Source organism: Enterobacter cloacae complex sp. P1B (assembly GCF_014982345.1).
GTDB classification, from domain to species: Bacteria; Pseudomonadota; Gammaproteobacteria; order Enterobacterales; family Enterobacteriaceae; genus Enterobacter; species Enterobacter bugandensis.
This window is the reverse complement of the sequence record NZ_JADCLF010000016.1, coordinates 327,288-384,958: the sequence shown is the minus strand read 5'-3', so window position 1 is coordinate 384,958 and position 57,671 is coordinate 327,288. Positions and strand designations below refer to the sequence as shown.

49 protein-coding genes and 1 pseudogene (2 of these 50 cut by a window edge) are annotated in these 57,671 nt (G+C 55.4%); 20 read left to right on the top strand and 30 right to left on the bottom strand.

Annotated elements, in window-relative coordinates; translation table 11 throughout:
- A protein-coding gene (tolQ, locus tag INF77_RS20625) for a Tol-Pal system protein TolQ (RefSeq protein ID WP_008501101.1) crosses the window boundary here: on the bottom strand, positions 1-2 show a 2-nt sliver of it. The gene continues 691 nt to the left of window position 1, outside the view; only 2 of the gene's 693 nt are visible here; the start codon is cut by the window's left edge — 2 of its three bases fall inside, at positions 1-2; the stop codon falls past the left edge of the window.
- Positions 1-403: the 5' portion of a tol-pal system-associated acyl-CoA thioesterase gene (gene ybgC, locus INF77_RS20620; RefSeq protein ID WP_003858593.1), read on the bottom strand. 2 nt of this gene lie to the left of the window's left edge; 403 of the gene's 405 nt are visible here — the first part of the coding sequence; it begins with the start codon at positions 401-403; only part of the stop codon is in view: it crosses the left edge, with 1 base visible at position 1. Before ybgC ends, tolQ begins: the two co-directional genes overlap by 4 nt.
- A gap of 148 nt (positions 404-551) precedes the next feature.
- On the bottom strand, positions 552-842 hold the full coding sequence (gene ybgE / locus INF77_RS20615) for a cyd operon protein YbgE (RefSeq protein ID WP_008501100.1): 291 nt from the start codon (positions 840-842) through the stop codon (positions 552-554).
- A complete protein-coding gene (gene cydX / locus INF77_RS20610; RefSeq protein ID WP_003858598.1) occupies positions 842-955 on the bottom strand; it encodes a cytochrome bd-I oxidase subunit CydX in 114 nt (37 codons plus the stop codon). The genes ybgE and cydX overlap by 1 nt, the downstream gene beginning before the upstream one ends.
- 14 nt (positions 956-969) lie before the next feature.
- Positions 970-2,109 (bottom strand): cytochrome d ubiquinol oxidase subunit II, encoded by a 1,140-nt coding sequence (gene cydB, locus INF77_RS20605; protein ID WP_028012386.1) that lies wholly within the window; start codon positions 2,107-2,109, stop codon positions 970-972.
- 15 nt (positions 2,110-2,124) lie between these two features.
- Positions 2,125-3,693 (bottom strand): cytochrome ubiquinol oxidase subunit I, encoded by a 1,569-nt coding sequence (gene cydA / locus INF77_RS20600; protein WP_045261075.1) that lies wholly within the window; start codon positions 3,691-3,693, stop codon positions 2,125-2,127.
- Positions 3,694-4,372: 679 nt separating this feature from the next.
- A complete protein-coding gene (mngB, locus tag INF77_RS20595) occupies positions 4,373-7,003 on the bottom strand; it encodes a mannosylglycerate hydrolase (RefSeq protein WP_193532016.1) in 2,631 nt (876 codons plus the stop codon).
- A gap of 24 nt (positions 7,004-7,027) precedes the next feature.
- Positions 7,028-8,944: a PTS 2-O-a-mannosyl-D-glycerate transporter subunit IIABC gene (gene mngA / locus INF77_RS20590; protein WP_048957822.1), complete on the bottom strand. Its 1,917-nt coding sequence runs from the start codon at positions 8,942-8,944 to the stop codon at positions 7,028-7,030.
- Between the two features lie 171 nt (positions 8,945-9,115).
- On the opposite strand from mngA, the gene INF77_RS20585 reads away from it, so the two are divergent.
- Positions 9,116-9,835, top strand: coding sequence for a GntR family transcriptional regulator (locus tag INF77_RS20585; protein WP_028012382.1), 720 nt, complete (start codon positions 9,116-9,118; stop codon positions 9,833-9,835).
- 83 nt (positions 9,836-9,918) lie between these two features.
- Here the strand turns inward: INF77_RS20585 and sucD are convergent, their stop codons facing one another.
- From sucD to sdhC, 8 genes are all read right to left on the bottom strand, one after another.
- Entirely contained in the window at positions 9,919-10,788 is an 870-nt protein-coding gene (gene sucD, locus INF77_RS20580) for a succinate--CoA ligase subunit alpha (protein ID WP_008501094.1), read from the bottom strand.
- Positions 10,788-11,954 carry an ADP-forming succinate--CoA ligase subunit beta gene (gene sucC / locus INF77_RS20575; RefSeq protein WP_006809579.1) on the bottom strand — a complete coding sequence of 389 codons (1,167 nt, stop codon included), beginning with the start codon at positions 11,952-11,954 and terminating at the stop codon, positions 10,788-10,790. The genes sucD and sucC overlap by 1 nt, the downstream gene beginning before the upstream one ends.
- A gap of 95 nt (positions 11,955-12,049) precedes the next feature.
- On the bottom strand, positions 12,050-13,270 hold the full coding sequence (gene odhB / locus INF77_RS20570) for a 2-oxoglutarate dehydrogenase complex dihydrolipoyllysine-residue succinyltransferase (protein WP_047367747.1): 1,221 nt from the start codon (positions 13,268-13,270) through the stop codon (positions 12,050-12,052).
- Between the two features lie 14 nt (positions 13,271-13,284).
- On the bottom strand, positions 13,285-16,092 hold the full coding sequence (gene sucA, locus INF77_RS20565) for a 2-oxoglutarate dehydrogenase E1 component (RefSeq protein ID WP_045261080.1): 2,808 nt from the start codon (positions 16,090-16,092) through the stop codon (positions 13,285-13,287).
- A gap of 223 nt (positions 16,093-16,315) precedes the next feature.
- Complete coding sequence (gene sdhB, locus INF77_RS20560; protein WP_008501090.1) at positions 16,316-17,032, bottom strand: succinate dehydrogenase iron-sulfur subunit SdhB; 717 nt, start codon at positions 17,030-17,032, stop codon at positions 16,316-16,318.
- 15 nt (positions 17,033-17,047) lie between these two features.
- On the bottom strand, positions 17,048-18,814 hold the full coding sequence (sdhA, locus tag INF77_RS20555; protein WP_041910764.1) for a succinate dehydrogenase flavoprotein subunit: 1,767 nt from the start codon (positions 18,812-18,814) through the stop codon (positions 17,048-17,050).
- On the bottom strand, positions 18,814-19,161 hold the full coding sequence (sdhD, locus tag INF77_RS20550) for a succinate dehydrogenase membrane anchor subunit (RefSeq protein WP_003858621.1): 348 nt from the start codon (positions 19,159-19,161) through the stop codon (positions 18,814-18,816). The genes sdhA and sdhD overlap by 1 nt, the downstream gene beginning before the upstream one ends.
- The gene (gene sdhC, locus INF77_RS20545) at positions 19,155-19,559 is read right to left on the bottom strand and encodes a succinate dehydrogenase cytochrome b556 subunit (protein ID WP_026080740.1); all 405 of its coding nucleotides are present in this window, start codon (positions 19,557-19,559) and stop codon (positions 19,155-19,157) included. The genes sdhD and sdhC overlap by 7 nt, the downstream gene beginning before the upstream one ends.
- Positions 19,560-20,197: 638 nt before the next feature.
- On the opposite strand from sdhC, the gene INF77_RS20540 reads away from it, so the two are divergent.
- Positions 20,198-21,481: a citrate synthase gene (locus tag INF77_RS20540; RefSeq protein ID WP_028012378.1), complete on the top strand. Its 1,284-nt coding sequence runs from the start codon at positions 20,198-20,200 to the stop codon at positions 21,479-21,481.
- Positions 21,482-21,588: 107 nt separating this feature from the next.
- On the opposite strand, the gene nei is transcribed toward INF77_RS20540, so the two are convergent.
- From nei to INF77_RS20505, 7 genes are all read right to left on the bottom strand, one after another.
- Complete coding sequence (nei, locus tag INF77_RS20535) at positions 21,589-22,380, bottom strand: endonuclease VIII (RefSeq protein ID WP_193532017.1); 792 nt, start codon at positions 22,378-22,380, stop codon at positions 21,589-21,591.
- 18 nt (positions 22,381-22,398) lie between these two features.
- Complete coding sequence (pxpA, locus tag INF77_RS20530; RefSeq protein ID WP_063942828.1) at positions 22,399-23,139, bottom strand: 5-oxoprolinase subunit PxpA; 741 nt, start codon at positions 23,137-23,139, stop codon at positions 22,399-22,401.
- A complete protein-coding gene (gene pxpC / locus INF77_RS20525) occupies positions 23,126-24,058 on the bottom strand; it encodes a 5-oxoprolinase subunit PxpC (RefSeq protein ID WP_193532018.1) in 933 nt (310 codons plus the stop codon). Before pxpC ends, pxpA begins: the two co-directional genes overlap by 14 nt.
- A complete protein-coding gene (gene pxpB, locus INF77_RS20520) occupies positions 24,052-24,708 on the bottom strand; it encodes a 5-oxoprolinase subunit PxpB (RefSeq protein ID WP_063154699.1) in 657 nt (218 codons plus the stop codon). The genes pxpC and pxpB overlap by 7 nt, the downstream gene beginning before the upstream one ends.
- Positions 24,709-24,722: 14 nt before the next feature.
- Positions 24,723-25,466, bottom strand: a complete 744-nt coding sequence (locus tag INF77_RS20515) for a type 2 GTP cyclohydrolase I (protein WP_193532025.1) — start codon at positions 25,464-25,466, stop codon at positions 24,723-24,725.
- A 10-nt stretch (positions 25,467-25,476) separates the two neighbouring features.
- Positions 25,477-26,889, bottom strand: coding sequence for a deoxyribodipyrimidine photo-lyase (phrB, locus tag INF77_RS20510; RefSeq protein WP_193532019.1), 1,413 nt, complete (start codon positions 26,887-26,889; stop codon positions 25,477-25,479).
- 603 nt (positions 26,890-27,492) lie between these two features.
- Complete coding sequence (locus tag INF77_RS20505) at positions 27,493-27,699, bottom strand: YbfA family protein (RefSeq protein WP_014069366.1); 207 nt, start codon at positions 27,697-27,699, stop codon at positions 27,493-27,495.
- A 309-nt stretch (positions 27,700-28,008) separates the two neighbouring features.
- On the opposite strand from INF77_RS20505, the gene kdpF reads away from it, so the two are divergent.
- The 9 genes from kdpF (at position 28,009) to potE (ending at position 39,940) form a co-directional block, all read left to right on the top strand.
- Positions 28,009-28,098 carry a K(+)-transporting ATPase subunit F gene (gene kdpF, locus INF77_RS20500; RefSeq protein WP_014069365.1) on the top strand — a complete coding sequence of 30 codons (90 nt, stop codon included), beginning with the start codon at positions 28,009-28,011 and terminating at the stop codon, positions 28,096-28,098.
- Entirely contained in the window at positions 28,098-29,777 is a 1,680-nt protein-coding gene (gene kdpA / locus INF77_RS20495; RefSeq protein WP_100170596.1) for a potassium-transporting ATPase subunit KdpA, read from the top strand. Before kdpF ends, kdpA begins: the two co-directional genes overlap by 1 nt.
- 18 nt (positions 29,778-29,795) lie before the next feature.
- The gene (gene kdpB, locus INF77_RS20490) at positions 29,796-31,844 is read left to right on the top strand and encodes a potassium-transporting ATPase subunit KdpB (protein ID WP_028012370.1); all 2,049 of its coding nucleotides are present in this window, start codon (positions 29,796-29,798) and stop codon (positions 31,842-31,844) included.
- A gap of 12 nt (positions 31,845-31,856) precedes the next feature.
- Complete coding sequence (kdpC, locus tag INF77_RS20485; RefSeq protein ID WP_045261086.1) at positions 31,857-32,432, top strand: potassium-transporting ATPase subunit KdpC; 576 nt, start codon at positions 31,857-31,859, stop codon at positions 32,430-32,432.
- Complete coding sequence (gene kdpD / locus INF77_RS20480; RefSeq protein ID WP_047367741.1) at positions 32,433-35,120, top strand: two-component system sensor histidine kinase KdpD; 2,688 nt, start codon at positions 32,433-32,435, stop codon at positions 35,118-35,120. It begins immediately after the preceding gene.
- Entirely contained in the window at positions 35,117-35,794 is a 678-nt protein-coding gene (kdpE, locus tag INF77_RS20475; RefSeq protein ID WP_063438228.1) for a two-component system response regulator KdpE, read from the top strand. The genes kdpD and kdpE overlap by 4 nt, the downstream gene beginning before the upstream one ends.
- Before the next feature lie 278 nt (positions 35,795-36,072).
- The gene (speFL, locus tag INF77_RS20470) at positions 36,073-36,177 is read left to right on the top strand and encodes a leader peptide SpeFL (RefSeq protein ID WP_003858645.1); all 105 of its coding nucleotides are present in this window, start codon (positions 36,073-36,075) and stop codon (positions 36,175-36,177) included.
- A 254-nt stretch (positions 36,178-36,431) separates the two neighbouring features.
- A complete protein-coding gene (gene speF / locus INF77_RS20465) occupies positions 36,432-38,630 on the top strand; it encodes an ornithine decarboxylase SpeF (RefSeq protein WP_193532020.1) in 2,199 nt (732 codons plus the stop codon).
- Positions 38,627-39,940, top strand: coding sequence for a putrescine-ornithine antiporter (gene potE, locus INF77_RS20460; RefSeq protein ID WP_045630860.1), 1,314 nt, complete (start codon positions 38,627-38,629; stop codon positions 39,938-39,940). The genes speF and potE overlap by 4 nt, the downstream gene beginning before the upstream one ends.
- A 90-nt stretch (positions 39,941-40,030) precedes the next feature.
- Here potE and pgm read toward each other — a convergent pair whose 3' ends face one another.
- Positions 40,031-41,671 carry a phosphoglucomutase (alpha-D-glucose-1,6-bisphosphate-dependent) gene (gene pgm / locus INF77_RS20455; RefSeq protein ID WP_028012364.1) on the bottom strand — a complete coding sequence of 547 codons (1,641 nt, stop codon included), beginning with the start codon at positions 41,669-41,671 and terminating at the stop codon, positions 40,031-40,033.
- A 24-nt stretch (positions 41,672-41,695) separates the two neighbouring features.
- On the bottom strand, positions 41,696-42,244 hold the full coding sequence (seqA, locus tag INF77_RS20450) for a replication initiation negative regulator SeqA (protein ID WP_028012363.1): 549 nt from the start codon (positions 42,242-42,244) through the stop codon (positions 41,696-41,698).
- A gap of 183 nt (positions 42,245-42,427) precedes the next feature.
- Here seqA and ybfF point away from each other — a divergent pair, with 183 nt between their 5' ends.
- From ybfF to fur, 4 genes are all read left to right on the top strand, one after another.
- Positions 42,428-43,201, top strand: coding sequence for an esterase (ybfF, locus tag INF77_RS20445; protein WP_059355280.1), 774 nt, complete (start codon positions 42,428-42,430; stop codon positions 43,199-43,201).
- Positions 43,202-43,329: 128 nt separating this feature from the next.
- A complete protein-coding gene (gene ybfE, locus INF77_RS20440; RefSeq protein ID WP_014883017.1) occupies positions 43,330-43,617 on the top strand; it encodes a LexA regulated protein in 288 nt (95 codons plus the stop codon).
- Between the two features lie 155 nt (positions 43,618-43,772).
- Positions 43,773-44,303: a flavodoxin FldA gene (gene fldA, locus INF77_RS20435; RefSeq protein ID WP_008501067.1), complete on the top strand. Its 531-nt coding sequence runs from the start codon at positions 43,773-43,775 to the stop codon at positions 44,301-44,303.
- A gap of 288 nt (positions 44,304-44,591) precedes the next feature.
- Positions 44,592-45,038: a ferric iron uptake transcriptional regulator gene (gene fur, locus INF77_RS20430; RefSeq protein WP_028012361.1), complete on the top strand. Its 447-nt coding sequence runs from the start codon at positions 44,592-44,594 to the stop codon at positions 45,036-45,038.
- Between the two features lie 92 nt (positions 45,039-45,130).
- On the opposite strand, the gene chiQ is transcribed toward fur, so the two are convergent.
- From chiQ to nagE, 4 genes are all read right to left on the bottom strand, one after another.
- On the bottom strand, positions 45,131-45,457 hold the full coding sequence (gene chiQ, locus INF77_RS20425) for a ChiQ/YbfN family lipoprotein (RefSeq protein WP_028012360.1): 327 nt from the start codon (positions 45,455-45,457) through the stop codon (positions 45,131-45,133).
- A 47-nt stretch (positions 45,458-45,504) separates the two neighbouring features.
- Positions 45,505-46,902 (bottom strand): chitoporin, encoded by a 1,398-nt coding sequence (gene chiP, locus INF77_RS20420; RefSeq protein ID WP_028012359.1) that lies wholly within the window; start codon positions 46,900-46,902, stop codon positions 45,505-45,507.
- Between the two features lie 447 nt (positions 46,903-47,349).
- A complete protein-coding gene (gene glnS / locus INF77_RS20415) occupies positions 47,350-49,017 on the bottom strand; it encodes a glutamine--tRNA ligase (protein ID WP_041910779.1) in 1,668 nt (555 codons plus the stop codon).
- 179 nt (positions 49,018-49,196) lie between these two features.
- Entirely contained in the window at positions 49,197-51,149 is a 1,953-nt protein-coding gene (nagE, locus tag INF77_RS20410; protein WP_028012357.1) for a PTS N-acetyl glucosamine transporter subunit IIABC, read from the bottom strand.
- Between the two features lie 328 nt (positions 51,150-51,477).
- Between nagE and nagB the strand changes: the two genes are divergently transcribed.
- From nagB to asnB, 5 genes are all read left to right on the top strand, one after another.
- Positions 51,478-52,278 carry a glucosamine-6-phosphate deaminase gene (gene nagB / locus INF77_RS20405; protein WP_193532021.1) on the top strand — a complete coding sequence of 267 codons (801 nt, stop codon included), beginning with the start codon at positions 51,478-51,480 and terminating at the stop codon, positions 52,276-52,278.
- A gap of 55 nt (positions 52,279-52,333) precedes the next feature.
- Positions 52,334-53,482: an N-acetylglucosamine-6-phosphate deacetylase gene (nagA, locus tag INF77_RS20400; protein ID WP_193532022.1), complete on the top strand. Its 1,149-nt coding sequence runs from the start codon at positions 52,334-52,336 to the stop codon at positions 53,480-53,482.
- 8 nt (positions 53,483-53,490) lie between these two features.
- Positions 53,491-54,711: an N-acetylglucosamine repressor gene (locus tag INF77_RS20395; RefSeq protein ID WP_028012354.1), complete on the top strand. Its 1,221-nt coding sequence runs from the start codon at positions 53,491-53,493 to the stop codon at positions 54,709-54,711.
- Between the two features lie 45 nt (positions 54,712-54,756).
- On the top strand, positions 54,757-55,509 hold the full coding sequence (gene nagD / locus INF77_RS20390) for a ribonucleotide monophosphatase NagD (RefSeq protein ID WP_150143074.1): 753 nt from the start codon (positions 54,757-54,759) through the stop codon (positions 55,507-55,509).
- Between the two features lie 250 nt (positions 55,510-55,759).
- A complete protein-coding gene (gene asnB, locus INF77_RS20385; RefSeq protein WP_045261094.1) occupies positions 55,760-57,424 on the top strand; it encodes an asparagine synthase B in 1,665 nt (554 codons plus the stop codon).
- Between the two features lie 53 nt (positions 57,425-57,477).
- Here asnB and INF77_RS23345 read toward each other — a convergent pair.
- A pseudogene (locus INF77_RS23345) lies at positions 57,478-57,671 on the bottom strand (hypothetical protein); the annotation flags it as partial.

The window sequence follows — 57,671 nt, the reverse complement described above, 5'->3', positions numbered from 1 at the left end:
ACTGCTTAAACTCCGCGACAATAGACTTAGGAAGCGCACGAGGCTTCATTATGGTTGGATCAACACAAACAATCAGTACTTCAGCTGAGTTCAGTACGGTGTTCTCTGCGTTGACTATCCGCTGCGTGAAAACCAGTGAGGTTCCGCGCATTGATGTAATTTCAGTTTGGACTTCGAGCATATCGTCGAGTCTGGCAGGCGCAAAATACTCAAGCGTCATCTTGCGTACCACGAAGGCAACTCGCTCAGCCAACAGCACCTGTTGACTAAAGTGATGATGGCGCAGCATCTCTGTGCGTGCCCGTTCATAAAAAGCAACGTAGCTGGCGTGGTAAACCACACCACCGGCATCGGTATCTTCGTAATAGACACGAACCGGCCATCGAAACAGCGTTGTATTCACTTTACATCCCAGTAATGCAACAAAAGTTAGAGCTTTTAAACTTCGCTACTATACGCGCGGGAAAGATGGTTTGGAATGGGGGAAAGTAAACGGAGAGTAAATTTTTATGGGCTCGGGTAAGCCCATAACGTTAACGGACATTTCTTATTCAGAAGAAGAAGAAAATCAAACCGGCGAGAAGCACCAGATCGGCAATCAGCGGGCAAAAAATTCCCTGCCAGTGAACGGCTTTCGGACGAAAGCCCACGCCGTGGATCACCCCGGCACACACTGCCCACATGATGAGGAAGCCGTGCCAAATCTCAAGCTCGCTGGTCTTTGCCGCAAAGCGCGACGGGTCCCAGAAGATACAGCCTGCCAGCAGTAATGCCATCACTAAAGAAAGCGCCCTTAACGGGCGCTTATCCATTACCGCGTAAAGCTTCGCGATAATATTCATCAGTGTTTTTCTTCACCCGCTTTGGTCGCTTCGACGTGCTCAAGCGCCAGGGCAGTGATGACACCAAAAGCACAGGCAAGAAGCGTCCCTAAAATCCATGCGAAATACCACATATTCAGCTCCTTACTTAGTACATAGAGTGGGTGTTGCTTTCGATATGTTCTTTGGTGATACGACCGAACATTTTCCAGTAACACCAGATGGTGTATGCCAGAACAATCGGAACGAACACGCAAGCAACGTAAGTCATTAAGTTCAGCGTCATATGGCTGGAGGTTGCATCCCACATGGTCAGGCTAGCATTCAGCATGGTGCTGGATGGCATGACGAATGGGAACATGGCAATACCCGCCGTCAGGATGATGCATGCCAGCGTCAGTGAAGAGAACACGAATGCCAGAGCACCTTTCTCCAGACGAGACGTCAGCACGGTCAGCAGCGGCAGCAGCACGCCCAGAGCCGGGATCGCCCACAGCGCAGGGGTATTGTTGAAGTTCACCAGCCATGCACCAGCCTGACGCGCCACTTCTTTGGTCAGCGGGTTAGACGGTGCCGAGTGGTTAATCGCAGACGTCACCACGTAGCCATCAATACCGTACACCACCCACACGCCTGCCAGAGCGAAGCAAACCAGCGTCACCAGTGCCGCCACCTGAGCAGTAGCACGGGAACGCAGGTGCAGTTCACCCACAGTACGCATCTGCAGGTAAGTTGCGCCCTGAGTGATGATCATCGCCACGCTCACCACACCGGCCAGCAGGCCAAACGGATTCAGCAACTGGAAGAAGTTACCGGTGTAGTAAAGACGCATGTATTCATCGAGGTGGAACGGTACGCCCTGCAGCAGGTTACCGAATGCCACACCAATCACCAGCGGTGGAACGAAGCTACCAATGAAGATGCCCCAGTCCCACATGTTGCGCCAGCGGGTATCTTCAATCTTGGAACGGTAGTCGAAACCGACCGGACGGAAGAATAAAGAGGCTAGCACCAGAATCATCGCCACATAGAAGCCGGAGAACGCAGCCGCGTAGACCATCGGCCAGGCAGCGAACAGCGCGCCGCCTGCGGTGATCAGCCACACCTGGTTACCGTCCCAGTGAGGGGCGATGGAGTTAATCATGATTCGACGCTCGGTGTCATTACGACCGAGGAAACGGGTGAGCATCCCCACCCCCATGTCGAAACCATCCGTGACGGCGAAACCGATCAGCAGAACGCCAACCAGCAGCCACCAGATAAAACGCAATACTTCATAATCGATCATTTGATGACTCCTGTCTTAGCGTGCCGGCTGAGTAGTCGCAGTGGACTGCTCGTAGTGATAGCGACCGGTTTTCAGGCTGCTTGGGCCAAGGCGCGCGAACTTGAACATCAGGAACAGTTCAGCCACCAGGAACAGGGTGTACAGACCACAGATTAGCAGCATGGAGAAGATGAGGTCGCCTGCCGTCAGGGAAGAGTTCGCGACCGCCGTTGGCAGCACCTCACCAATCGCCCATGGCTGGCGGCCATACTCCGCTACAAACCAGCCGGATTCAATCGCGATCCACGGCAGTGGAATACCGTACAGCGCGGTGCGCAGCAGCCATTTTTTCTCGCCGATGCGGTTACGAATCACGGACCAGAAGGACGCCGCAATGATCAGCAGCATGATGATGCCGCAGCCCACCATGATACGGAATGCGAAGTACAGTGGCGCAACGCGTGGAATCGAGTCTTTGGTCGCCATCTGAATCTGTGCTTCCGTCGCATCAGAAACGTTCGGGGTATAACGTTTCAGCAACAAACCGTAGCCCAGGTCTTTCTTCACGTCGTTAAATTGATCGCGAACGGCCTGATCGGTAGAGCCGGCACGCAGCTGTTCCAGCAGCGAGTAAGCCTTCATACCGTTACGGATACGCTCTTCGTGCTGAACCATCAGCTCCTTCAGACCCGTTACCTGCTTATCGACAGAACGGGTTGCGATGATACCCAGCGCGTAAGGAATTTGGATGGCGAAGCGGTTTTCCTGCGCGTCCTGATCGGGAATACCGAACAGCGTAAAGGCAGCAGGTGCCGGTTGGGTTTCCCATTCGGCTTCGATAGCGGCCAGTTTGGTTTTCTGCACGTCACCCATTTCGTAACCGGATTCATCACCCAGAACGATAACGGAGAGGATTGCAGCCATACCGAAGCTTGCAGCGATAGCAAAGGAGCGCTTGGCAAACGCGAAGTCACGACCGCGCAGCATATAGTAGGAGCTGATACCCAACACGAACATCGCGCCGCACACGTAGCCAGATGCCACGGTGTGAACAAATTTAACCTGAGCAACCGGGTTCAGGACCAGCTCGGCAAAGCTGACCATCTCCATACGCATGGTTTCGAAGTTGAAGTCAGACGCGATCGGGTTCTGCATCCAGCCGTTCGCCACAAGGATCCACAGCGCGGACAGGTTCGAACCTAATGCCACCAGCCAGGTTACGGCCATGTGCTGGACTTTACCCAGACGGTCCCAACCGAAGAAGAACAGACCTACAAAGGTGGATTCGAGGAAGAAGGCCATCAGGCCTTCAATGGCCAGCGGCGCACCGAAGATATCCCCTACATAGTGGGAATAGTAAGACCAGTTAGTCCCGAACTGGAACTCCATGGTCAAACCGGTTGCCACGCCCAGCGCGAAGTTGATACCGAACAACTTGCCCCAGAACTTGGTCATATCTTTATAAATCTGTTTGCCGGAGAGGACGTAAACCGTTTCCATAATTGCCAGCAGGAACGCCATACCGAGCGTCAGCGGCACAAACAGGAAGTGGTACATCGCGGTCAAGGCAAACTGTAAGCGCGACAGTTCGACTACGTCTAACATTATGACTCCTTGCTCATCGCATGAAGACTCCGAGAGTGAACCCCGTCAGAAAGAGATTCACACGCATGCCCCAATACAAATTATTCGCATCCTGGTCGTCGTTATTACCCTGGAGAAGGATAAAAACGATGACGACAGGTTACAAATAGGTTAATAAAAAACTCAAATTGATCCCGCAAATATAATACGCTGCAAAACCCTTACAATAAACAGGTTTTTATTGAATCACATTTACGTTTTTCGACGGCGATCAATTTATAGCAAAATTACCACTTTTCGGCCATTTTGATCGGGGACAATTTAGCGCTTTTCGTCATCTTTTTCCAAGCATTAAACCTTGATTTAAATCAAAAACCAGTCTTGATGTTAATCATGTTTAGCTGCGGTGAGAATGGTAAAAACCATGTTAATGATATGTGCATGCAAAGATGCGATTGGTTATCGAAGACCAAAAAAAATATAAACAGAAGTGATTTTAATTAACGCGAGAGAAAAATGCCCTGTCGAAGCGGGACAAACAATAAGCGTAGCTGGGCCAGTTTATTTTTCCATTCTGTTTTTGCAATCCTTAGAAATTACATTTAATTTACTTTTATTATCCCGGAAGTTAACACCGAAACGTGACTATTTAATGAAAAAGGCCGCAAACTCTGCGGCCTTTTGATCGTGTCAGCGGTTTTCAGGCAAGAAGAATGCTGAAGGTTCGTGACTGTCCCGGTCTGAACGCCCCGACGATGCCCTCTTCTTCACGATTGTCTATTATCCTTTCATTCATGTCCGTTTCGCAGCACCGTTTCACGGTCGGATCCACGGATAAGGTCGCGTCACATGCGCTGGACTCGGAAGGGTTGAACAGACGAAGAATGAGCTCGTCTCGATCTTCAGCCTTTTTGAGCGTACTGAGCACGCATCCCGTGGGCGAAAGCGCCAGCAGGCTGTAACTTTCCGGCGTGGTAAACGACGAGCGATTGAGCTTCATCGCGTCCCAGGGAATTTTGTTATAGCACTGCACCGGCGTTAACCACGATTTAGCCTGCTGCGCGACGCCCGCGTTTTCCGGCGTTCCACTGAAGCTGAAGAGGCTAAAGCGACAGCTTAACGAACCGCGCACCTGGGAGTCAGGAACAGGCATTTTGATTCCTGAAGGCCTACCGGGGCGCAACAGCAAATCTTCTTTGCCGAGTAACCCCACGCCGCGCAGCAGGGTCAGGGCAAAGGCTTTTTTATCCTCGCCTACTACTTCAAACTCGCGTAGTCCTTCGGTGAACAGCGCAAGCCCGTTTCGTTTTTCCTGCAGGACGGCATAGTTGAGTAAATTCCAGACGGGAACCGGCGCTTCTTTCCACCCCTCCTCCTTCCAGTTTTCCATCGCCGCGTCCTGCACCGGACGAGTGAGGGTGCCAAACTGCGTATCCGCTAACACGCCCTGGGTTGTAAACGGCGTAGGGATCAGCACGCGAACGCGGTGGTCGTCAGCCTGATTATCCAGACGCACCGCCACATCAATACGCCTGCTGTGGTGGCTAAGCGTGATTTCAAACTCAGCGCCGAGAGACCCGCTTCGCTGACGCGCCGCGCGTTCGGCCAGATTAGCCGGTACCGCGATCTGTTGGCGAATCACCGCCCTGCTCTGCCAGCCTTCGTGTATAACCTCGACCTGATGCTCGCCCTGCACTGAAGTGAGTCTCCACTCTTCCCGCGAAGGCGAGTAGTCGTACTCATCGCCATCATCCGAACTCTCTTCGATTTCCAGCACCCGGTCATAAATCAGCCCGGTTTCTTTGTCGCGCAGGCGCAGCATACCGTCGTTATTTAAATCAATCTGCCAGAAGGCGTTTTCGAGCAAGGATTCGGTGTTTATCACCGGAGAGACCACCTTCCCGGCCACGTTTGGCTCGATAAACAGCGTACGGTAGCCCATCGACGGCAGTATCTGGCTGAGCTGAATATCAAACTCCATAAACGGCTCATAATTACCGTAATGGACAATCTGCCGGTCAATGAGACCTGGGTCCAGCTCGCGCGCGCTGCGAATGAAATACGGGATCTCGTTTCCTTTATCATCCAACAGACGGAACTGGCTGGCGCGCAGTCGAATCGTGGTGTTCATCACCTCTTCACGCGGCCAGGGCATCAGGTTGAACATCACCAGTTTGTCGGCGTCGCTTTGCGGCATGTTGTCGACAATCTTGCGCATATAGAAACGCACCAGGTTATCTGCCATGTCTTCAGCCAGTTCAAAACGAGAGACAATCTCACGATGCACCTTGTCGCTGCAGCAGCAGCCGATGCTGTCGTGAGCGTGGTTTTTAAGGATCTCTTTCCACATCTTCTCCAGCAGGCCGTGGTGATAATCGAAGCCCAGCGTCCATGCAAGCGTTGCCAGCGGTTCGAGGATGTTGACAAGTTTGTTCTCAATACGCGCATGGGCAATTTTGATATCCATGCGCGTGGAGCCGATTGTCCGGTGCACGCGCATGTATTTCCCGTCGATAAACTCCCCTTTCAGGGTCGCCAGTTCATCGCGGCGTGCCTCAATGTGGTCAAACACTTCTTCAAAGCGGCTCATTACAAATTGACGCTGCGGATAGATTTCACGCAGCTTATCCATCACGGAGAAAATGTTCTGCTGCAGCGGCATCTGATCGTGACCGTTGGGCAGCAAAATCTCTTTGGTGACGGAGGCCTTTTCCAGAACGTCGAAATAGCTGTCGAGCCGTTTTCGCAGCCCGGCTTCGTCCTCCGGTAAGTACTTACCAATCGCGTAGCCCAGCGGCAGCACCTGCGCCGTGACTTCACTGCCGTCCTGGCTCTGCCAGAGAAATTCGGTTTTATCGGTCCCGTGTCGTTCCGAGCAGCCGCGCCAGAACATCGTCCGGGTAATGCCAAATCCGTTATAGATATGCGGAAGCTGGCCGGACATACCAAACGAATCCGGCAGATAGCCGATCTTCATCGGCTCGCCGAACGCCATACAGTCTCGGATGCCGTACATCAGATTGCGGACAATCGACTCGCCGCTGACAATCGTGGTATCGGTCTGGGTATACCAGGGGCCGATAATCAGTTTTCCGCGCTCCACAAGCGCCTTTACCCGCGCGCGGTTTTCGGGCACGACGGCAAAATAATCTTCCAGCACCGCCGTCTGGCCATCAAGGACGTAATATTTATACTCGTCGTCCTGCTCCAGGCGGGTCAGGATCTCTTCCATATTATTGACCAGAAGAATGCGCGACTCTTCAGTGGTGAAGTACCACTCACGGTCCCAGTGCATATGCGGCGTGATATGAACGCGAGATACAGCTTTCATCTTCGTTTCCTGTTTTGTGAGTTTTTACGGTATGGCGTCTTCTGTGAGGTACTTGCCCTTTTTTACCGCCTGACGTCGCCAGAGCAGCAGAACAAACGTGGAGACAGCGGTCCCCGCCAGCGCCGCGCCAAACCAGCCCGCCGCCGCAACCACACCGCCCAACCCGGCATCGTGAAGTAAAAAGAGAGAGAAAATCCCGGCCCCCGGGGTAGACAACCCGATCCCCATCGCACCGACAGCCGCGCCTGTTACCATGGAGCCGAGCACAAATGAGCCAATGACGCGAAGCGGATCTTCAATCGCCATCGGGATCGCCCCTTCGGTAATGCCCGCCAGGCCGAGCAGCCACGTTGATTTACCGGTTTCAATTTCAAACGGTTTAAACAGCTTCGGCGCCAGCATCGTCGACGCTGTCACGGTGAAGGCTGAGACCATTTTGACGGAGGCAAAGATTGCGTAAGGACCATAAACGCCGTTCGCCATCGCCCCCAGGCAAAACGCGTAAGAGGCTTTGTTGACCGGGCCACCCAAATCGAATGAGCACATAAACCCGAGGATTGCCCCCAGAAGCAGCGCATTCGCGCCGGAGAGACCGTTAAGCCAGACGGTGAGCGTGTTATTGAGCCAGGCCACCGGTTCGCCAATCACAAACAACATCAGGCTGCCCGCGCCGAGCACGCCAATCACCGGATAGAGATAAAAGGTCAGAAAGCCGTTGTAGCGGCTACTGAGCCGGATGTGGTTTTTCACCCAGCGCATTAGATAGCCCGCGATCAGCCCACCGACGATAGCGCCCAGAAAACCGGAGCCGATCATATTGGCAGCAAGACCGGCCGCAAAGCCCGGCGTCAGCGCGGGTTTATCCGCCAGCGAATACGCGGTATAGGCCGCCAGAACAGGTACCATCAGAATGCCGAGCATGCCGCCGCCAAGCTTGCGGTACATCCACAGCCACGAGTTTTCCTGGTCAAACAGGTGCTGCAGGCCCAGTATTTGCGCCAGCAGTACCGACACGGCCAGCACCGTACCACCAGCGACGATCAGCGGCACCGCAAAAGAGATACCGCTGAGAAGTGCCTGCTTGAGTTCAGTTTTAACGCTCTTTTTCGTTTCGGTATCGACATGCGCAGGACGCGCATCGGATGCAGGCTGCAGCGCCAGCGCGCGCTCAATAAGCGCTTCAGCATGGCGCAGAGGCTCCGCGACGGGCACGGAGATGGCGGGGATCCCCTGAAAACGCTCGCTCTCTTTGATCGCCACTTCTGCGGCAAAAATGCACGCTTTGGCCTCACGAAGCTGCTGCGCGGTAATACGCCCCTCAATGCCGTTCGCGCCCTGCTTTTCGACCACCACGTTGACGCCAAGCTTGCGTCCCGCTTTTTCCAGGTACTCTGCGGCCATATAGGTATGCGCGATCCCGGCCGGACAGGCGGTCACGCAGACGATTGTCGGGGCATTCAGCGCGACGGCTGCCTCTTCCGTGTCAGGGGCAGCTTCAAGCGCAGCAAGCACGTCTTCCGCCGTGGTAGCAGCCATCACGCGCGCCCTGAGATCGTCATCCGCCAGGCGAGACGTCAGCTCCGTCAGCACCTGAATATGGGTCGAACCCGCTTCTGCTGGCGGAATGGCGAGCAGAAAAACCAGCTCAACCTCTTCCGGCCCGTCCACGCCTTCCCATGCAAGCGGTTCTCGCAGAGTTGCCACGGCAAAAGCCGCCTCCTTCACGACGGCTGATTTACCGTGAGGAACGGCCAGTCCTTCACCCAGCGCGGTCGGCCCAAGCGATTCCCGATGAAACACCTCCTCCAGAAACGCATCGGCATCAGCGATTTTGCCCAGCGCCACCAGCCGCGCCGTAAGCTGACGGATTGCCTCATCCCGGCGGGTAAACTGCGCCTGAACGCAAACAGCACGCGGATCGGTCAGAGTCGTCAGGTTCATAAAGATCCTCACCTATACAGAGTTATTGTCTGGGGAGGATTCTGGCAGACCTGATAATACATTTATGTGATCACTTTCACTAACAGCCAAATTTGTATTTTAATTGTATTATTTACAAATCATCAGTTGAATGCATAATTCCCTGAAAAGGTATTAAGCAGGCGCGATAAAATGGGCAACAAACCGATGTACCGGCAGATAGCCGATGCGTTCCGCGAGAAAATCAACGCCGGGGAATTAAAACCCGGAGACGCGCTGCCGACGGAGTCCAGTCTTCAGGAGGCGTTTCGCGTCAGCCGCGTCACCGTGCGGCAGGCCCTGAAACTGCTCGCCGATGAGCAGATCATCGAAAGTATTCAGGGCAGCGGCTCTTATGTAAAAAAAGAGGAGCGCGTCAATTACGATATTTATCAGCTCACCGGCTTTTACGAAAAGCTGGCAGATCGTCATGTCGATACGCACAGTGATGTCAAAATCTTTGAAGTGGTGAAAGCCGATGCGCGGCTGGCGGCAACATTAGCGGTTGGCGTGGAAGATAAGGTCTGGCACGTTAAGCGCGTGCGTTTCATCAAGCAGAAGCCGGTGAACCTGGAGGAGACATGGATGCCGCTGGCCATGTTTCCCGACCTCACCTGGGAAGTGATGGAGAATTCGAAATATCACTACGTTGAGCAGATCAAAAAGCTGGTTATCGATCGCAGCGAGCAGGAGCTGATGCCGATCATGCCGTCAGAGGAGGCGATCGCCGCGCTGTCGCTCGATCCGGCAAAGCCGATCCTGGAAAAAGTCTCCCGCGGGTTCCTGAAGGACGGACGGGTATTTGAATACAGCCGCAACGTGTTCAATACCGACGACTACAAGTTCACTCTCGTCGCCAGACGCAGGCAATAAAAAAGGCCGCTTTACAGCGGCCAACCATGTCGAAACGGACATTTTTATACTTCAACGCCCCCCTTTCGGGGAGCAGAGAGGACTTACTTAATGATGGATTTCAGTGCTTCGCCGATATCCGCCAGGCTGCGAACGGTCTTCACGCCTGCGGCTTCCAGCGCTGCGAATTTCTCATCAGCCGTACCCTTGCCACCGGCGATGATCGCGCCCGCGTGGCCCATACGCTTGCCTTTCGGCGCGGTCACACCCGCGATGTAGCCCACAACAGGCTTGGTTACGTGTTCTTTGATGTAAGCAGCCGCTTCTTCTTCCGCGCTACCGCCGATCTCGCCGATCATCACGATCGCTTCGGTCTGCGGATCTTCCTGGAACAGCTTCAGGATGTCGATGAAGTTAGATCCCGGGATTGGGTCACCGCCGATGCCCACGCAGGTGGACTGGCCAAAGCCGTAGTCGGTGGTCTGCTTAACCGCTTCATAGGTCAGGGTACCGGAACGGGAAACGATGCCCACTTTGCCCGGCTTGTGAATGTGACCAGGCATGATGCCGATTTTGCATTCGCCCGGAGTGATCACGCCAGGGCAGTTCGGGCCGATCATGCGCACGCCTGCTTCGTCCAGCTTCACCTTCACGGTCAGCATATCCAGGGTCGGGATGCCTTCGGTGATTGTGATGATTAGCTTGATGCCTGCGTCGATCGCTTCCAGAATGGAGTCTTTGCAGAACGGTGCCGGAACGTAGATCACGGTCGCGGTTGCGCCCGTCGCTTCTACCGCTTCACGCACGGTGTTGAACACCGGCAGGCCGAGGTGCGTGGTGCCGCCTTTACCTGGCGTTACGCCGCCAACCATCTGCGTGCCGTAGGCAATCGCCTGTTCGGAGTGGAAAGTCCCCTGGCTACCGGTGAAGCCCTGGCAGATAACCTTGGTATCTTTATTAATTAAAACTGACATTATTTCCCCTCCACTGCGGCAACAACCTGCTGAGCTGCATCCGTCAGACTTTTCGCTGCAATAATATTCAGGCCGCTGTCAGCCAGTTTTTTCGCGCCGAGTTCAGCGTTGTTACCTTCCAGACGCACTACCACCGGAACGTTAACACCCACTTCTTCTACCGCACCGATGATGCCGTCAGCAATCAGGTCGCAACGGACGATGCCGCCGAAGATGTTAACCAGTACCGCTTTAACGTTGTCGTCAGAGAGGATGATTTTGAACGCTTCGGTTACGCGCTCTTTGGTTGCGCCACCGCCCACGTCGAGGAAGTTTGCCGGCTCACCGCCGTGCAGCTTAACGATGTCCATGGTGCCCATCGCCAGGCCCGCACCGTTAACCATGCAGCCGATGTTGCCATCCAGCGCCACGTAGTTCAGCTCCCACTGAGCAGCCTGTGCTTCACGCGGATCTTCCTGAGACTGGTCGCGCATTTCGCGCAGATCCGGCTGGCGGAACAGCGCGTTGCCGTCAGCGCCCAGCTTGCCGTCGAGGCAGATCAGGTCGCCCTGGGTGGTGATCACCAGCGGGTTGATCTCGATCAGCGCCAGATCGCGCTCAAGGAAGATAGTCGCCAGGCCCATGAAGATCTTGGTGAACTGCTGAACCAGTTTGCCTTCCAGACCCAGCTTGAACGCCAGCTCGCGACCCTGATAAGGCATTGGGCCCGCCAGCGGATCGATAGCCACTTTGTGGATCAGGTGCGGGGTCTCTTCCGCCACTTTTTCAATTTCCACGCCGCCTTCGGTAGACGCCATGAACACCACGCGACGGGAGCTACGGTCAACAACCGCACCCAGGTACAGCTCTTTCGCGATGTCGGTCGCCGCTTCGACCAGGATCTGGTTAACCGGCTGGCCGTTCGCATCTGTCTGGTAGGTCACCAGACGCTTGCCGAGCCAATGTTCAGCAAACGCACGAATCTCTTCTTTGCTCTTAACAACCTTCACACCGCCCGCTTTACCACGGCCACCAGCGTGAACCTGACATTTAACTACCCACGGGCCGGAACCGATTTTAGATGCGGCTTCTTCTGCTTCACGCGGGGTAGTACAGGCATAACCCACCGGAGCCGGTAAGCCATACCGGGCAAACAGCTGTTTGGCCTGATATTCATGTAAGTTCATGTGTTCTATCCATCCTTCAGGGTAATCGTTATCTTCAAACCTGTAGACCGGCGCAGCGTGTGCCGGTCCACGGGGCAGGTGATGCTAAATCGTTACTAGACGTCCAGCAGCAGACGCGTTGGATCTTCCAGCAGCTCTTTAATGGCTACCAGGAAGCCCACGGACTCGCGGCCGTCGATCAGGCGGTGGTCGTAAGAGAGCGCCAGGTACATCATCGGCAGAATCTCAACTTTACCGTCAACTGCCATCGGGCGATCTTTAATGGCATGCATACCCAGGATCGCGCTCTGCGGCGGGTTAATGATCGGGGTAGACATCAGCGAGCCGAATACGCCGCCGTTGGTAATGGTGAAGTTACCGCCGGTCAGATCGTCTACGGTCAGCTTGCCGTCGCGGCCTTTCACGGCCAGCTCTTTGATTTTCTTCTCGATGTCAGCCATACCCAGGGTATCCACATCACGCAGAACCGGGGTCACCAGGCCGCGTGGGGTAGAAACCGCCATGCTGACGTCGAAGTAGTTGTGGTAAACCACGTCATCGCCATCGATAGACGCGTTCACTTCCGGGTAGCGTTTCAGCGCTTCAACCACCGCCTTCACGTAGAAGGACATAAAGCCCAGACGGATACCGTGACGTTTTTCAAACGCGTCACCGTACTGCTTACGCAGGTCCATAATTGGCTTCATGTTCACTTCGTTGAAGGTGGTCAGCATCGCGGTGGAGTTTTTCGCTTCCAGCAGACGCTCGGCGACGCGCTTGCGCAGGCGGGTCATCGGTACGCGTTTTTCGCTGCGGGCACCCAGAGCAGGCTGAGCTGCCGGCGCGGCCACAGGGGCTTTCGCTTCCGCCTGAGCAGGCGCTTTCGCCAGGTGCTTGTCGATGTCTTCGCGGGTCAGACGACCGCCCACACCGGTGCCTTTGATGGCTGCCGGGTCAAGGCTGTGTTCAGCCAGCAGGCGACGGATCGCCGGGCTGAGGGCGTCGTTAGACTGTTCTTCCAGAGAAGCCTGCTGGCGCTGAGCCGGCGTAGAGGCTTTCTCTTCAGACTTCGCGCTGGACTCTTTGCCCGCGCTGTTGCCTTCACGCAGGCGCCCCAGGATCTGACGAGAGGTGACGGTGGTGCCTTCATCTTCCAGCACCGCGTCCAGAACGCCATCCGCCGAAGCCGGTACTTCCAGTACCACTTTGTCAGTTTCGATTTCTACCAGCACTTCATCGCGCTTAACGGCATCGCCTGGTTTTTTGTGCCAGGTAGCGACGGTCGCATCTGCTACGGATTCAGGCAGGTCGGGAACAAGAATATCTACGCTACTCATTATGTATCCTTTAATTAATCGACGTTCAGCGCGTCATTGACCAGATCTTGTTGCTGCTTCTGGTGAACGGACATATACCCTACCGCCGGAGAGGCGGAGGCCGGGCGACCTGCATAGCGCAGGGCTGACCCAAATGGAATCACTTCACGGAAATGATGCTGGCTGCAGTACCATGCGCCCTGGTTGAGCGGCTCTTCCTGGCACCAGACAAAATCATGTACGTGAGCGTACTGTTTCAGCACTTCCTGCATCGCCTGATGCGGGAACGGATAAAGCTGTTCGATACGCACGATGGCGACATCTTTCTGATCGTTCTTGCGGCGCTGTTCCAGCAGGTCGTAATAAACCTTACCAGAACACATCACCACACGCTTCACGGCCTGCGGATCCAGCTCGTCAATTTCACCGATGGCCGGCAGGAAGGTACCGTTCGCCAGCTCTTCCAGGCTGGAGACCGCCAGCGGATGACGCAGCAGGGATTTCGGCGACATCACCACCAGCGGACGGCGCATACCGCGCAGCGCCTGACGACGCAGCATGTGGTACACCTGAGCCGGGGTGGACGGCACGCAGACCTGCATGTTCTGCTCGGCGCAGAGCTGCAGATAACGTTCCAGACGCGCGGAGGAGTGCTCCGGACCCTGGCCTTCATAACCGTGCGGCAGGAGCATCACCAGGCCACACATGCGGCCCCACTTCTGCTCGCCGGAGGAGATGAACTGGTCGATAACGACCTGCGCACCGTTGGCGAAGTCACCGAACTGCGCTTCCCAGATGGTCAGGGTGCGCGGTTCCGCCGTGGCGTAGCCGTATTCGAATGCCAGGACCGCTTCTTCAGACAGCACGGAGTCCCAGACCTTGAACTGGCCCTGACCGTTATGCACGTGCTGCAGCGGAGTGTAGGTTGAACCGTTAGACTGGTTGTGAACCACTGCGTGACGGTGGAAGAAGGTCCCACGGCCCGCGTCCTCACCGGACAGACGAACAGGAATGCCTTCGTCAACCAGCGTTGCGTAGGCCAGCGTTTCCGCCCCGCCCCAGTCGAACAGCTTCTCGCCTGCCGCCATGGACTGACGGTCGGCGTAGATTTTCGCCACGCGAGACTGCATCTCGATAGCGTCCGGCACGGTGCTGATGCGTTTAGCCAGCTCCTGCAGGCGCTTCATCTCAACCTTGTTCGGGTAGCTCTCATCCCACTCGTGGTTGAGGTACGGCGACCAGGTAAAGGAGTGCATGTTCATCGGGCGCAGTTCTTTCACCACGCATTCACCCGCATCCAGCGCGTCGCGGTAGAGGTTGACCATTTCGGTCGCATCTTCCAGCGTCGCCACCTTGTCGCTTTCCAGCTTGTCAGCATAGATTTTGCGCGGGGTCGGGTGTTTTTTGATTTTCTGGTACATCAGCGGCTGGGTTGCACTTGGCTCATCCGCTTCGTTGTGGCCGTGACGGCGGTAGCAGAAGAGGTCAATGAACACATCGCGCTTAAAGGTATTACGGAAGTCCAGCGCCAGACGGGTAACGAACGCAACGGCTTCCGGGTCATCCGCGTTAACGTGGAAGATTGGCGCCTGTACCATCTTACCGATGTCGGTGCAGTACGGGGTAGAACGGGCATCCAGCGGGTTAGAGGTGGTGAAGCCCACCTGGTTGTTGATCACGATGCGAACGGTACCGCCCACTTCATAACCACGCGCTTTCGACATGTTCAGGGTTTCCTGAACCACGCCCTGCCCTGTGACCGCCGCATCACCGTGGATGGTGATTGGCAGCACTTTATTGCTGCTCGGCTCGTCCAGACGATCCAGACGCGCACGCACGGAACCGATAACCACCGGGCTGACGATTTCCAGGTGTGACGGGTTAAACGCCAGCGCCAGGTGAACCAGACCGCCTTCGGTTTCGATATCTGACGAGAAGCCCATGTGGTACTTCACGTCGCCGGTGCCGAGGTGTTCTTTATGTTTGCCCGCGAATTCGTCGAACAGGTCCTGCGGTTTTTTACCCAGCACGTTGACCAGCACGTTCAGACGACCACGGTGCGCCATGCCGAGCACCACTTCACGGGTGCCGCTCTTGCCTGCGTGGCGAATCAGCTCTTTCAGCATCGGCACCAGCGCGTCGCCGCCTTCCAGCGAGAAGCGTTTTGCGCCCGGGAACTTCGCGCCCAGATAGCGCTCAAGCCCTTCCGCTGCGGTCAGTTCGCTGAGGAAGCGTTTCTTCTCGTCGGCCGAGAAGGTCGCGTGGCCCGCTACGGATTCGATGCGCTGCTGGATCCAGCGTTTCTCTTCGGTAGAGGTAATGTGCATATATTCCGCGCCGATGGAGCCGCAGTAGGTTTGCTTGAGCGCGTCAATCAGATCGCCCAGCTTCATCGTGTCTTTGCCGATGGCAAAGGAACCTACGTTAAAGCTTTCCTGGAAATCGGCCTCGGTCAGATCGTGATACGCCGGATCGAGATCGGCCACACGTTCCTGCTGCCACAGTCCCAGCGGATCGAGATTCGCATGCTGGTGACCGCGGAAGCGATAAGCGTTGATAAGCTGCAGGACTTTAACCTGCTTCGCATTGGTGTCAGGGTCGGAAATCGCAGAAGAGTAACGTGAGGCATCCTTCGCCAGACGACGGAAATAATCACGTGTTTTGGAATGGAATTGATCCGGTTTGACCCCTGTACCAGGCAACTGCTGGAACATGGAACGCCAGTTTGCGTCCACTGAGTCAGGATCGGTTAAGAAGTCTTCATAGAGCTGTTCTATCCAGCTCTGGTTGGCACCAGAGAGGTAAGAAGAGTCCAGCCAGGCTTTCATTGCGCCGTTCTGCATCGTGATCCCTTAAGCATTTTTATGCTTACTTTCGCCGTAGAAACTACCACGCACACCGCGTGTACGTGCCGGGGTTCACCTGCGAGCTCTTTTCATTTGGCCCGCGAAGGAACCTTTAGAAACTGTCTAGACTTCAGGGCAGTTTTTAAAGGTTTCTGCAATTATTCCCTCTCCCTTTGGGAGAGGGTTTAGGGTGAGGGGAACAGCGCTCCCCTCTCACAACTTACGCACTGCGCTGCAGCAGCATCGACTTAATATGGCCGATGGCGCGCGTCGGGTTCAGCCCCTTCGGACACACACTGACGCAGTTCATGATGCTATGGCAGCGGAATACGCTGAAAGCGTCACTTAATCCTTCCAGACGGCTGTCGGTTTCGGTGTCTCGGCTGTCGATCAGGAAGCGATAGGCAGCCAGCAGACCCGCAGGGCCGATAAACTTGTCCGGGTTCCACCAGAACGACGGGCAGGACGTTGAACAGCATGCGCAGAGAATACACTCGTACAGACCATCGAGTTTTTCACGCTGCTCAGGAGACTGTAAGTGCTCGCGAGCGGGTGGATTTTGCCCATTATTCAATAAGTAAGGCTTAATCTTCTCATATTGTGCATAGAATTGCCCCATGTCTACCACCAAATCACGCACGACCGGCAGGCCTGGCAGAGGACGGATAACAATTTTCTGACCAGGACGCTGCAGCGCTGAAATTGGCGTGATGCAGGCCAGGCCGTTTTTGCCGTTCATGTTCACACCGTCAGAGCCACATACCCCTTCACGGCAGGAGCGGCGGAACGACAGCGTAGGATCTTTCTCTTTCAGCTGGATTAAGGCATCCAGCAGCATCATGTCACGACCTTCTTCCGCTTCGAGGGTATAGTCCTGCATGCGCGGAGCGTCATCAACATCCGGGTTATAACGATAAACTGAGAATTCGAGTTTCATTATCCTGTCTCCGCATTAGTAAGTACGAATCTTCGGCGGGAACGCCGGACGCAGTTTCGGTTCCATGTTGACGTTACGACGCGTCATGGTTTCCGACTCTGGCAGATACAGGGAATGGCACAGCCAGTTTTCATCGTCACGATCCGGGAAGTCGAAGCGGCTATGGGCGCCACGGCTTTCGGTACGGAAGTTTGCCGACATCGCGGTTGCGAATGCGGTTTCCATCAGGTTATCTAGCTCCAGGCACTCAACGCGCTGGGTGTTGAACTCGCTGGAGGTGTCGTCCAGACGGGCATTTTTCAGACGCTCGCGGATCGCCTTCAGCTGCTCAAGGCCTTTGGCCATCGCATCGCCTTCGCGGAATACCGAGAAGTTGTGCTGCATGCACTCCTGCAGCGCTTTACGGATTTCCACCGGATCTTCGCCGTTACGGTTACCGTTCCAGCGGTTGAGGCGTTCAAGAGAGGCGTCGATTTCGTCGTCGGTTGCATCACGCAGCGCGCCCTGCTCGGCAATGGACTCCTGCAGATGCAGACCCACCGCACGACCAAATACAACCAGGTCCAGCAGCGAGTTACCGCCCAGACGGTTTGCGCCGTGTACGGATACGCAGGCGATTTCGCCTACCGCGAACAGGCCAGGAATGACCACGTCTTCGCCCTGCTCGTTCACGGTCAGCGCCTGACCGGTCACTTTGGTCGGAATACCGCCCATCATGTAGTGGCAGGTTGGGATAACCGGGATCGGCTCTTTCACCGGATCGACGTGCGCGAAAGTACGGGACAGTTCCAGGATGCCCGGCAGACGGGATTCCAGCACTTCTTTACCCAGATGGTCGAGCTTCAGCTTGGCGTGTGGACCCCATGGGCCATCGCAGCCGCGGCCTTCACGGATTTCGATCATGATGGAACGCGCCACCACGTCACGACCCGCCAGGTCTTTCGCATTCGGGGCATAACGCTCCATGAAGCGCTCGCCGTGTTTGTTCAGCAGGTAGCCACCTTCACCGCGGCAGCCTTCGGTGACCAGCACGCCCGCACCGGCGATACCGGTTGGGTGGAACTGCCACATCTCCATGTCCTGCACCGGTACGCCGGCGCGAATAGCCATACCGACACCGTCACCGGTGTTGATATGGGCGTTGGTGGTGGATTGGTAAATACGGCCTGCACCGCCGGTCGCCAGCACGGTCGCGCGGGCTTTGAAGTAAACCACTTCACCGGTTTCGATGCACAACGCGGTACAGCCAACAATTGCGCCATCGGCGTTTTTCACCAGATCCAGCGCATACCACTCGGAGAAGATGGTGGTGTGGTTTTTCAGGTTCTGCTGATACAGGGTGTGCAGCAGTGCGTGACCGGTACGGTCAGCCGCCGCCGCGGTGCGTGCCGCCTGCTCGCCGCCGAAGTTTTTCGACTGGCCACCAAACGGACGCTGATAGATAGTGCCATTTTCCAGACGGGAGAACGGCAGACCCATGTGATCCAGCTCCAGAATCGCTTCCGGGCCGGTTTTACACATATATTCGATGGCATCCTGGTCGCCGATATAGTCGGAACCTTTTACCGTGTCGTACATGTGCCATTCCCAGTTATCTTCATGGGAGTTACCCAGCGCAACGGTAATACCGCCCTGCGCGGACACAGTGTGGGAACGGGTCGGGAACACTTTAGAGAGCAGCGCACAGGTCTGGCCGCTCTGGGAAATTTGCAGTGCGGCGCGCATACCTGCGCCACCCGCACCAATCACAACAGCATCAAATTCTCTGACTGGCAGTTTCATTACACACCCCACACCACAACAAATCCATAAATGACGTAAACCAGCAGCGCAACAACAATAATCAGTTGCAGCGGAAGGCGAATCGCCAGCGGTTTAACGTAATCGGTCAACACCTGCCACATGCCGATCCAGGCATGGATAAGGATGGAGAACAGGGCCAGCAGGGTGAACACTTTGGTGAAGGCCGATCCGAAGAAACCACTCCAGATTTCCCACGTCAGCGTGCCGCTGGTCGCGAAGAAACCGATCATATAGATGATGTAAAGCGTGAGGACGATGGCGGTAGCGCGGACCAGAATGAAGTCATGTACGCCGTTGCGTCCTAATGCGGAGGCGTTGCTTACCATACGAGAACTCCTGCGAGAAGTGAAAGCACGACAGTGATCACAAATGAAATGTTCGCGGTACGTTTCCCGGCCTCGAACGTCTCTTCCAGATAGCCAAAGTCCATCAGCATGTGGCGTACGCCGCCAACAACGTGATAGGCCAGCGCGGTGAGAATGCCCCACATGATAAATTTCACGAAGAAGCTATTCATGATGGCCGAGGCCTGGAGGAATCCTTCAGGGGAAGAGAGGCTGGTGCCCAGTAACCACAGCAAAATACCGACCGCCACAAACGTAATCACACCAGAAACACGGTGCAGAATGGACGCTATTGCTGTTACGGGGAACCGGATCGTTTTGAGATCCAGATTGACAGGTCTTTGTTTTTTCACATTTCTTATCATGAATAACGCCCACATGCTGTTCTTATTGTTTCCTTCCTCCGGACTGCGATGCGGGTCAAGCAGCGTTCCTTTTCTATAACTGCGCGTCATGCAAAACATTGCTTCCAAATGCTAAAACGACACGTTACAACGCTGGGTGGCTCGGGATTGCAGGGTGTTCCGGAGACCTGGCGGCAGTATAGGCCGTTCACAAAATCATTACAATTAACCTACATACAGTTTGTTGGGTTTTCTCTGGAACAGTGATCAGGGTCACGATAACAACATCTTTTTAATTTTTAATCATCTGATTTGACAAATGTTAAACAATATTGTTACAAACGTCATCAGAAAAGGCATATAATGCGCAAAAGTTATGAGGTCTCTCTTTCACCTGACAAATAGTTATGTAACAGTGTGATGGTATTGACCGAAGTTATCAGGACAGTTATTAGTGATATACAGGTTTGAATAATTCGGACTGCAAAAACGCTGATTTGCTGTTGTTTCACTGATATTTCATTCGTTTACCTGCAAGGCGCCATAGCTCTGTACCCTGGTTACTCCTCGTGAGCTGAGCGGTAAGCCAAATAACAATCTGGTAACGGTGATTAACAGCTGAAGGCAAATCCGGTAAAAGCAGTCTTAAGCATAAGGCGCTAAGGAGACCGTAAATGGCTGATACAAAGGCAAAACTCACCCTAAATGGTGATGATGCTATTGAACTGGATGTGCTAAAAGGCACGCTCGGTCAGGATGTTATTGATATCCGTACGCTGGGTTCCAAAGGAGTATTTACCTTTGACCCTGGATTTACCTCTACCGCATCTTGCGAATCCAAAATCACCTACATTGACGGTGACGAAGGTATCCTGCTCCATCGCGGCTTCCCCATCGATCAGTTAGCCACCGAATCCAACTATCTGGAAGTGTGCTACATCCTGCTGAACGGCGAAAAGCCGACGCAGGCGCAGTACGATGAATTCAAAACCACCGTAACCCGTCACACCATGATCCATGAGCAGATTACCCGTCTGTTCCATGCGTTCCGTCGTGACTCTCACCCAATGGCGGTGATGTGCGGGATTACCGGTGCGCTGGCGGCGTTCTACCACGACTCACTTGACGTGAATAACCCGCGTCACCGTGATATCGCGGCGTTCCGCCTGCTGTCCAAAATGCCGACCATGGCGGCGATGTGCTACAAATACTCCATCGGCCAGCCGTTTGTGTACCCACGTAACGACCTCTCCTACGCCGGCAACTTCCTGCGCATGATGTTCTCCACACCGTGCGAAGAGTATGAAGTGAATCCGGTGCTGGAACGTGCGATGGACCGTATTTTGATCCTGCACGCTGACCACGAGCAGAACGCCTCTACCTCTACTGTCCGTACCGCAGGCTCTTCAGGCGCGAACCCGTTCGCCTGTATCGCTGCGGGCATCGCCTCCCTGTGGGGACCGGCGCACGGCGGCGCGAACGAAGCGGCGCTGAAGATGCTGGAAGAGATCAGCACCGTTGAGCACATTCCAGAGTTCGTGCGTCGCGCGAAAGACAAGAATGACTCCTTCCGCCTGATGGGCTTCGGTCACCGTGTTTACAAAAACTACGACCCGCGCGCAACCGTTATGCGTGAGACCTGCCACGAAGTGCTGAAAGAGCTGGGCACCAAAGACGATCTGCTGGAAGTGGCGATGGAGCTGGAACACATCGCGCTGAACGACCCGTACTTCATCGAGAAGAAACTCTACCCGAACGTCGATTTCTACTCTGGCATTATTCTGAAAGCGATGGGCATTCCGTCTTCCATGTTCACCGTGATCTTCGCCATGGCGCGTACCGTGGGCTGGATTGCGCACTGGAACGAAATGCACAGCGAAGGCATGAAAATCGCCCGTCCTCGTCAGCTGTACACCGGCTACGAGCAGCGTGATTTTAAGTCTGACCTGAAGCGCTAAAAAACGTTGGGTGCGGCCTGATGCCCTCCCCCACAGGGAGAGGGTGAAAACATTAAAAACGGCAACTTTCGTTGCCGTTTTGCTTTTACCTCCGCCACCCGGCTTTTTTACATCTGGCACCGGGGGCACCAGTAAAACGGTCTGGAAGAGATCGTAGCCTTCTCAATCACTCCGCCGCACCGCTCGCACTTTTTCCCCGCCCGATGGAACACCTTAAACCGGAACAGCGCCCCGTGATGCTTGTTCTCATCCACCAGGCCGCGCGTGTTGTACGACAGCCGTGGAATATCCAGCAGCGCGTGCGACAGCGCCTCCAGCTTTTCATCGCTAAGCTGAGAGGCCTTGCGCTGCGGTGCCAGCCCCACTTGCCAAAGGATCTCCACCCGCAGGTAGTTTCCCAGCCCGGCAAGAAACGCCTGATCGAGCAACAATCCGGAAAACTGGCGGTTGCGGAATTTGGGCGATAACAGTCGGGCCTTCACGTCGCTCGCCGTCAGGCGCATGTCCAGCACGTCCGGCCCGACGCGCTGTAAGAACGGATGCGTCAGCAGCTGCTCCGGCGTTAACATTTCGATATCAGAGGCGCTGTAGAGCAGGATCGCATTATCCGCCGTTTGTAACCGGACGCGCAGCACGCGCGTCGTTTGCGGCTGCTCGTCCGCATCGACGACGCGCCACACACCGTAGAGCTGGTTATGGCTATATAACGTCAGGTTATGGGAAAAATGCGTGAGCAACGCTTTGCCGCGCGTTTCAATATGGGTCACCGTCTGTCCCACCAGCTCTGTTTCAAACGGCTTAAGTTGAGGAAAGGCAAACCAGACATCGGTCAGGGGTTTGCCCTTTATCGCCGCCTCCAGGCTATCCGCCGCGCGGCGGATCTCCGGACCTTCAGGCATGTCATTGTCCTTTTATAATCAATCTGCGCTGACGAGAATGCCCTCTTCAGAGAACGCCGCGCGCAGGCGTCGCGCAAACTGGAGCGCATGCTCCCCGTCGCCGTGTAAACACACCGTATCGGCCTGAACATTTGCGGATATTCCATCCACGGCGGTCACCCGCCCGGCGCGCACCATCGCCAGCGTCTGCGCCAGCGCTTTATTTTCGTCAGTAATCAGCGCACCGGCCTGCGTGCGCGGCACCAGGCTGCCGTCCGGCATGTATCCCCGATCGGCAAAGACTTCCTGCCGCGTCGTCAGCCCCAGCCGTTCTCCGGCACGAATAAGCTCGCTACCCGCCAGGCCAACCAGAATCAGCTGCGGATTGCAGTCCCGCACCGCGCGGGCAATCGCCTCCGCCAGCGCCGGATCTTTCGCTGCCTGGTTATAGAGCATGCCGTGCGGTTTGACGTGACGCAGCACGCCATGCTCAGCGCGCGCTATCGCCTCCAGCGCGCCGATCTGGTAGAGCACCTGAGCGTAGACCGTCTCAGGGGGCAGATCCATCGCCGTGCGGCCAAAGTTGTCCCGGTCCGGGAAGCTCGGGTGAGCGCCAATCGCCACGCCGTTTTTAATGGCATTACGCACGCTCTCCAGCATGGTTTGCGCATCGCCCGCGTGAAAACCGCAGGCAATATTGACCGAGGAGACCAGGGTCATCAGTTCCGCATCGGCGCTGCTGCCCTCCCCCAGATCGGCGTTTAAATCAATCTTTACCATCAAGCCTCCACGCCAGCTGTTCGAGATAGCGCTGCCGATCCTGCCGCGCCTTTAGCGCCTCCTCCAGCGTACATTGCACAAAATGTATCGGCTGACCGAGAGGGATTTGCGCCAGATGGTAGCGATCCGCTTCGATAATGCAGGCAATACGCGGATAGCCGCCGGTAGTTTGCGCGTCGTTCATCAGTACGATGGGCTGCCCGTTGCCCGGCACCTGAATCACCCCCGGCAGCAGCCCGTGGGAAAGCAGCTCCCGGTCAGTCGTGCGGGTCAGCGGCTGCCCCTGAAGCCGGTAACCCATACGGTTACTCTGCGGGCTGATTTTCCACGGCGAACGCCAGAAAGACTCTTTTGAGGCTTCATCAAACTCCTGATATTCCGGTCCCGGCAAGGCGCGGATCACGTTCCCCCACAGCAGCTGCTTCACGCCCTGCGTGGTGGTGAAATGGCGCGCTGATGGCTTAATCGCAAGACGATCGCCGTCGCGCAGCAGCCGTCCCTCATGGCCGCCCATTCCCGCTTTCTGGTCGGTGCTGGACGCCCCCAACACCTCCGGCACGTCGATGCCCCCCGCCACGGCAAGATAGCTGCGCACGCCGTGCAGAGGACGCTTAAGCGTCAGACGCTGCCCGGCTTTCGCCCGCAATCGCCAGCCGGTCCACACCGCTTTGCCGTCCAGCGTCGCGTCACAGCCCGCGCCGGTTAAGGCGAACCAGGTCTCCTCACCAAATTCAATAACGCACTGACCCAGCGTAATTTCTAACGCCGCCGTGCTGCCCGCGTTGCCTACCAGCAGGTTGGCAATCTCCAGCGAAGGACGATCGAGCGCACCGCAGTAGCTCACGCCGGACTGGCGCATGCCAAAGCGTCCGGCATCCTGAACGGAGGTATAAAGCCCCGCGCGAATAAGCGTTAACATACCCCCTCCTTCTGCGGGGTAAAGCGCAGGGTATCACCCGGACGCAGAAGGATCGGTGCCTCCTGCCCCGGTTTAAATAGTGGCATAGAGGTGTGCCCGATAAGCTGCCAGCCGCCCGGTGAAGTAAGCGGATAAACTCCGGTTTGTTCACCGCCAATCGCCACCGTTCCTGCGGGAACGCTCAGGCGCGGCTCAGCCCGACGCGGGGTATGCAGCCGGGGAGATAATCCGCCCAGATACGGAAAGCCCGGCTGAAAACCCAGAAACCAGACGACGTAATCCACCGAGCTGTGCAGCTCCACAACCTGCTTTACTGTTAATCCACAGTGTTCGGCCACCACGCCAAGGTCAGGGCCACCTTTGCCGCCATAGACAACCGGGATCTCAATCGCCCGCGACTCTGGCTCCAGCGCCTCGCTCTCTTCCCACCAGCGCTGCAGACGCTCAATGGCATCCAGCGCCCCGGTGTGCGGATCGCGTAGCACCACGGTGATATTATTCATACCCGGAATAGCTTCAACCACGCCGGGTAGCTCGGGCAGCCGCTGAGCCAGGCGCCAGATACGCTTTTGCGTGGCAAGCGTCACGGGAGGCTCAAGCTCCAGAACTACCGCGGTTTCACCCAGAAGATAACAACGCGCTCGCTGCACTTAACTACCTCTCATCAGGCCGGATTAGGGATATCAATAAAGGTCACATCCAGATCGGTATTTTCCGTCAGCCACTCGCTGAGGGCGCGAATACCGCCGCGCTCGGTAGCGTGGTGGCCTGCCGCGTAAAAATGCAGCCCCTGCTCGCGGGCAGAGTGAACCGTCTGTTCGGAGACTTCGCCGGTAATAAACGCATCAACACCAAAGCGCGCGGCGCTGTCGATAAAGCCCTGGCCGCCGCCGGTACACCACGCCACGCGCTTCACGGTATCCGGCCCGGTATCTCCGCACCACAGCGGACGACGCCCCAGCCGCGCTTCGATCCACGATGCCAGCTCCAGCCCCGGTACCGGCATCGACAGTTCGCCCCACGGCACCAGCGGCTCGATTTCACCCATCATGGTAATCCCTAACAGCTGTGCCAGCTGGACGTTATTTCCCAGTTCAGGATGCGCATCCAGCGGCAGATGGTAACCGTACAGGTTGATATCATTCGACAGCAGCGTTTTGAGGCGGTTGCGCTTCATGCCGCGGATAATCGGCGATTCGTTTTTCCAGAAGTAACCGTGATGGACAATCACCGCGTCGGCTTCCTGACGCACCGCCTCATCCAGCAGCGCCTGGCTTGCCGTCACGCCGGTGATGATTTTCTGCACCGTTTCGCGCCCTTCGACCTGCAGGCCATTCGGGCCATAGTCGCTAAAGGAGGCGGTATTAAGTTTTTCGTTAATCAGGCGTTCCAGTTCACTGTTTTTCATCATCATTCTCTCAAACTTTTCGTGCGGCTTCGTACGCCGCCAGCGTGGCGACGCGCGCCTGTTTATGGTCGACAATCGGGCGGGGATAATCGAGCTTTACGCCCTGTTTATCCGCCCATGCCCACGGGTCATGGATCGCTTTTTCAGGAACGTTCCTGAGCGCGGGCAACCAGCGGCGAATAAAGTCGCCGTTGGCATCAAATTTTTGCCCCTGAGTGGTCGGATTAAAAATCCTGAAATAGGGAGCCGCATCGGTGCCGGTAGATGCCGCCCACTGCCAGCCACCGTTATTCGCGGCCAGATCGCCATCGATCAGCTGAGAAATAAAATAGCGCTCTCCGATTCGCCAGTCGATAAGCAGATCTTTCACCAGGAAGCTCGCGGTAATCATTCGCAGACGATTGTGCATCCACCCGGTTTCATTTAGCTGGCGCATAGCGGCGTCCACAATCGGATAGCCCGTCTCCCCTTTTTGCCAGGCCTGTAAAAGTGCCTCATCGTGCTGCCATTTTACGCTATCGGTCCACGGAATGAACGGACGATGCTTACAGAGATTGGGATGGTACGTCATCAGATGGCGGTAGAATTCACGCCAGATAAGTTCGTTCAGCCACACCGAGCCCGCACCACCGTCCAGCGCCTGCGGCTGTTCGGCCAGAAGACGATGCAAACACTGGCGAGGAGAGAGCACGCCCAGCGCCAGGCAGGCCGATAACCGGCTTGTCCCTTCAATTGCCGGGAAATCCCTGCGCGCTTCATATTCTCCCGCGCCCTGCTTGCAAAACTGGCGCAGCTTCGCAATAGCGGCCTTCTCACTGGCAGGGAACAGAAGTTCATCAAATGCCCGTTGGGGATAGTTGAACGTTAATTCGGGGAGATCGGTTATAGCCTCTCCTCTGGCGGCGGGCGCGGGTACGCACTCCGGCAGCGCCTCTTTCAGGCGCTTAACAAAAGCATTTTTAAAGGGCGTAAACACTTTATACATTTCGTGACCGCCGGTCATAACGCTGCCCGGTGCCAGCATCACGCTGTCATCAAATCCCTCACAAACCACCTCTCCCAGCATTTTCTCCAGCTGGCGGTCCCGCTGCTGTTCGTTCAGTTCGTACTGGTAGTTATAAAAAAGATGCGTGACGCCGTTCTGCTGGCATATCTCCTGCAGCATATGAAGCTGCGCGGTAAAATCGCTGACCTCTTTGTAGATCAGCGGAATGCCTTTCTCGGCAAGCGCGTGCTGCAGTTCGTTCAGGTGTGATTTGAGGTAAGCCGCCTGCCGTGGAGCCATATCATGCTGCTGCCACTGCTCAGGCGTGGCGATAAATAGCGCCAGTACGCTGGCGTCATCAGAGCGGCAGGCTGCCGCGAGAGCGATGTTGTCATGTACGCGCAAATCCGCGCGAAACCAAACCAGATGGGTGGGCATAAAACTCCAGGCTATTGTCCATTATGTCCATAAGGGCATGCCGTACAAGGAAAAAGCATGCATTGAACTACTTTGCCATGAAGTGTAGACGGGATGAAATAAAAAAGGCCGCCCGGGGCGGCCTTAACGCTACTTGTCCTGCGCTATCGTGGTTAAAGCGACAAACGCATTAGGTTCATCACTCTTTACAACGAGTACGCTGGCGACAATGAACGCGATGCATATATAGCGTTTCACTATGCGGTCCCTGCTGCTAACCGCTCCACCGTTCACCACCGGTGATAAGTCGGTGGACACAAGCTCTGTGTGGAGCCTGACTTACGGTTGTTGTAACACCTCTCCCGGGACCGGTGCCCATTTGCGAGATGGCGGAAAGGGACGCAGCATGGTAAACATCACGTGAGCAAAACGTAACCCATTGAAGCTGATATTAAGAATATATTTAGGATTGAGACAGTTGCTTATTCAACCAGCAGACGTATGCTTATAAGCCTCTGTGTGAGAGCTTGAAAAAACCACCCAACGGACCGCGAATCCCGAGGGACAAAAAAACCGCCATATTGCTATTGGCGGTTTTTTTTATGGCTACGCGTCAGCGTTGTATCAATAGAAATCGCAGGTCGCTTTCTCTGCCTGATCCATCCACACCGGCTTCTCGCTGGTTTTCGCCCAGACGCGGTGCAGATAGCTGTAAAAACGCGCACGATCTTTCCAGAACAGCATCACCGGCAGGGCCAGCACGCCAGCCACTACGGCGAAAGTGCGACGCATGAACACGATATGAGCCGGATATTCTTTATAAAGATCCATATTTTTCTCCCCTGTAGTTGGCCGGAAACCTTCTCCGGAAAATGTGAAATCTGTGACCTGGCTAAAATAATATCGCTTTGTTTGTAATTTTACTACTCATCCGACCACTTATTTTTATCCATTTAGTGAATATTTACATTCGCGCCGTAATTAAGTTACAAAAAAGTTAACGACTTACTTATCAATAGTTAAATTGTGGGCTTTGCCATTTTTATACTTTTTTTACACCCACCCTTCTGATTTTTGCGAAATCTTTGCGCCATAAATCCTACCGTTAGCACAACAACAAAAGTCACCCGGAGGTGGATTGTGAGTGCAGGTCTTATTGCCGGCATCGTGCTGGTGTTCCTGTTATTGGGTTATCTGGTCTATGCCCTGATTAACGCGGAGGCATTCTGATGGCTGCTCAGGCGTTTTTGCTTATTGCCAGCTTCTTAGTGGTATTGTTCGTTTTGGCAAGACCACTGGGCTCGGGACTGGCGCGATTGATCAACAACGTCCCCCTGCCCGGCACGGGAAGCGTTGAAAAAGGGATCTGGCGCGTACTGGGGATAGTCGATCGGGAGATGAACTGGCGTGAATATCTGATCGCCATTCTGCTGCTGAATATCGTTGGACTCATTGCGCTTTTTGCCATGCTGATGCTGCAGGGCATCCTGCCGCTGAATCCGCAACAGTTACCGGGCCTGTCCTGGCATCTTGCGCTGAACACGGCGGTCAGTTTTGTCACTAACACCAACTGGCAGTCCTATGCCGGTGAAACCACGCTGAGCTATTTCAGCCAGATGGCTGGATTAACCGTGCAGAACTTCCTCTCTGCCGCCAGCGGTATCGCGGTAATTTTCGCGCTGACGCGCGCGTTTGCACGTCAGAAAATCGGTACCCTGGGTAACGCCTGGGTGGATTTGACGCGCATTACTCTGTGGATCCTGCTGCCGATTGCGCTGCTTATCGCGCTGTTCTTTATTCAGCAGGGCACTCTGCAAAACCTGCTGCCTTACGCCCCGTATACCTCGCTTGAAGGAGCAAAACAGCTCCTGCCGATGGGGCCAGTGGCGTCGCAGGAAGCCATCAAGATGCTCGGCACCAACGGCGGCGGATTCTTCAACGCCAACTCGTCGCATCCGTTTGAAAACCCTACCGCCCTGACCAATTTTGTGCAGATGCTGGCGATCTTTCTGATCCCCGCCGCGCTCTGTTTCGCCTTTGGTGATGTGGTCAACGATCGCCGTCAGGGCCGCACTCTGCTCTGGACGATGTCGCTTATCTTTGTGGTCTGCGTAGCGCTGGTGATGTGGGCTGAATGGAGCGGCAACCCCCATTTCATGCAGCTTGGGGCGAACAGCACTATTAATATGGAAGGCAAAGAGAGCCGCTTCGGCATTCTTGCCAGTAGCCTTTATGCAGTCGTCACCACAGCAGCCTCGTGCGGGGCGGTAAACGCCATGCATGACTCTTTCACCGCGCTGGGCGGCATGATCCCGATGTGGCTGATGCAGATCGGCGAGGTGGTGTTTGGCGGCGTGGGCTCCGGTCTTTACGGCATGCTCCTGTTCGTGCTGCTGGCGGTGTTTATTGCCGGTCTGATGATTGGCCGCACCCCGGAATACCTCGGTAAAAAAATCGACGTTCGCGAGATGAAATTAACCGCGCTGGCGATTCTGGTCACCCCGGCGCTTGTGCTGCTCGGCACCGCGCTGGCGCTGATGACCGAAGCAGGACGCAGCGGCATCTTTAACCCGGGCATTCACGGCTTTAGCGAAGTGCTGTATGCCGTCTCCTCGGCCGCCAACAACAACGGTAGCGCCTTTGCAGGCTTAAGCGCCAACTCTCCGTTCTGGAACTGTCTGCTGGCGTTCTGCATGTTCGTGGGCCGCTTCGGGATCATTGTGCCGGTTATGGCGATTGCCGGATCGCTGGTGAATAAAAAAATCCAACCGACCACCACCGGGACGTTACCGACCCACGGCGCGCTGTTTATCGGCCTGCTGACGGGCACCGTGTTGCTGGTCGGCGCCCTGACCTTTATCCCCGCCCTCGCGTTAGGCCCGGTCGCGGAAACTCTCTCTTTACGCTGATTTTGCGGAGTATTTGTCATGAGTCGTAAACAACTGGCCCTGCTCGAACCGACGTTAGTTCGTCAGGCGCTTATGGATGCGGTCAAAAAGCTGAGCCCGCGCGTGCAATGGCACAACCCGGTGATGTTTATCGTCTGGGCCGGCAGCGTCCTGACCACCGCACTGGCGATTGCCATGGGGACGGGTCACATGCCGGGAAACGCGATGTTTACCGGGGCCATCAGCCTGTGGCTGTGGTTTACCGTGCTATTCGCCAACTTTGCCGAAGCGCTGGCGGAAGGCCGGAGTAAAGCGCAGGCCAACAGCCTGAAAGGGGTGAAAAAAACGGCGTTTGCGCGGAAATTACGTGAACCGAAATACGGCGCGCAGATGGACCACGTTCCGGCGGATGAACTACGTAAAGGTGATGTGGTGCTGGTGGAAGCTGGCGACATCATCCCGTGCGACGGAGAAGTCATCGAAGGGGGCGCCTCGGTAGATGAAAGCGCCATTACCGGGGAATCCGCACCTGTGATCCGTGAATCCGGCGGTGATTTTGCCTCCGTAACGGGTGGGACGCGCATTCTTTCCGACTGGCTGGTGATCCAGTGCAGCGTCAACCCGGGCGAAACCTTCCTCGACCGGATGATCGCCATGGTGGAAGGCGCTCAGCGCCGTAAAACACCGAACGAAATTGCCCTGACCATCCTGCTGATAGCTTTGACCATCGTCTTCCTGCTGGCAACCGCGACGCTGTGGCCATTTTCCGCCTATGGCGGCACTCCGGTCACCATCACCGTGCTGGTGGCGCTGCTGGTCTGCCTGATCCCCACCACCATCGGCGGCCTGCTGTCGGCCATCGGCGTGGCCGGCATGAGCCGTATGCTCGGTGCTAACGTTATCGCCACCAGCGGGCGCGCGGTTGAAGCCGCCGGTGACGTGGATGTCTTGCTGCTGGATAAAACCGGGACCATTACCCTCGGTAACCGCCAGGCGTCCGAATTCTTACCCGCCCCGGGCGTGGATGAAAAAACGCTGGCGGATGCGGCACAGCTCTCCTCGCTTGCCGATGAAACCCCGGAAGGCCGAAGCATTGTTGTTCTCGCCAAGCAGCGCTTTAACCTGCGCCAGCGCGACGTTCAGAGCCTGCATGCCACCTTCGTGCCGTTTACGGCGCAAACCCGAATGAGCGGGATTAACATTCAGGATCGCATGATCCGTAAAGGCTCTGTTGACGCCATCCGTCGCCACATTGAGGCCAACAATGGCCACTTCCCGCCTGAAGTGGACAACCTGGTCGAAAGCGTAGCCCGTCAGGGGGCCACGCCGCTGGTGGTGGCAGAAGGCGCGAACGTGCTGGGCGTAATTGCCCTGAAAGATATCGTCAAAGGCGGCATTAAAGAGCGCTTTGCCCAGCTGCGTAAAATGGGCATTAAAACGGTGATGATCACCGGGGATAACCGTCTTACCGCCGCGGCGATTGCCGCCGAAGCGGGCGTGGATGATTTCCTTTCCGAAGCCACGCCGGAAGCGAAACTGGCGTTGATTCGTCAGTATCAGGCGGAAGGTCGTCTGGTGGCGATGACGGGCGACGGTACCAACGATGCCCCAGCCCTGGCGCAGGCCGACGTGGCGGTGGCGATGAACTCCGGTACCCAGGCGGCAAAAGAGGCGGGCAACATGGTCGACCTCGACTCTAACCCGACCAAGCTGATTGAGGTGGTGCACATCGGCAAACAGATGCTGATGACGCGCGGTTCGCTGACCACCTTCAGTATCGCCAACGACGTGGCGAAGTATTTCGCCATTATCCCGGCGGCCTTTGCGGCCACCTATCCGCAGCTCAATGCGCTGAACGTGATGCACCTGCACTCTCCGGCATCGGCTATTCTGAGCGCGGTGATTTTCAACGCCCTGATCATTGTCTTTCTTATTCCGCTGGCGCTGAAGGGCGTGAGCTATAAGCCGCTGACCGCCGCCGCCATGCTGCGCCGCAACCTGTGGATATACGGCCTGGGCGGGCTGGTGGTGCCTTTCATCGGTATCAAGGCTATCGACCTGCTGTTGACCCTGTTCGGGCTGGTTTAAAAGGTGAATCAAATGACGATGTTACGCCCCGCTATACTTTTGTTTATTCTGCTGTCTCTCATTACTGGCGGGCTGTACCCGCTGGTAACCACCGCGCTGGGCCAGTGGTGGTTTAAGGATCAGGCCAACGGCTCGCTGATTATACAAAACGGCGAAAACCGCGGTTCACGCCTGATTGGTCAGAACTTTACGGATGCTCGCTACTTCCAGGGACGCCCTTCCGCCACTGCCGAAAGCCCGTATAATCCGATGGCATCCGGCGGCAGTAACCTGGCGGGCAGCAACCCGGAGCTGGACAAAGCCGTCGCTGAACGCGTGGCAACCCTGCGTGCCGCCAATCCTCAGGCCAGCCGCGAGGTGCCCGTAGAGCTGGTGACCGCCTCGGCCAGCGGGCTGGACTACAGCCTGACGCCGGCAGCGGTGGCCTGGCAGATCCCGCGCGTCGCCGCCGCCCGTCAGTTGACCGTCGAACAGGTGAGCAAGCTGGTGGCAGAGCACACGCAAAAGCCGCTGGTCAGCTTCATCGGCATGCCCGTGGTAAATATTGTTGAGCTGAATCTGGCGCTGGACGCGCTAAGGAAAAACTAAATGACCGACGAGCCCATGCGCCCGGATCCGGACAGGCTGCTTGAACAGACGGCTGAAGCCCATCGCGGCAAACTGAAAATTTTCTTTGGCGCCTGCGCAGGCGTCGGGAAAACCTTCGCCATGCTGACGGAAGCCCAGCGGCTTCGGGCGCAGGGGCTCGATATTCTGATCGGCGTGGTTGAAACCCACGGACGCAAAGAGACGGCGTCGCTGCTGAAGGGGCTGGCTACCCAGCCGCCCCGCCGCATCAGCCACCGTGGTCGGTTAGTTACGGAGTTTGATATTGATGCCGCCCTCGCGCGCCGCCCTGCCCTTATCCTGATGGACGAACTGGCGCACAGCAATGCGCCAGGCTCACGCCATCCCAAACGCTGGCAGGATGTTGAAGAGTTGCTCGAGGCCGGCATTGATGTGTTCACGACGGTTAACGTTCAGCATCTTGAAAGCCTGAACGACGTAGTCAGCGGCGTGACCGGCATTCAGGTGCGCGAGACGGTGCCCGACCCGTTCTTTGATTCTGCCGATGAGGTGGTACTGGTTGACCTGCCTCCTGACGATTTACGCCAGCGCCTGCACGAAGGCAAGGTTTATATTGCCGGCCAGGCCGAGCGCGCCATCGAACATTTCTTCCGCAAAGGTAACCTGATTGCCCTGCGCGAGCTGGCCCTGCGTCGTACTGCCGATCGCGTTGACGATCAGATGCGCGCCTGGCGCGACCTGCAGGGACAGGAGCGCGTCTGGCACACGCGGGATGCTATTCTGCTGTGCGTGGGCCACGGCAGCGGCAATGAAAAGCTGGTCCGCACCGCCGCGCGCCTGGCGGCCAAATTTGGCAGCGTCTGGCATGCGGTGTATGTCGAAACGCCGCAGCTGCACGCTCTGCCCGAAAATCAGCGCCGCGCGATCCTGAGCTCGCTGCGCCTGGCGCAGGAGCTGGGTGCCGAAACCGCTACCCTTTCCGATCCGCAGGAAGATAAAGCCATTCTGCGCTACGCGCGGGAGCATAACCTGGGGAAAATTGTCATTGGCCGCCGCCAGCATCGCCGCTGGTTTAGCCGCGAATCCTTTGCCGACAAGCTGGCCCGCCGCGCGCCGGATCTGGACCTGGTGATCGTGGCGCTGGATGATAAACCTGCTCCCCTCCCCAGCCGCGCGCCGGACAGCCGGGCCTTCAGCGATAAATGGCGCATTCAGCTCCGCGGCTGCCTTGTCGCCGTCGTGCTCTGCGCCCTGATCACTATAATCGCCAGCAAATGGCTGATTGCCTTCGACGCGGCCAACCTGGTGATGATCTACCTGCTGGGCGTGGTAGTGGTGGCGCTCTTTTACGGACGCTGGCCGTCGGTACTGGCGACGGTTATTAACGTCATCAGCTTCGATCTGTTCTTTATTGCCCCCCGCGGGACGCTCGCCGTCTCGGACGTACAGTACATCCTCACCTTCGCCGTGATGCTTACCGTCGGGCTGGTGATCGGGAACTTAACGGCTGGCGTGCGCTACCAGGCGCGTATCGCCCGCTATCGCGAACAGCGCACGCGGCATCTCTATGAGATGTCGAAATCGCTGGCGGTAGGCCGCACGCCGCTGGATATTGTGCAGACCAGCGAGCAGTTTATTCGCTCGACCTTTCATGCCAGCAACCTGATTTTACTCCCGGACGAGCACGGCAAGCTGCGCCCGCTGACGTCGGCCTCGGGCATGACGCCCTGGGACGAAGCCATCGCCCGCTGGAGCTTTGATAAAGGGCTACCGGCGGGTGCAGGGACCGACACCCTGCCCGGCGTGCCCTATCAAATTCTGCCCCTGCGCAGCGCCGATAAAAACCTGGGGCTGGTTATCGTGGAGCCCTCTAATCTGCGCCAGCTGATGATCCCCGAACAGCAGCGACTGCTGGAGACCTTTACGCTGCTGGTTGCCAGCGCGCTGGAACGGCTGGCCCTCACCGCCAGCGAAGAGCAGGCCCGGCTGGCAAGCGAGCGCGAAAGCATTCGTAACTCGCTGCTGGCGGCGCTATCACACGACCTGCGCACACCTCTTACCGTCCTGTTTGGCCAGTCGGAAATCCTGACGCTGGACCTGGCAGCGGAAGGTTCAAAACACGCCATGCAGGCCAGCGAAATCCGTCAGCACGTGCTCAATACCACGCGTCTGGTGAATAACCTGCTCGATATGGCGCGGATCCAGTCAGGCGGTTTTAACCTCAAAAAAGAGTGGCTCACGCTTGAAGAAGTGGTGGGCAGCGCGCTGAAAATGCTCGAACCCGGCCTCGGTGGGCGGCATATTGCGCTGAACATGCCCGAGCCCCTGACATTAATTCACGTCGACGGTCCGCTGTTTGAACGAGTGTTGATTAACCTGCTGGAAAACGCCGGCAAATATGCGGGTGCCAGCGCCCGGATTGGGGTGGATGCGACGGTGGACGACGACACGCTTCGTCTTGACGTCTGGGATACCGGGCCGGGCATTCCTGCCGGACAGGAGATGGCTATTTTCGAAAAATTCGCACGCGGCAATAAGGAGTCTGCCATCCCGGGCGTGGGGCTGGGGCTGGCGATTTGTCAGGCAATAATTGATGTTCATGGCGGAACCATTTTCGCGGAAAATCGTCCGGAAGGCGGCGCGCGTTTTTGTGTTACACTTCCTCTGGAAACCCCGCCGGAACTGAATGAATTACCAGAGGATTTGTGATCAACGTTTTGATTGTTGAAGATGAGATCGCCATTAGCCGGTTTCTGCGCGCAGCGCTGGAAGGCGATGGTCTGCGCGTTCATGATGCGGGTACGCTTCAGCGGGGGTTAATTGAAGCCGCGACCCGCAAGCCGGACCTGGTGATCCTCGATCTTGGCCTGCCGGACGGTGACGGCATCGATTTTATCCGCGAGGTACGTCAGTGGAGCCAGATGCCAATTCTGGTGCTCTCCGCCCGTACTGAAGAGACGGATAAAATCGCCGCGCTGGATGCCGGGGCGGACGACTATCTGATAAAACCTTTTGGTATCGGCGAGCTACAGGCTCGCCTGCGCGTGGCCCTGCGTCGCCACAGCGCCACCACGCCAGCCGATCCAACCTATTCGTTTGGGGATATCCGGGTTGATCTGGCCGCGCGGCGTATTGTGCGCGGTGAAGAAGAAATCCATCTCACGCCAATCGAGTTTCGCCTGCTCGCCGTGCTGCTTAATAATCACGGTAAAGTACTCACCCAGCGCCAGCTGTTAAGTCAGGTGTGGGGACCCAACGCGGTGGAGCATAGTCACTATTTACGCATATATATGGGACATCTTCGCCAGAAACTTGAAGTTGACCCCGCGCGCCCCCGTCATTTATTAACTGAAACCGGTATCGGTTATCGGTTTATGCTTTGAATAACTATTCAATTTATTTTTAAATAAAAACGAAACCTCTCAGAAAATATTTCACAAATATCCCAACCGTTATTTTTTTGATTATTTACGCTCACATCAAACATTCACAACACAATCTATTAACGTGACACTAACAATTCAGAATTTTGATCTGCATCATTCATCAAAAGCGACTAATTATTTCTGAAATGATCGGTTAATGGTGATCTGCTTCACGGTTAATCGCCTTTGCCTGGATAAAATGACCATGCTTTCAATTACTGAAAGGAAAATGAAACATGGAAAACAACAATCGCTTAATGCCCCATATAAGGCGGACAACGCATATTATGATGTTTGCCCACCGAAACTGCTTTGACTTTCATCTCTTTAATGCCCGGTAGTCCTTCGACTTCTGGCGCACTCGCTTACAGGTTATTCTGAAACACCTTAACTTACAGGCAATTGCCTGTGAACTCGTGCGCTCATTCATCTTGATTCAGACTCATCCGCACCGGGCGGGCTGAATTTCAATCATCAAAAAAGCAATTCACTGATTTTAATCAGCGGCTACCCATTGCTTTTTTTCCGGAAAATGATCGATTTCTTTCTTGCAAGAAATCGAGGGACGCTTATTACCTAAAATAAAGAGAGAAAGATGAAAAATTTAAAAATCGCAGCCAGCCGTGCATGTCCGGACTGCTTTACTACCCAGCGTGAAGTGGTGGATGTCCGCGCTTCTGATTATATTGATGTTGCCGCCATTGTTCTGGCGGTCACGGATATTGCCAGCGGTATCCTGGAAGAAATAGAAGCTACCGGTTTTGGCATTCCCGTATTTTTGGCGACGCACAAAGAAGAGATCATCCCGGCAGATTATTTATCGCGCATTCACGGCGTATTTGAGCATTCAGACACCAGCAAAGACTTTTATGGACGCCAGCTGGAAGCGGCCGCGCAGAAGTATGAAACCCAGCTGCGCCCGCCGTTTTTCCGCGCCCTTGTCGACTACGTGAAGCAGGGCAACAGCGCGTTTGACTGCCCGGGGCATCAGGGCGGGCAGTTTTTCCGCCGTCATCCTGCCGGCAATCAGTTTGTCGATTTCTTTGGCGAGACGTTATTCCGCTCCGATCTGTGCAACGCCGACGTGGCGATGGGGGATCTGCTGATCCACGAAGGCGCACCGTGCATTGCCCAGCAGCATGCGGCAAAAGTCTTTAACGCCGATAAGACCTACTTCGTGCTGAATGGCACCTCGTCGTCCAACAAAGTGGTGCTTAATGCCCTTCTCACCCCAGGCGACCTGGTGCTGTTCGACCGTAACAACCACAAATCTAACCATCACGGTGCCCTCCTCCAGGCTGGCGCAACGCCGGTCTATCTGGAAACCGCGCGCAACCCGTACGGCTTTATCGGCGGCATTGACGCGCACTGCTTTGAGGAGAGCTACCTGCGTGAACGGGTGGCAGAGGTGGCGCCTGGCCGTGCACGCGATGCGCGTCCGTTCCGTCTGGCGGTGATCCAGCTGGGCACCTACGATGGCACCATCTACAACGCCCGTCAGGTGGTGGATAAGATTGGGCACCTGTGTGATTACATCCTGTTTGACTCGGCCTGGGTGGGTTACGAGCAGTTTATTCCGATGATGGCCGACTGCTCGCCGCTGCTGCTGGAGCTGAACGAAAACGATCCGGGGATTCTGGTCACCCAGTCCGTGCATAAACAGCAGGCGGGCTTCTCGCAAACCTCGCAAATTCACAAGAAGGACAGCCACATCAAAGGCCAGCAGCGCTATGTCCCACATAAGCGGCTCAACAATGCCTTTATGATGCATGCCTCCACCAGCCCGTTTTATCCGCTGTTTGCCGCGCTGGACATTAACGCCCGCATGCATGAGGGGCAAAGCGGCCGCAACATGTGGATGGACTGCGTGGTGACGGGCATTGAGGCGCGCAAGCTGATCCTGGAGAACTGCCGATTTATTCGTCCATTTGTGCCCGAGACGGTGGATGGCCGCGCGTGGGAAAGCTGGGACACAGCAGAGATTGCAACCGATCTGCGCTTCTTCCATTTCGTACCGGGTGAACGCTGGCACGCTTTTGAAGGCTACGCTGAGCATCAGTATTTTATCGACCCGTGCAAGCTGCTGCTGACCACGCCGGGCATTAACGCCCGCACCGGGGAGTATGACGACTTCGGCGTGCCCGCCACCATTCTCGCCAACTTCCTGCGTGAAAACGGCATCGTGCCGGAAAAATGCGATCTCAACTCGATCCTGTTCCTGCTCACTCCTGCGGAGGACATGGGCAAGCTGCAGCAGCTGGTCGCCCAGCTGGTGCGCTTCGAAAAACTGCTTGAGAGCGATGTGCCGCTGAAAGACGTCCTGCCCTCCCTCTACAAACAGCATCCGGAACGTTACGCGGATTACACTCTGCGCCAGATCTGCCAGGAAATGCACGACCTGTACGCCCGTCACAACGTGAAGCAGCTGCAAAAAGAGATGTTCCGCAAGTCTCACTTCCCGCGGGTGATGATGAACCCGCAGGACGCGAACTACGCCTACCTGCGCGGAGAAGTGGAGCTGGTCTCCCTGCGCGACGCGGAAGGCCGCATCGCCGCCGAAGGCGCTCTTCCTTACCCACCGGGGGTACTGTGCGTGGTTCCAGGGGAAGTCTGGGGCGGTTCCGTGCTGCGCTACTTTGCCGCGCTGGAAGAAGGCATCAACCTGCTGCCGGGCTTCGCACCGGAGCTGCAGGGCGTGTACGTCGAGGAGTGTGACGGTCGCAAACAGGTTCGCTGCTACGTCATCAAACAATCCGCTGCTCAGCCATCGCTGCTGAAAGGAGAAAAATTATGAGCAAGTCCAATAAGATGGGCGTGGTGCAGCTGACTATCCTCACCATGGTTAACATGATGGGCTCCGGGATTATCATGCTGCCCACCAAGCTTGCCGAGGTGGGGACCATCTCTATCATCTCCTGGCTGGTAACGGCTGTCGGCTCGATGGCGCTGGCGTGGGCGTTTGCCAAGTGCGGGATGTTCAGCCGCAAGTCAGGCGGCATGGGCGGCTATGCCGAGTACGCCTTCGGCAAGTCCGGCAACTTTATGGCGAACTATACCTATGGGGTGTCGCTGCTGATCGCCAACGTGGCGATTGCCATCTCCGCCGTGGGCTACGGTACTGAGCTGTTTGGCGCGACGCTCAGCCCGGTGCAAATTGGGCTGGCGACCATCGGCGTGCTGTGGATCTGTACCGTCGCCAACTTTGGCGGCGCGCGCATCACCGGACAGCTCAGCAGCATTACCGTCTGGGGCGTGATCATCCCGGTGGTCGGTCTGTGCATCATCGGCTGGTTCTGGTTTAGCCCGACGCTGTACGCCAACTCCTGGAACCCGCACCATGTGCCGTTCTTCACCGCCGTGGGCTCGTCTATCGCCATGACGCTCTGGGCTTTCCTGGGCCTGGAATCCGCCTGCGCAAATGCGGAAGTGGTGGAAAATCCGGAGAAGAACGTGCCGATTGCGGTTCTCGGCGGGACGCTGGGCGCGGCGGTGATCTATATCGTTTCAACCAACGTGATAGCGGGGATCGTGCCAAACATGGATCTGGCTAACTCCACGGCACCGTTCGGACTGGCCTTTGCGCAGATGTTCACCCCGGAAGTCGGGAAAGTTATCATGGGGTTGATGGTGATGTCCTGCTGCGGATCGCTGCTTGGCTGGCAGTTCACCATTGCACAGGTTTTTAAATCTTCGGCAGATGAAGGCTATTTCCCGAAAATCTTCTCCCGCGTGACCAAAGCCGATGCGCCGGTGCAGGGGATGCTGGCAATTGTCATCTTCCAGAGCGGATTATCGCTAATGACCATCAGCCCGTCGCTGAACAGCCAGTTCAACGTGCTGGTCAACCTGGCGGTGGTGACGAACATCATCCCGTATATTCTGTCGATGGCGGCGCTGGCGATCATTCAGAAGGTGGCGAAGGTGGATCCGCACAAAGCGCGAGTAGCGAATATCGTGGCGCTGGTTGGGGCGATATACAGCTTCTATGCGCTCTACTCGTCTGGCCAGGAGGCGATGCTGTACGGGGCGATAGTGACCTTTATGGGCTGGACGCTGTACGGTCTGGTGTCGCCGAGATTTGAATTGAAGAACAAACACAGCTAAAAAAAAGCCCGGTGGCGCTAACGCTTACCGGGTCTACGATCGCTGTTGTAGGCCGGGCAAACGCAGTGCCGCCCGGCATACAAACCGCAGTTATGCGTTTTTCAGCACTTCGCTGACAATCTCTACCGCTTCTTTCTCAATCTGCTGGCGATGCTCAGCGCCGAGGAAGCTTTCGCAATAGATCTTGTACGCATCTTCCGTACCGGACGGACGCGCGGCAAACCAGCCATTCTCGGTCATCACTTTCAGGCCGCCGATAGACGCACCGTTACCCGGTGCCGCCGTCAGACGCGCGGTGATCGGATCGCCTGCCAGGGTGCTTGCGCTCACCATCTCCGGAGAGAGTTTGGACAGAGCCGCTTTCTGGGCAGAGGTCGCGCCAGCCTGAATACGGTTATAGCTTGGCGCACCAAAGCGTGCAGCCAGCTCGTTGTAATGTTCCTGCGGGTTTTTACCGGTAACCGCGGTAATCTCCGCCGCCAGCAGGCACATGATGATGCCGTCTTTATCGGTTGACCACGGGGTGCCGTCGAAACGCAGGAAGGACGCGCCTGCGCTCTCTTCGCCGCCGAAGCCAAAGCTGCCGTCGTGCAGACCGTCAACGAACCACTTGAAGCCTACCGGCACTTCCACCAGCTTGCGGCCCAGCGCGTCCACCACGCGGTCGATCATCGCAGAAGAGACGAGCGTTTTACCGACAGCCACCTCTTTGCCCCACTGCGGACGGTGCTGGAACAGGTAGTTGATCGCAACAGCCAGATAGTGGTTCGGGTTCATCAGCCCGGCAGGGGTGACGATGCCGTGACGGTCATAGTCCGGGTCGTTAGCAAACGCCAGGTCGAATTTATCGCGCAGCGCCAGCAGGCCCGCCATCGCGCATTCGGAGGAGCAGTCCATACGGATCGCGCCGTCTTTGTCCAGGTGCATAAAGCGGAAGGTCTGATCGACGTGATCGTTCACGATGGTCAGATCCAGCTTGTAGTGCTCGGCGATGCGCTTCCAGTACTCAATACCGGAGCCGCCCAGCGGATCCACGCCCAGCTTCAGGCCGGCTTTCTGAATCGCCGCCATATCGACGATATCCGCCAGCCCTTCCACAAACGGCTGAACCAGATCCTGCTCTTTCACGTGGCCGGAGGCCATCGCCTCATCAAGAGAAATACGTTTAACGCCTTTCAGACCGTCGGCCAGCAGCGCGTTTGCACGATCTTCCACCACTTTGGTGACGTTAGTGTCAGCCGGGCCGCCGTTAGGCGGGTTGTATTTGATACCACCGTCTTCCGGCGGGTTGTGGGATGGCGTAATGACGATACCGTCAGCCTGCGCGCCACCTTTTTTGTTGTGCACAAGGATCGCGTTTGATACCGCCGGTGTTGGAGTAAACCCATTGTTCTCCTGAACAATCACGTCCACACCGTTCGCCGCCAGCACTTCCAGCACGGAAATAAACGCCGGTTCAGACAGCGCATGGGTATCTTTGCCCACGTAGCACGGACCGGTAACGCCGTTTTTAGCGCGCTCTTCCGCAATGGCCTGAGCAATGGCCAGAATGTGCGGTTCGTTAAAGCTGTGGCGCGCCGCGCTGCCGCGGTGACCAGATGTACCAAACTTCACTGCGTGTTCTGCGTTGCCCACGACCGGTTTCAGCACGTAATACTGCGCGGTCAGCTGAGCGACGTTAATCAAATCGCTTTGTTGTGCAGGTTGGCCTGCACGGCTGTGATTTGCCATTACCGGGTCCTTATGATGCAAGGGTTAAATTGTACCGCAAACCTTTTCAATCAATTCCGCCGGGAACTGCATGGACTGCATGATGTGTTCAATCATGCTGCACTTGCGGCCCGTATTGGTATTGGTGATCACCCAGTACGGAGTGCCAGGGACATGTTTAGGTTTGGTTTGATTGCCATTTTGCAGCAGCGTCTGCTCGTCGCCCGCGAAATAGACGCGGGTACGGCCGTGCAGCGACTCGGTCGCTTCAGCAAACGCTTTGTTATCCAGGGAGTAAAGTGTAGACAGCACCAGCATAAAACGGTTAACCGCCTTTTTCTGCTCCGCATATTCGTCGGAGAGCAGCAGTTCGCGCATCGCGCGCACTTTATCTTTTACCGGCGTCACGGCAGGTTTTGCTTGTGCAGCAACGCTCGGCTGAGACACGACATCTTTGGTAACTGGGGTGGCAGGCTGTGAAGCGGCGGAAATTTTAAGCATGCGCCGTAAAATGTCGGACGCGCTCTCCCCGATATGCCGCGTCTGGCTGGCAATATACTGATAGAGTTCGTCATCAACTTCGATTGTTTTCATCTTAATCCAGTGCGATATCTTATCTGAATACAAGTCATTGGGATTATAAGGTCAAATCCCAACAGCGGATAGCGTCAAACCAGGTTGGCGGCAAAAGTCAGATTAAACTGGAACCTTGCAGCCGGGCGGCAGAATGGTCAACATGATACCCTAACCTGACATACGTAAAAAAAGAACTTTGCCATGAAATTGAATACCCGAGCGCAAACTGCACAATCGCCGAACAATAATTCCCCCATCGTGCTGGTTCATGGACTTTTTGGCAGCCTGGATAACCTGGGCGTGCTGGCCCGCGATTTGGTTACCGATCACGATATTTTGCAGGTCGATATGCGCAACCACGGGCTTTCCGGCCGCTCAGACGAGATGACCTATGCGGCAATGGCGCAGGATCTGCTGGATACGCTGGACGCGCACAACCTGCAGAAGGTGACCCTCATCGGGCATTCAATGGGCGGTAAAGCGGTTATGGCGCTCACCGCGCTGGCGCCAGAGCGAATTTCCGGGCTTGTCGTGATTGACGTTGCGCCTGTGGATTACGACGTTCGCCGTCACGATGAGATTTTCGCGGCGATCAATGCCGTAACCGAAGCTGGCGTTTCCACTCGTCAGCAGGCGGCAGCGGTTATGCGTGAGCATCTTGATGAAGAAGGCGTGGTGCAGTTCCTTTTGAAGTCGTTTGTTGACGGGCAGTGGCGTTTTAACGTGCCGGTGCTGTGGGACCAGTACAACCACATCGTGGGCTGGGAAACCGTTCCCGCCTGGCCGCACCCTGCCCTCTTTATTCGCGGCGGTAACTCTCCTTATATTACCGACGCGTACCGCGACACGCTGCTGGCACAATTCCCGCAGGCGCGCGCCCACGTCATTGCCGGTGCCGGACACTGGGTGCATGCGGAAAAACCGGATGCTGTACTGCGCGCCATTCGCCGCTATCTCGCTGATACTGCAAATTGATTAAAAAGAGAGCGACTGGAAGATGACGGGCTTCCAGTCGTTGGCGTGCCGTTTTTGGTGATGTATGATGGCGCGCTTATCGCCCGGGCTTTAGCAGGGCGGCGTGTTTCCCCCGAAGTCTCATAATCATGGCCAAAGAACAAACGGACCGTACGACACTAGATCTGTTCGCGAATGAGCGTCGACCGGGACGACCAAAAACGAATCCGCTTTCGCGCGATGAACAGCTGCGTATCAATAAACGCAATCAGCTTAAACGCGATAAAAATCGTGGGCTTAAGCGTGTCGAACTGAAGCTCAACGCCGACGCGGTCGATGCGCTTAACGAGCTGGCAGAGGCGCGTAATATCAGCCGCAGCGAGCTTATTGAAGAGATGCTCATCGCCCAACTTGAGACGCTGCGCAGCCAGGCATAAGTCTGAAAAACCCCTTTATCGCCCTTTTCATGTAGCACAGAGTGCAGTCCTGCGCGATAGCGGTTTCCGCAGGGTTGCCAGTTCTGCTATTATTGCCCTTATCCGTGGCCGAATTGCGCCACCATACCATTAAGTTTCAAGAGGTTATTTTACTCATGGCAATCATCGGCATTTTCTTCGGCAGTGATACCGGCAATACCGAAAATATCGCAAAAAACATTCAGAAACAGCTCGGTAAAGACGTTGCTGATGTGCATGACATCGCCAAGAGCAGCAAAGAAGATCTCGAGGGCTATGACATTCTGCTGCTGGGTATTCCAACCTGGTACTATGGTGAAGCCCAGTGCGACTGGGACGATTTCTTCCCGACGCTGGAAGAGGTGGACTTCAACGGCAAGCTGGTTGCCCTGTTCGGTTGTGGCGATCAGGAAGATTACGCCGAGTACTTCTGTGATGCGCTGGGGACGATTCGCGACATCATTGAGCCTAATGGCGCGGTTATTGTGGGCCACTGGCCGACTGCCGGTTACCACTTCGAAGCCTCTAAAGGCCTGGCAGATGACGATCATTTTGTCGGACTTGCCATTGACGAAGACCGTCAGCCAGAACTGACCGCAGAGCGTGTAGAGAAGTGGGTTAAGCAGATCCGCGAAGAACTGCATCTGGACGATATTCTCAACGCCTGATTTTTTACGGCGCAACGCGGGTTGCGCCCCTTTTCCAGGTAAAACCGATTAAATTAATTGCTACAAACTTTTAACTTTTTCGCCCAGACCTGTACAATGTCTCCCTGGCAAAATGTGGTTTCCATTGAGCAAGTTTGTAGGTGATACCACGTTTTTATAAGCATACTTTGCCTGAGACTTGCAGTTTTCATTTAGGCATGGCAGTTCTATAATGAGACGCATTATCCCAGGTGCATTTTCTGTCACTTCCCAGAGAAGTGAATCGTTTAGCAACAGGACAGATTCCGCATGACTGACAACAATACCGCATTAAAGAAGGCTGGCCTGAAAGTAACGCTTCCTCGGTTAAAAATCCTGGAAGTGCTTCAGGGTCCAGACAATCACCATGTCAGTGCGGAAGACCTTTATAAACGTCTTATCGACATGGGTGAAGAGATTGGGCTGGCCACTGTATATCGCGTGCTGAACCAGTTTGATGACGCGGGCATTGTTACCCGTCATAATTTCGAAGGCGGTAAATCTGTATTCGAACTGACCCAGCAGCATCACCACGATCACCTGATCTGCCTCGATTGCGGCAAGGTCATTGAATTTAGCGATGATTCCATCGAAGCGCGTCAGCGTGAAATCGCAGCTCGTCATGGCATTCGCCTGACCAACCACAGCCTGTACCTTTACGGTCACTGCGCTGAAGGGGATTGCCGCGAGAATGAACACGCTCACGACACAAAATAAGTTAGCGTTCATACTCTGAGCCAGCCGTAAGGTTGGCTTTTTTTTGCCTGAAAAAAGCCCGGTCAGCAAAGTGCCACCGGGCGTAGATCAACTCATTTGTTGTTATTGCGTATCTCGTTCCAGATTTTATCGCAACGCTTCGCCACTTCCTGATCGTTACCGGTTTTACGTGCCTGGATGCAGGCCTGATAATCCATCACGCGAACATTCTCCTGCGTCGCGAACGCCTCATGCGCTTTCTCTTTCTTTAGCACATTTAGTACGCTCTGGCAGGCTTCAATCTTCTCAGGCGATCCTTCCGCGGTATTAATACAGGCGCTATACGCCTCCTTCAGACGGGCGTCCTCTTTCGGCGCCTGAGTCTGAACACACGCCACCAGCCCTGATGCCATCAGCGCGACGATTACGATTTTTTTCATCATATGCAGTCTCCAGACCGGCGGGACTCAGCCCGCCGGTGTGCTCATCAGAAGATGGTGAATGGGGCAATAACCATGAATTTGACGTCACGTTCATCCTGGAAGATGTTGCCGTAACCGCCCGCATAGCTTGGGATATCGGAGTGATTGTCATACTGCGTGAAGTGCAGCTTAAACATCGTGCCTTTCGCACGGCCATCCTGCAGGGTGTAGATAGCATCCAGGCTGTAGGAGGACTCTTTCAGGCGATAGTTTGGATCGTAGTACGCATCCGGCGTCGCCATGTCTGCTGGTTTTGCATCCCAGGCGTAAGCGTAAGAAGCGCCCACCGCCCAGCCCGGCAGGTTCCAGTTTTTCAGGTCATACATGGCGCCGAAGAAGACCGCTTTCTCGCCGTCGGCGTTAAAGTCAGAGCGGTTATCCCACCAGATATCCAGACGACCGTTAGATGAGGCATAGGTCGGCGTCATACGCTGCAGGAAGTAGCCCTGCTGCCCTTCCGCCTTCACCCATGTCCCTTCCAGGCGCAAATCAACCTGGCCGACCTTGTAGCCAAAGGTTAACGCCTGCAGCCACGCGGTACCGTTATAAATGTCATTTACGCTGCCATCGCTGACCTTATCGCGCGTACCGTAGAACTGGTAGCTGGTGCTCAGCGGACTACCGGCGATATCAAATTTGTAGCTGGCTTTAGCAAAATACTGATCGATATAGCCTTCCGCCTGACCAAATGCGGCTTCCAGAACCAGATCGTTTTTGAAATCGTACTTCGCGCCCAGCGAGTGGAGGTAATCGACTTTGGTTTTCTTATCGTTCTGGTAGAACTTGTCCATCTCAATGTGCCACGGCGCTTTGTACTCGTTGGTCCACATATAGGAGAAGCTCAACGCACCTGCATCACCGTAGTCAAAGTTAGCCCCGGCTTCTGCCCCCTGATAGGTACCAGGCATAAAGCTCCAGTGCGGCGCTAACAGCGTCTGGCCGGTTGGCTGAATATAGCCCCCACGCGCCCATACCGGGCCGTATTTGAATTTCGCTGCGGCCTTATAAAGGCTGATACCGCTTTTATCCCCCGACCAGTCTTCGTCATAGGCTTTATTACTGGAGGAGAAGGCAATTTCGTTCGGGTGGCCGCTGTCGCCATTTTCAGCCATTTCAATCGCCGTAAACGCGGCAATATCCAGACCGAACATATCGGCGGCGTAGCCTGACTGGAAGTCCAGGTTGGCGTTCCAGGTGGAGTGAGAGAGGTTGGTTTTGTATTTATCTTCTGTGACATCTTTACGGTCACGTTCACGCTGCCAGTAATAAATACCGCCAGTGAGGGTAGAATCTTCGATGAAACCTGCTGCTTTTGCCTCTGGTGTCACCACCAGGCCCGACATTGCTGTTACACCGGCAATAGCCAGCGCCAGCGCACTACGTTTGCCACTGAACGTACGCATAGATTATTCCTCTTTGACGAATTAAAACGCCTTAAACGGCGAAAATATAAAAGACCAAAAGGCCAGGGGTAGTTATAAATACCCTCGAATTAACTACCGTCTTTAGGTTATTTTTCGCGACGCGAATTATCAATGCTTTTCAGTGGGTAAAAGTCAGGATTATGACGAAGTGCACATAATTGGTAGTGATTTGTAACATTTGGCCGGATGCGAGGTGTGGCGGGGGTAGAGAAGGTAATTTCAGCGTATCAGATCGTAATAAAACCCGTATTTGTCTTAATTCTCTTTTTTATGAAACAGACAAACTTTTTTTAGAAAAATAAGTAGCACCGCATTGACCAAAAATTTTAGCTGGCCTAATTACGGGCCTACTTTAACGATATGATCATTAAATAAAAAAACGCCGCTATAAGCGGCGTTTGTTTCTCATTGACCAGTGAAGCGTTATTATTCGCCGATCTTGGTCCAGGTATCACGCAGACCTACGGTACGGTTAAATACCGGTTTTTCTGCCGTGCTGTAACGGCTGTCCAGGCAGAAGTAACCTTCACGCTCGAACTGGAACGCTTTGCCCGCTTCAGCGGCTTTCAGCGATGGCTCCGCATAACCCTGCTTGATCACCAAAGATTCCGGGTTGATGGTCGCCAGGAAGTCTTCCGCCGCACCCGGGTTAGGTACGCTAAACAGACGATCGTACAGACGAATTTCTACCGGCAGCGCGTGGGAAGCGCTCACCCAGTGGATCACGCCTTTCACCTTGCGGCCGTCTGCCGGATCTTTGCTCAGCGTCTCAGCATCGTACGAACAGAAGATGGTGGTAATGTTACCTTCAGCATCTTTCTCTACGCGCTCGGCTTTGATGACGTAGGCGTTACGCAGACGAACTTCTTTACCCAATACCAGACGCTTGTACTGCTTATTGGCTTCTTCACGGAAGTCAGCACGGTCGATCCAGATCTCACCGCTGAACGGCACGTCGCGGCTTCCCATTTCCGGTTTATTCGGATGGTTAGGCATAGAGACCAGCTCGCTTCCACCCTGCGGGTAATTTTCAATCACCAGTTTCACCGGATCGATAACGGCCATCGCGCGCGGGGCGTTTTCGTTAAGATCTTCACGAATGCAGGATTCCAGAGACGCCATTTCGATGGTGTTGTCCTGCTTGGTCACGCCGATGCGTTTGCAGAACTCACGAATAGAAGCGGCAGTGTAACCACGACGACGCAGGCCGGAGATGGTCGGCATGCGCGGGTCGTCCCAGCCCTCAACGTGCTTGTCGGTCACCAGCAGGTTCAGCTTACGCTTGGACATCACGGTGTATTCCAGATTCAGACGAGAGAACTCATACTGACGCGGATGCACAGGAATGGTGATGTTATCCAGCACCCAGTCGTACAGACGACGGTTATCCTGGAACTCCAGCGTACACAGCGAGTGGGTGATGCCTTCCAGCGCATCGCTGATGCAGTGGGTGAAGTCGTACATCGGGTAGATGCACCACTTGTTGCCGGTCTGGTGGTGTTCTGCGAACTTAATGCGGTACAGCACCGGATCGCGCATCACGATAAACGGCGACGCCATATCGATTTTGGCACGCAGGCACGCTTTACCTTCTTCGAAGCCACCGGCACGCATTTTTTCAAACAGCGCCAGGTTCTCTTCCACGCTGCGATCGCGGAACGGGCTGTTTTTGCCCGGCGCAGTCAGCGTACCGCGATACTCGCGGATTTCGTCCGCAGACAGCTCGTCAACGTAGGCCAGACCTTTGTTGATCAGCTCCACCGCGTAGGCATACAGCTGATCAAAATAGTCAGAGGAGTAGCAGATATCGCCAGACCAGTTGAAGCCCAGCCATTGCACGTCGTTTTTAATGGACTCAACGTATTCGATGTCTTCTTTTACTGGGTTGGTGTCATCGAAACGCAGGTTGCACTGCCCCTGGTAGTCTTGCGCAATGCCAAAGTTCAGGCAGATCGATTTCGCGTGACCAATGTGCAGGTAGCCGTTCGGCTCCGGCGGGAAACGCGTATGTACCGTGGTGTGCTTACCACTGGCCAGATCTTCATCGATGATCTGACGAATAAAGTTACTCGGGCGGGCTTCTGCCTCACTCATCGTGGATTCCTCAAAGCGTAAACAACGTATAACGGCGTATGATCTTATAAGCCGGACGTAGTGACAACCCTTAGTTACGGAAAATACGTATCAGATGAAAATAATGGGGGCGTTTGCTGCAAAAAAAAGCGGCGGAGGATATCCCCCGCCGCTTAAGGCATGACTCTACTCAGGAGCGATTACTTGCCTTTAATCTCATACAGCGGTGTCTGACCCGCAACCACCTGACCTTTCGCCTGGAGTACCAGACCGCTAAAGTCGTCGATGTTGCTGCACACGACCGGACTAATCATCGAGCGCGCGTTGGCGTTCAGGAAGTCCAGATCCATTTCCAGAATCGGCTGACCTGCCACCACTTCGGCCCCCTCTTCCACCAGGCGAGTAAAGCCCTGACCGTTCAGCGCTACGGTATCGATCCCCATATGGACAACGATCTCCGCGCCTTTTTCGGTTTCGAGGCAGAACGCGTGGTTGGTGTTGAAGATTTTCACGATGGTGCCTGCCGCCGGAGACACAACGGTTTTGTCCGTTGGTTTCACCGCCACGCCGTCACCGACCGCTTTGCTGGCGAACGCTTCGTCAGGCACCTGCTCAAGGTCAACCACGTCACCCGTTACCGGAGAGACCAGCGCGGCCACCGTCACGGCGTTCGGCACGGCCTGCGGCTTAGCAACTGGCGCAGCCGTCGACGCAGGCGCGCTGTCGGCTGATGCCGCCGCGACCGGGCCACGGGCAACCACTTTCTTCATTTCGTCGCCAATGGATTCCGCTTTGGCGCCTACGATAACCTGGATAGTTTGTTTGTTCAGTTTAACCACGCCCGATGCACCAAGGCGTTTACACATTGCGTCGCTTACGCGCGCCGAGTCACCCACCGTCAGACGCAGACGGGTGATACAGGCGTCAATCGCTTTCAGGTTGTCAGTCCCACCGACGGCAGCGATATAGCTGGTCGCCAACTGAGTCAGACCCTCTTCGGTATTGCTGTTGGCTTCGTTGGTGACCACTTCGTCTTTGGTATCTTCGCGGCCTGGTGTTTTGAGGTTAAACATACGAATAACCGCAGTGAACAGCACGAAGTAGATGACGAAGAAGACCAGACCCATTACCACCAGCATCCAGACGTTCTTGCTTGCCGCCGGCAGGTTGTACATCAACACGTAGTCGATCGCGCCTGCAGAGAAGGAGAAGCCAGCATGGATGCCCAGCAGGGTCGCCACAAACAGGCTGATACCGGTCAGGACCGCATGCATGAGGTACAGCACCGGCGCCAGGAACATGAACAGGAATTCCAGCGGCTCGGTTACACCGGTCAGGAACGCGGTAATCGCAACGGACAGCAGCATGCCGCCAACCATTGGGCGACGCGCTTTTGGCGCAGCCAGGTACATTGCCAGTGCAGCGCCCGGCAGACCAAACATCATGATTGGGAAGAAGCCAGACATGAACATACCCGCGGTGCCGTCACCCGCATAGAAGCGGTTGATGTCGCCGTGGAATACGGTGCCCGCAGCATTGGTGAACTCACCAATCTGGAACCAGGCGATGGTGTTCAGCACCTGATGCAGACCGGTTGGGATCAGCAGACGGTTGATAAAACCAAAGATACCTGAGCCCACTGCACCCGCAGAAACAATCCACTCGCCGCCCGCATGGATAGCATGCTGCACCGGCGGCCAGACGTAGCCAAAGATAGCTGCCAGGATCAGACAGAAAAAGCCCGTCGCAATTGGCACAAAACGTTTACCGCCGAAGAAGCTCAGGAAGTCAGGCAGTTTGATACCCGCCCAGCGGTTGTACACGGCACCACCGACCAGACCAGTAATGATACCCGCCAGTACACCCATGTTGATTTCCGGGTTGATGGTTACCATCGCTTTCGTGAGGATGAAGTAACCTACCGCCCCTGCCAGTGCCGCAGCACCGGCGCTGTCTTTTGACCAGCTTGACGCCACGCCGATGGCGAAAATCAGCGCAAGGTTGTCAAAAATGGCGCCGCCTGCCTGGGCAATAAACGGCACGTTAAGAAGATCGGGTTGCCCGAATCGCAGCAGCAACGCTGCAACCGGTAGCACGGCGATAGGGAGCTGCAAAGCCCTACCGAGGCGCTGGAAAAAACCTAAAATATTCATCCTATTCCCCCTACGAGACCCATTATTAAGACTCGCGCATAAACTATGTTTTTATTGTGTCACGAACGATAGATACAGTTGATAATTCACTGGCAGTCTGAGTGTGTGAAAAATTAATTCGTATCGCAAATTAAACACCTATTTTTTGTGATTATTGTCACCAAATATCGTATTCCTTCCTCCCTTTCACTGGCTAACAGCCAAAACTTATTTTATCATTCAAAAAATCAAGACGGATTGATCCGGCCTGAAAGGTTCCAGGTTACGCTTAAGCATCAGGTTCCGATACCCATCCGCCCACTCTTCTACTTAAACTTTGAGGTGAACAATGAGACTGATTCCCCTGGCAACTGCTGAACAAGTCGGTAAATGGGCCGCTCGCCATATCGTTAACCGTATTAATGCCTTCAAGCCTACTGCCGATCGTCCCTTCGTTCTTGGCCTTCCAACCGGTGGTACCCCACTGACCGCGTACAAAGCGCTGGTTGAAATGCATAAAGCGGGCCAGGTTAGCTTTAAACACGTTGTGACCTTCAACATGGACGAATATGTCGGCCTGCCAAAGGTGCATCCTGAAAGCTACCATAGCTTCATGCACCGCAATTTCTTTGATCACGTTGATATCCCAGCTGAAAATATTAACCTTCTGAATGGAAATGCGCCTGATATTGACGCAGAATGCCGTCAGTACGAAGAAAAAATCCGTTCTTACGGTAAAATCCACCTGTTCATGGGTGGCGTGGGCAACGATGGTCATATCGCGTTCAACGAACCAGCTTCTTCTCTGGCTTCCCGTACCCGTATTAAAACGCTGACCCATGACACCCGCGTGGCAAACTCCCGCTTCTTTGACGGTGACGTGAACCAGGTTCCAAAATACGCCCTGACCGTTGGCGTAGGCACCCTGCTGGATGCCGAAGAGGTGATGATTCTGGTACTGGGCGGCGTGAAAGCGCAGGCGCTCCAGGCAGCCGTTGAAGGCAACGTTAACCACATGTGGACCATCAGCTGCCTGCAGCTGCATCCAAAATCAGTCATCGTCTGCGACGAACCGTCCACGATGGAGCTGAAGGTGAAAACGCTGAAATACTTCAACGAGTTAGAAGCTGAGAACATCAAAGGTCTGTAATTGAATAACCGCCTCTTCTGTCAGAGGCGGTCGCTTTTTTTAACCGGGGGTCGATATGTACGCTTTAACCCACGGTCGGATTTATACCGGCCATGAAATTCTGGATGACCATGCGATTGTTATCGCCAATGGCCTGATTGAACGTGTTTGCCCGCTGGCGGAACTGCCGCCGGAGATAGAACAGCGCTCACTCAATGGAGCAGTAATCTCCCCCGGTTTCATCGACGTACAGCTTAACGGCTGCGGCGGTGTGCAGTTCAATGACACCGCCGAGGCGGTGACGGTTGAAACGCTGGAAATCATGCAGAAAGCTAACGAGAAATCAGGCTGCACCAGCTATCTGCCGACGCTCATCACCAGCAGTGATGACCTGATGAAACAGGGTATCCGCGTCATGCGCGAATACCTGGCCAAACACCCGAACCAGGCGCTGGGTCTGCATCTGGAAGGGCCATGGCTGAACATAGTGAAAAAAGGCACGCATAACCCGGATTACGTGCGCAAGCCGGATGCTGAACTGGTCGACTACATGTGTGCCAATGCTGATGTGATCGCTAAAGTGACGCTGGCGCCTGAAATGACCGGTACTGAGGTCATCAGCAAACTGGCTGCCGCCGGGATTGTGGTTTCAGCAGGCCACTCAAACGCCACGCTGAAAGAAGCCAAAGCGGGCTTCCGTGCCGGCATTACCTTTGCGACCCACCTTTACAACGCCATGCCGTATATTACCGGCCGTGAACCGGGCCTGGTCGGGGCGATTCTCGACGAACCAGACGTCTACTGCGGCATTATCGCTGATGGCATGCACGTTGATTACACCAACATTCGCAACGCCAAACGGCTGAAAGGTGACAAGCTCTGCCTGGTCACCGATGCCACCGCGCCAGCAGGTGCAAATATTGAGCAGTTCATTTTTGCTGGTAAAACAATATACTACCGCAATGGACTGTGTGTGGATGAAAACGGTACGCTGAGTGGCTCCTCTTTGACCATGATTGAAGGGGTGCGTAATCTGGTGGAGCATTGTGGGATTTCGCTTGATGAAGTCCTGCGTATGGCCACCCTTTATCCGGCTCGCGCCATCGGCGTGGATAAACAGCTCGGCGGAATTGCACCAGGTATGGTTGCAAACCTGACGGCATTCACACACGATTATAAAATTATTAAGACCATCGTTAATGGTAACGAGGTCGTCACTGAGTAAGTAAAAGTATGACACCAGGCGGACAAGCTCAAATCGGTAATGTCGATCTCGTTAAACAACTTAACAGTGCGGCGGTTTATCGCCTGATTGACCAACATGGTCCAATCTCGCGGATCCAGATAGCCGAACAAAGCCAGCTTGCTCCCGCCAGCGTGACAAAAATTACCCGCCAGCTCATTGAGCGCGGTTTGATCAAAGAAGTCGATCAGCAGGCCTCCACCGGGGGCCGCCGCGCCATCTCCATCATTACCGAAACCCGCAACTTTCAGGCCATTGGCGTCCGGCTTGGTCGTCATGACACCACGCTCACGCTGTACGATCTGAGCAGCAAAGCCATTGCGGAAGAGCACTACCCGCTGCCCGAGCGCACTCAGGAGACGCTGGAACACGCGCTGCTGAATACTATCGCGCACTTTATTGAAAGCTGTCAGCGCAAGATCCGCGAACTGATCGCCATCTCCGTCATTCTGCCGGGCCTGGTCGACCCGGAAAGCGGTGTGATCCGATACATGCCGCATATTCAGGTTGAGAACTGGGCGCTGGTCGACGCGCTGGAAAAACGCTTTAAGGTGACCTGCTTTGTCGGCCATGATATTCGATCTTTAGCGCTGGCTGAGCACTACTTTGGTGCGAGCCAGGACTGCGAAGACTCTATTCTGGTGCGCGTACACCGCGGTACGGGCGCAGGGATTATCTCCAATGGCCGTATTTTTATTGGTCGTAACGGTAACGTTGGCGAGATCGGCCACATCCAGGTTGAACCGCTCGGCGAACGCTGCCACTGCGGCAACTTCGGCTGCCTTGAAACCATCGCCGCCAACACGGCCATCGAGCAGCGCGTTCGCCACCTGCTTGAGCAGGGTTATCAAAGCCGCGTCACGCTGGACGATTGCAAGATAGGCACCATCTGCAAAGCCGCCAATAAAGGCGACGCGCTGGCCTGTGAGGTGATCGAGCAGGTAGGTCGCCATCTGGGGAAAACCATCGCCATCGCCATTAACCTGTTTAACCCGCAGAAAGTGGTGATCGCCGGAGAGATTGTTGAAGCGGAAAAGGTGCTGCTGCCCGCCATCGAAGGCTGCATCAACACCCAGGCGCTGAAAGCATTCCGACAGAACCTCCCGGTGGTTCGTTCGAAGCTTGACCATCGCTCGGCGATTGGCGCGTTTGCGCTGGTCAAGCGCGCCATGCTCAACGGGATCCTGCTCCAGCATTTGCTGGAATCCTGATCGAACCTTATAGTAACGCCTTCTTTTTTTGATGTCGGAATGTCCATGACCATTAAGAATGTAATTTGTGATATCGACGGCGTGCTGATGCACGACAACATTGCCGTGCCGGGTGCTGCGGAGTTTCTTCACCGCATCATCGACAAAGGAATGCCACTGGTTCTACTCACGAACTACCCTTCCCAAACCGGTCAGGATCTGGCGAACCGCTTTGCCACCGCAGGCGTCGACGTGCCGGACAGCGTGTTTTATACCTCCGCAATGGCAACGGCCGATTTCCTGAAGCGTCAGGAAGGAAAAAAAGCCTACGTGGTCGGTGAAGGCGCGCTGATCCACGAGCTGTATAAAGCAGGCTTTACCATTACCGATGTGAACCCGGACTTTGTGATCGTGGGTGAAACGCGCTCCTTTAACTGGGAGATGATGCATAAAGCAGCCTACTTTGTCGCCAATGGTGCGCGTTTTATTGCCACCAACCCGGATACGCACGGCCGTGGTTTCTATCCGGCCTGCGGCGCGCTGTGCGCCGGTATTGAAAAAATCTCCGGCCGTAAGCCTTTTGTTGTCGGCAAACCGAGCCCGTGGATCATCCGCGCCGCGCTGAATACGATGCAGGCACACTCAGAAGAAACCGTCATTGTTGGCGACAACCTGCGCACCGATATTCTGGCTGGCTTCCAGGCGGGGCTTGAAACCATCCTGGTACTTTCTGGCGTCTCGCAGCTTGATGACATCGATACGATGCCCTTCCGACCAAGCTGGATTTACCCCTCTGTCGACGAAATCGACGTTATTTGATTCTGAACCACGTCCCAGGGCGTGGTTTTTCATTTTCAGCTTATACAAACAAAAAACCATCTAACAAAAAACCCTTTTCATTGCATAATCATCAATAAAAGGATGTGAGTCGTAATCTTTTTTCACTATTCCGCAATCACTATTGCACTTTTTCCGTTTTGGCCCGTAAAACCCTTGCGCCCCTCCCCCCTTTTGCGGCATTTTCATAAGCAAGCAACATCACAATGCAACAGGGTTAACGGAGAAGGTTATGTGTTCAATTTTTGGCGTACTGGATATTAAAACTGACGCGGGCGAACTGCGTAAAAAAGCACTCGAATTGTCCCGCCTGATGCGCCATCGCGGCCCGGACTGGTCAGGCGTTTACGCCAGCGACAAAGCGATTCTGGCTCACGAACGCCTGTCGATTGTTGACGTCAACGCCGGTGCACAGCCGCTGTATAACGAGAAAAAAACGCACGCGCTGGCTGTCAACGGTGAAATTTATAACCATCAGGCGCTGCGCGCCGAGTACGGCGACCGCTACGCCTTCCAGACCGGCTCTGACTGTGAAGTGATCCTGGCGCTGTATCAGGAGAAAGGCCCGGAGTTCCTCGACGAGCTGCAAGGCATGTTTGCCTTCGCGCTGTACGACAGCGAAAAAGACGCTTACCTGATTGGCCGTGACCATATCGGTATTATCCCGCTGTACATGGGGCACGATGAACACGGCAACTTCTATGTCGCGTCCGAAATGAAAGCCCTGGTGCCGGTCTGCCGCACCATCAAAGAGTTCCCGGCGGGCAGCTATCTGTGGAGTAAAGACGGTGAAATCCGTTCGTACTACCAGCGCGACTGGTTTGACTATGACGCGGTGAAAGACAACGTGACGGATAAAGCCGAGCTGCGTCAGGCGCTGGAAGATTCCGTGAAAAGCCACCTGATGTCAGACGTGCCTTACGGCGTACTGCTCTCCGGCGGTCTGGACTCCTCCGTGATCTCCGCGATCACCAAGAAATTCGCGGCTCGTCGCGTGGAAGATCAGGAGCGCTCCGAGGCCTGGTGGCCGCAGCTGCACTCCTTTGCCGTGGGCCTGGAAGGGGCACCGGATCTGAAAGCCGCGCAGGAAGTGGCAAACCACCTCGGCACCGTGCACCATGAAATTCACTTCACCGTGCAGGAAGGTCTGGATGCGATCCGCGATGTGATCTATCACATTGAAACCTATGACGTGACCACCATTCGCGCCTCCACGCCGATGTACCTGATGTCGCGTAAGATCAAGGCGATGGGCATCAAGATGGTCCTCTCCGGTGAAGGTTCTGACGAAGTGTTTGGCGGCTACCTGTACTTCCACAAAGCGCCAAACGCCAAAGAGCTGCATGAAGAGACCGTGCGTAAGCTGCAGGCGCTGCATATGTTCGACTGTGCGCGTGCCAACAAAGCGATGTCGGCCTGGGGCGTGGAAGCGCGCGTGCCGTTCCTGGATAAGAAATTCCTCGACGTGGCGATGCGCATCAACCCGCAGGATAAAATGTGCGGCAACGGCAAAATGGAAAAACATATCCTGCGTGAATGTTTTGAATCTTACCTGCCGGCGAGCGTGGCATGGCGTCAGAAAGAGCAGTTCTCTGATGGCGTTGGCTACAGCTGGATCGACACCCTGAAAGAGGTGGCGGCGAAGCAGATTTCTGACCAGCAGCTGGAAACCGCAAGCTTCCGCTTCCCGTACAACACGCCGGGCTCGAAAGAAGCGTACCTCTACCGTGAGATCTTTGAAGAGCTGTTCCCGGTGCCGAGCGCTGCCGAGTGTGTTCCTGGCGGTCCGTCAGTGGCCTGTTCATCCGCAAAAGCCATTGAATGGGATGAATCTTTCAAGGCGATGAATGATCCATCGGGGCGTGCGGTAGGCGTTCACCAGTCCGCCTACAAATAATCACAACGATTTCAAACAGGCCCCTCAGGGGCCTGTTTTTTTTGCCTCACATTTCACCACCAAAAACCGATTAATAACCAATAATTGCCGAATATTCGGTCACGCTGTTCGCAACCTAACCAAACAGTCACATTCCGGCTATTTTCGTTGAAAAAGGTGTTGACGCTGCAAGGGTCTATACGCATAATGCGCCCCGCAACGCCGATAAGGTAACGCGAAAAAAAGATGGCTACGTAGCTCAGTTGGT

Coding starts and splice junctions, on each gene's coding strand:
- sdhA (WP_041910764.1), bottom strand. CDS start 18,814: ATGAAACTGCCAGTCAGAGAATTTGATGCTGTTGTGATTGGTGCGGGT.
- INF77_RS20395 (WP_028012354.1), top strand. CDS start 53,491: ATGACACCAGGCGGACAAGCTCAAATCGGTAATGTCGATCTCGTTAAA.
- kdpD (WP_047367741.1), top strand. CDS start 32,433: ATGACCGACGAGCCCATGCGCCCGGATCCGGACAGGCTGCTTGAACAG.
- ybfE (WP_014883017.1), top strand. CDS start 43,330: ATGGCCAAAGAACAAACGGACCGTACGACACTAGATCTGTTCGCGAAT.
- pgm (WP_028012364.1), bottom strand. CDS start 41,671: ATGGCAAATCACAGCCGTGCAGGCCAACCTGCACAACAAAGCGATTTG.
- chiP (WP_028012359.1), bottom strand. CDS start 46,902: ATGCGTACGTTCAGTGGCAAACGTAGTGCGCTGGCGCTGGCTATTGCC.
- fldA (WP_008501067.1), top strand. CDS start 43,773: ATGGCAATCATCGGCATTTTCTTCGGCAGTGATACCGGCAATACCGAA.
- kdpB (WP_028012370.1), top strand. CDS start 29,796: ATGAGTCGTAAACAACTGGCCCTGCTCGAACCGACGTTAGTTCGTCAG.
- sdhB (WP_008501090.1), bottom strand. CDS start 17,032: ATGAAACTCGAATTCTCAGTTTATCGTTATAACCCGGATGTTGATGAC.
- phrB (WP_193532019.1), bottom strand. CDS start 26,889: ATGCCCACCCATCTGGTTTGGTTTCGCGCGGATTTGCGCGTACATGAC.
- nagD (WP_150143074.1), top strand. CDS start 54,757: ATGACCATTAAGAATGTAATTTGTGATATCGACGGCGTGCTGATGCAC.
- speFL (WP_003858645.1), top strand. CDS start 36,073: ATGGAAAACAACAATCGCTTAATGCCCCATATAAGGCGGACAACGCAT.
- seqA (WP_028012363.1), bottom strand. CDS start 42,244: ATGAAAACAATCGAAGTTGATGACGAACTCTATCAGTATATTGCCAGC.
- sdhD (WP_003858621.1), bottom strand. CDS start 19,161: ATGGTAAGCAACGCCTCCGCATTAGGACGCAACGGCGTACATGACTTC.
- cydA (WP_045261075.1), bottom strand. CDS start 3,693: ATGTTAGACGTAGTCGAACTGTCGCGCTTACAGTTTGCCTTGACCGCG.
- asnB (WP_045261094.1), top strand. CDS start 55,760: ATGTGTTCAATTTTTGGCGTACTGGATATTAAAACTGACGCGGGCGAA.
- nei (WP_193532017.1), bottom strand. CDS start 22,380: ATGCCTGAAGGTCCGGAGATCCGCCGCGCGGCGGATAGCCTGGAGGCG.
- INF77_RS20515 (WP_193532025.1), bottom strand. CDS start 25,466: ATGAAAAACAGTGAACTGGAACGCCTGATTAACGAAAAACTTAATACC.
- pxpC (WP_193532018.1), bottom strand. CDS start 24,058: ATGTTAACGCTTATTCGCGCGGGGCTTTATACCTCCGTTCAGGATGCC.
- speF (WP_193532020.1), top strand. CDS start 36,432: ATGAAAAATTTAAAAATCGCAGCCAGCCGTGCATGTCCGGACTGCTTT.
- chiQ (WP_028012360.1), bottom strand. CDS start 45,457: ATGAAAAAAATCGTAATCGTCGCGCTGATGGCATCAGGGCTGGTGGCG.
- ybgE (WP_008501100.1), bottom strand. CDS start 842: ATGAATATTATCGCGAAGCTTTACGCGGTAATGGATAAGCGCCCGTTA.
- pxpA (WP_063942828.1), bottom strand. CDS start 23,139: ATGGTAAAGATTGATTTAAACGCCGATCTGGGGGAGGGCAGCAGCGCC.
- fur (WP_028012361.1), top strand. CDS start 44,592: ATGACTGACAACAATACCGCATTAAAGAAGGCTGGCCTGAAAGTAACG.
- glnS (WP_041910779.1), bottom strand. CDS start 49,017: ATGAGTGAGGCAGAAGCCCGCCCGAGTAACTTTATTCGTCAGATCATC.
- sucA (WP_045261080.1), bottom strand. CDS start 16,092: ATGCAGAACGGCGCAATGAAAGCCTGGCTGGACTCTTCTTACCTCTCT.
- INF77_RS20585 (WP_028012382.1), top strand. CDS start 9,116: ATGGGCAACAAACCGATGTACCGGCAGATAGCCGATGCGTTCCGCGAG.
- mngA (WP_048957822.1), bottom strand. CDS start 8,944: ATGAACCTGACGACTCTGACCGATCCGCGTGCTGTTTGCGTTCAGGCG.
- INF77_RS20505 (WP_014069366.1), bottom strand. CDS start 27,699: ATGGATCTTTATAAAGAATATCCGGCTCATATCGTGTTCATGCGTCGC.
- sdhC (WP_026080740.1), bottom strand. CDS start 19,559: ATGTGGGCGTTATTCATGATAAGAAATGTGAAAAAACAAAGACCTGTC.
- ybfF (WP_059355280.1), top strand. CDS start 42,428: ATGAAATTGAATACCCGAGCGCAAACTGCACAATCGCCGAACAATAAT.
- INF77_RS20540 (WP_028012378.1), top strand. CDS start 20,198: ATGGCTGATACAAAGGCAAAACTCACCCTAAATGGTGATGATGCTATT.
- odhB (WP_047367747.1), bottom strand. CDS start 13,270: ATGAGTAGCGTAGATATTCTTGTTCCCGACCTGCCTGAATCCGTAGCA.
- sucC (WP_006809579.1), bottom strand. CDS start 11,954: ATGAACTTACATGAATATCAGGCCAAACAGCTGTTTGCCCGGTATGGC.
- kdpA (WP_100170596.1), top strand. CDS start 28,098: ATGGCTGCTCAGGCGTTTTTGCTTATTGCCAGCTTCTTAGTGGTATTG.
- sucD (WP_008501094.1), bottom strand. CDS start 10,788: ATGTCAGTTTTAATTAATAAAGATACCAAGGTTATCTGCCAGGGCTTC.
- nagB (WP_193532021.1), top strand. CDS start 51,478: ATGAGACTGATTCCCCTGGCAACTGCTGAACAAGTCGGTAAATGGGCC.
- nagE (WP_028012357.1), bottom strand. CDS start 51,149: ATGAATATTTTAGGTTTTTTCCAGCGCCTCGGTAGGGCTTTGCAGCTC.
- potE (WP_045630860.1), top strand. CDS start 38,627: ATGAGCAAGTCCAATAAGATGGGCGTGGTGCAGCTGACTATCCTCACC.
- nagA (WP_193532022.1), top strand. CDS start 52,334: ATGTACGCTTTAACCCACGGTCGGATTTATACCGGCCATGAAATTCTG.
- cydB (WP_028012386.1), bottom strand. CDS start 2,109: ATGATCGATTATGAAGTATTGCGTTTTATCTGGTGGCTGCTGGTTGGC.
- mngB (WP_193532016.1), bottom strand. CDS start 7,003: ATGAAAGCTGTATCTCGCGTTCATATCACGCCGCATATGCACTGGGAC.
- cydX (WP_003858598.1), bottom strand. CDS start 955: ATGTGGTATTTCGCATGGATTTTAGGGACGCTTCTTGCCTGTGCTTTT.
- kdpC (WP_045261086.1), top strand. CDS start 31,857: ATGACGATGTTACGCCCCGCTATACTTTTGTTTATTCTGCTGTCTCTC.